This window comes from Flavobacterium sp. RHBU_24, from assembly GCF_046613695.1.
Lineage (GTDB): Bacteria > Bacteroidota > Bacteroidia > Flavobacteriales > Flavobacteriaceae > Flavobacterium.
Genome location: NZ_JBKJHD010000001.1, coordinates 402,801 through 460,471 on the forward strand (window position 1 = coordinate 402,801; position 57,671 = coordinate 460,471).

General features: G+C 42.3%; 50 protein-coding genes (2 of these 50 cut by a window edge). 30 read left to right on the top strand and 20 right to left on the bottom strand.

Going from position 1 to position 57,671, the window contains the following annotated elements; all coding sequences use genetic code 11:
- The 8 genes from traM to ACLI09_RS01920 all read left to right on the top strand — a co-directional run.
- Nucleotides 1-73: the 3' end of a conjugative transposon protein TraM gene (gene traM, locus ACLI09_RS01885; protein WP_411417884.1), read on the top strand. Its footprint begins 1,163 nt before the window's first position; the window shows 73 of its 1,236 coding nt (coding positions 1,164-1,236); its start codon lies beyond the left edge, outside the window; it ends in the stop codon at nt 71-73.
- A gap of 11 nt (nt 74-84) precedes the next feature.
- The gene (traN, locus tag ACLI09_RS01890) at nt 85-912 is read left to right on the top strand and encodes a conjugative transposon protein TraN (protein WP_411417885.1); all 828 of its coding nucleotides are present in this window, start codon (nt 85-87) and stop codon (nt 910-912) included.
- An 18-nt stretch (nt 913-930) separates the two neighbouring features.
- Complete coding sequence (locus ACLI09_RS01895) at nt 931-1,734, top strand: hypothetical protein (protein ID WP_411417886.1); 804 nt, start codon at nt 931-933, stop codon at nt 1,732-1,734.
- Between the two features lie 3 nt (nt 1,735-1,737).
- On the top strand, nt 1,738-2,022 hold the full coding sequence (locus ACLI09_RS01900) for a hypothetical protein (RefSeq protein ID WP_411417887.1): 285 nt from the start codon (nt 1,738-1,740) through the stop codon (nt 2,020-2,022).
- 20 nt (nt 2,023-2,042) lie between these two features.
- Nucleotides 2,043-2,327: a DNA-binding protein gene (locus tag ACLI09_RS01905; protein ID WP_411417888.1), complete on the top strand. Its 285-nt coding sequence runs from the start codon at nt 2,043-2,045 to the stop codon at nt 2,325-2,327.
- Nucleotides 2,305-2,607, top strand: coding sequence for a hypothetical protein (locus tag ACLI09_RS01910; protein WP_411417889.1), 303 nt, complete (start codon nt 2,305-2,307; stop codon nt 2,605-2,607). Before ACLI09_RS01905 ends, ACLI09_RS01910 begins: the two co-directional genes overlap by 23 nt.
- Nucleotides 2,608-2,730: 123 nt before the next feature.
- Nucleotides 2,731-4,065 carry a hypothetical protein gene (locus tag ACLI09_RS01915; protein ID WP_411417890.1) on the top strand — a complete coding sequence of 445 codons (1,335 nt, stop codon included), beginning with the start codon at nt 2,731-2,733 and terminating at the stop codon, nt 4,063-4,065.
- A gap of 70 nt (nt 4,066-4,135) precedes the next feature.
- Nucleotides 4,136-4,690: a hypothetical protein gene (locus ACLI09_RS01920; RefSeq protein ID WP_411417891.1), complete on the top strand. Its 555-nt coding sequence runs from the start codon at nt 4,136-4,138 to the stop codon at nt 4,688-4,690.
- A 342-nt stretch (nt 4,691-5,032) separates the two neighbouring features.
- Here ACLI09_RS01920 and ACLI09_RS01925 read toward each other — a convergent pair whose 3' ends face one another.
- Complete coding sequence (locus ACLI09_RS01925) at nt 5,033-5,935, bottom strand: helix-turn-helix domain-containing protein (RefSeq protein WP_411417892.1); 903 nt, start codon at nt 5,933-5,935, stop codon at nt 5,033-5,035.
- A gap of 107 nt (nt 5,936-6,042) precedes the next feature.
- Nucleotides 6,043-6,858: an SDR family oxidoreductase gene (locus ACLI09_RS01930; protein ID WP_411417893.1), complete on the bottom strand. Its 816-nt coding sequence runs from the start codon at nt 6,856-6,858 to the stop codon at nt 6,043-6,045.
- 256 nt (nt 6,859-7,114) lie between these two features.
- Here ACLI09_RS01930 and ACLI09_RS01935 point away from each other — a divergent pair, with 256 nt between their 5' ends.
- The 5 genes from ACLI09_RS01935 (at nt 7,115) to ACLI09_RS01955 (ending at nt 12,454) form a co-directional block, all read left to right on the top strand.
- On the top strand, nt 7,115-7,684 hold the full coding sequence (locus tag ACLI09_RS01935) for a YbhB/YbcL family Raf kinase inhibitor-like protein (protein WP_411417894.1): 570 nt from the start codon (nt 7,115-7,117) through the stop codon (nt 7,682-7,684).
- 141 nt (nt 7,685-7,825) lie between these two features.
- Complete coding sequence (locus tag ACLI09_RS01940; protein WP_411417895.1) at nt 7,826-8,965, top strand: L-dopachrome tautomerase-related protein; 1,140 nt, start codon at nt 7,826-7,828, stop codon at nt 8,963-8,965.
- 5 nt (nt 8,966-8,970) lie between these two features.
- Entirely contained in the window at nt 8,971-10,476 is a 1,506-nt protein-coding gene (locus tag ACLI09_RS01945) for an L-dopachrome tautomerase-related protein (protein WP_411417896.1), read from the top strand.
- 26 nt (nt 10,477-10,502) lie between these two features.
- Nucleotides 10,503-11,441 (top strand): NADP-dependent oxidoreductase, encoded by a 939-nt coding sequence (locus ACLI09_RS01950; protein ID WP_411417897.1) that lies wholly within the window; start codon nt 10,503-10,505, stop codon nt 11,439-11,441.
- 176 nt (nt 11,442-11,617) lie between these two features.
- Nucleotides 11,618-12,454 (top strand): helix-turn-helix domain-containing protein, encoded by an 837-nt coding sequence (locus ACLI09_RS01955; protein ID WP_411417898.1) that lies wholly within the window; start codon nt 11,618-11,620, stop codon nt 12,452-12,454.
- Between the two features lie 62 nt (nt 12,455-12,516).
- Here ACLI09_RS01955 and ACLI09_RS01960 read toward each other — a convergent pair whose 3' ends face one another.
- On the bottom strand, nt 12,517-13,461 hold the full coding sequence (locus ACLI09_RS01960; RefSeq protein WP_411417899.1) for a polysaccharide deacetylase family protein: 945 nt from the start codon (nt 13,459-13,461) through the stop codon (nt 12,517-12,519).
- 2 nt (nt 13,462-13,463) lie between these two features.
- Complete coding sequence (locus ACLI09_RS01965; protein ID WP_411417900.1) at nt 13,464-13,862, bottom strand: DoxX family membrane protein; 399 nt, start codon at nt 13,860-13,862, stop codon at nt 13,464-13,466.
- 83 nt (nt 13,863-13,945) lie between these two features.
- On the opposite strand from ACLI09_RS01965, the gene ACLI09_RS01970 reads away from it, so the two are divergent.
- The 3 genes from ACLI09_RS01970 (at nt 13,946) to ACLI09_RS01980 (ending at nt 16,674) form a co-directional block, all read left to right on the top strand.
- Nucleotides 13,946-14,779 (top strand): AraC family transcriptional regulator, encoded by an 834-nt coding sequence (locus ACLI09_RS01970; protein WP_411417901.1) that lies wholly within the window; start codon nt 13,946-13,948, stop codon nt 14,777-14,779.
- A 175-nt stretch (nt 14,780-14,954) separates the two neighbouring features.
- The gene (locus ACLI09_RS01975; protein ID WP_411417902.1) at nt 14,955-15,776 is read left to right on the top strand and encodes a helix-turn-helix domain-containing protein; all 822 of its coding nucleotides are present in this window, start codon (nt 14,955-14,957) and stop codon (nt 15,774-15,776) included.
- A gap of 37 nt (nt 15,777-15,813) precedes the next feature.
- Nucleotides 15,814-16,674, top strand: coding sequence for an MBL fold metallo-hydrolase (locus tag ACLI09_RS01980; protein ID WP_411417903.1), 861 nt, complete (start codon nt 15,814-15,816; stop codon nt 16,672-16,674).
- A gap of 234 nt (nt 16,675-16,908) precedes the next feature.
- Here ACLI09_RS01980 and ACLI09_RS01985 read toward each other — a convergent pair whose 3' ends face one another.
- The 6 genes from ACLI09_RS01985 to ACLI09_RS02010 all read right to left on the bottom strand — a co-directional run bounded on the left by ACLI09_RS01985 (nt 16,909) and on the right by ACLI09_RS02010 (nt 22,589).
- Nucleotides 16,909-17,727 carry an SDR family NAD(P)-dependent oxidoreductase gene (locus tag ACLI09_RS01985; protein WP_411417904.1) on the bottom strand — a complete coding sequence of 273 codons (819 nt, stop codon included), beginning with the start codon at nt 17,725-17,727 and terminating at the stop codon, nt 16,909-16,911.
- A 144-nt stretch (nt 17,728-17,871) separates the two neighbouring features.
- Nucleotides 17,872-18,768, bottom strand: coding sequence for a helix-turn-helix domain-containing protein (locus ACLI09_RS01990; protein ID WP_411417905.1), 897 nt, complete (start codon nt 18,766-18,768; stop codon nt 17,872-17,874).
- A 45-nt stretch (nt 18,769-18,813) separates the two neighbouring features.
- The gene (locus ACLI09_RS01995) at nt 18,814-19,653 is read right to left on the bottom strand and encodes an alpha/beta fold hydrolase (protein WP_411417906.1); all 840 of its coding nucleotides are present in this window, start codon (nt 19,651-19,653) and stop codon (nt 18,814-18,816) included.
- A 33-nt stretch (nt 19,654-19,686) separates the two neighbouring features.
- Nucleotides 19,687-20,418 (bottom strand): hypothetical protein, encoded by a 732-nt coding sequence (locus tag ACLI09_RS02000; protein ID WP_411417907.1) that lies wholly within the window; start codon nt 20,416-20,418, stop codon nt 19,687-19,689.
- Between the two features lie 45 nt (nt 20,419-20,463).
- Nucleotides 20,464-21,288 (bottom strand): oxidoreductase, encoded by an 825-nt coding sequence (locus ACLI09_RS02005; RefSeq protein ID WP_411417908.1) that lies wholly within the window; start codon nt 21,286-21,288, stop codon nt 20,464-20,466.
- Between the two features lie 104 nt (nt 21,289-21,392).
- Nucleotides 21,393-22,589 carry an MFS transporter gene (locus tag ACLI09_RS02010; RefSeq protein ID WP_411417909.1) on the bottom strand — a complete coding sequence of 399 codons (1,197 nt, stop codon included), beginning with the start codon at nt 22,587-22,589 and terminating at the stop codon, nt 21,393-21,395.
- Between the two features lie 207 nt (nt 22,590-22,796).
- On the opposite strand from ACLI09_RS02010, the gene ACLI09_RS02015 reads away from it, so the two are divergent.
- Nucleotides 22,797-23,711, top strand: coding sequence for a helix-turn-helix domain-containing protein (locus ACLI09_RS02015; protein ID WP_411417910.1), 915 nt, complete (start codon nt 22,797-22,799; stop codon nt 23,709-23,711).
- A 79-nt stretch (nt 23,712-23,790) separates the two neighbouring features.
- Here ACLI09_RS02015 and ACLI09_RS02020 read toward each other — a convergent pair whose 3' ends face one another.
- Complete coding sequence (locus ACLI09_RS02020) at nt 23,791-24,036, bottom strand: alpha/beta hydrolase (protein WP_411418007.1); 246 nt, start codon at nt 24,034-24,036, stop codon at nt 23,791-23,793.
- 838 nt (nt 24,037-24,874) lie between these two features.
- Between ACLI09_RS02020 and ACLI09_RS02025 the strand changes: the two genes are divergently transcribed.
- From ACLI09_RS02025 to ACLI09_RS02085, 13 genes are all read left to right on the top strand, one after another.
- Nucleotides 24,875-25,801, top strand: a complete 927-nt coding sequence (locus ACLI09_RS02025; protein ID WP_411417911.1) for an SDR family oxidoreductase — start codon at nt 24,875-24,877, stop codon at nt 25,799-25,801.
- A gap of 76 nt (nt 25,802-25,877) precedes the next feature.
- Entirely contained in the window at nt 25,878-26,240 is a 363-nt protein-coding gene (locus tag ACLI09_RS02030; RefSeq protein ID WP_411417912.1) for a hypothetical protein, read from the top strand.
- A 290-nt stretch (nt 26,241-26,530) separates the two neighbouring features.
- Nucleotides 26,531-27,439, top strand: a complete 909-nt coding sequence (locus tag ACLI09_RS02035; protein ID WP_411417913.1) for a helix-turn-helix domain-containing protein — start codon at nt 26,531-26,533, stop codon at nt 27,437-27,439.
- Nucleotides 27,440-27,531: 92 nt separating this feature from the next.
- Complete coding sequence (locus tag ACLI09_RS02040; RefSeq protein ID WP_411417914.1) at nt 27,532-28,386, top strand: helix-turn-helix domain-containing protein; 855 nt, start codon at nt 27,532-27,534, stop codon at nt 28,384-28,386.
- Between the two features lie 64 nt (nt 28,387-28,450).
- A complete protein-coding gene (locus ACLI09_RS02045; protein ID WP_411417915.1) occupies nt 28,451-29,278 on the top strand; it encodes an NAD-dependent epimerase/dehydratase family protein in 828 nt (275 codons plus the stop codon).
- 108 nt (nt 29,279-29,386) lie between these two features.
- Nucleotides 29,387-29,956, top strand: a complete 570-nt coding sequence (locus ACLI09_RS02050) for a Crp/Fnr family transcriptional regulator (RefSeq protein WP_411417916.1) — start codon at nt 29,387-29,389, stop codon at nt 29,954-29,956.
- A 77-nt stretch (nt 29,957-30,033) separates the two neighbouring features.
- Nucleotides 30,034-30,894: an SDR family oxidoreductase gene (locus ACLI09_RS02055; RefSeq protein WP_411417917.1), complete on the top strand. Its 861-nt coding sequence runs from the start codon at nt 30,034-30,036 to the stop codon at nt 30,892-30,894.
- Between the two features lie 365 nt (nt 30,895-31,259).
- Nucleotides 31,260-31,769 carry an RNA polymerase sigma factor gene (locus ACLI09_RS02060; protein WP_411417918.1) on the top strand — a complete coding sequence of 170 codons (510 nt, stop codon included), beginning with the start codon at nt 31,260-31,262 and terminating at the stop codon, nt 31,767-31,769.
- A 57-nt stretch (nt 31,770-31,826) separates the two neighbouring features.
- Nucleotides 31,827-32,036: a hypothetical protein gene (locus ACLI09_RS02065; RefSeq protein WP_411417919.1), complete on the top strand. Its 210-nt coding sequence runs from the start codon at nt 31,827-31,829 to the stop codon at nt 32,034-32,036.
- A gap of 12 nt (nt 32,037-32,048) precedes the next feature.
- A complete protein-coding gene (locus ACLI09_RS02070; RefSeq protein ID WP_411417920.1) occupies nt 32,049-32,885 on the top strand; it encodes a FecR family protein in 837 nt (278 codons plus the stop codon).
- Between the two features lie 99 nt (nt 32,886-32,984).
- A complete protein-coding gene (locus tag ACLI09_RS02075) occupies nt 32,985-35,612 on the top strand; it encodes a carboxypeptidase-like regulatory domain-containing protein (RefSeq protein WP_411417921.1) in 2,628 nt (875 codons plus the stop codon).
- Between the two features lie 11 nt (nt 35,613-35,623).
- Nucleotides 35,624-36,445 carry a DUF4249 domain-containing protein gene (locus ACLI09_RS02080; RefSeq protein ID WP_411417922.1) on the top strand — a complete coding sequence of 274 codons (822 nt, stop codon included), beginning with the start codon at nt 35,624-35,626 and terminating at the stop codon, nt 36,443-36,445.
- 362 nt (nt 36,446-36,807) lie between these two features.
- The gene (locus ACLI09_RS02085) at nt 36,808-38,925 is read left to right on the top strand and encodes a thioredoxin domain-containing protein (protein WP_411417923.1); all 2,118 of its coding nucleotides are present in this window, start codon (nt 36,808-36,810) and stop codon (nt 38,923-38,925) included.
- A gap of 94 nt (nt 38,926-39,019) precedes the next feature.
- Here ACLI09_RS02085 and ACLI09_RS02090 read toward each other — a convergent pair whose 3' ends face one another.
- From ACLI09_RS02090 to ACLI09_RS02130, 9 genes are all read right to left on the bottom strand, one after another.
- Complete coding sequence (locus tag ACLI09_RS02090) at nt 39,020-40,468, bottom strand: RagB/SusD family nutrient uptake outer membrane protein (RefSeq protein WP_411417924.1); 1,449 nt, start codon at nt 40,466-40,468, stop codon at nt 39,020-39,022.
- Nucleotides 40,469-40,486: 18 nt separating this feature from the next.
- Entirely contained in the window at nt 40,487-43,672 is a 3,186-nt protein-coding gene (locus ACLI09_RS02095; RefSeq protein ID WP_411417925.1) for a SusC/RagA family TonB-linked outer membrane protein, read from the bottom strand.
- Nucleotides 43,673-43,800: 128 nt separating this feature from the next.
- Nucleotides 43,801-47,085, bottom strand: coding sequence for a VCBS repeat-containing protein (locus tag ACLI09_RS02100; protein WP_411417926.1), 3,285 nt, complete (start codon nt 47,083-47,085; stop codon nt 43,801-43,803).
- A 39-nt stretch (nt 47,086-47,124) separates the two neighbouring features.
- On the bottom strand, nt 47,125-49,251 hold the full coding sequence (locus ACLI09_RS02105; protein WP_411417927.1) for an FG-GAP-like repeat-containing protein: 2,127 nt from the start codon (nt 49,249-49,251) through the stop codon (nt 47,125-47,127).
- A gap of 146 nt (nt 49,252-49,397) precedes the next feature.
- Entirely contained in the window at nt 49,398-50,879 is a 1,482-nt protein-coding gene (locus ACLI09_RS02110) for a vanadium-dependent haloperoxidase (protein ID WP_411417928.1), read from the bottom strand.
- A 154-nt stretch (nt 50,880-51,033) separates the two neighbouring features.
- Nucleotides 51,034-51,573: a hypothetical protein gene (locus ACLI09_RS02115; RefSeq protein WP_411417929.1), complete on the bottom strand. Its 540-nt coding sequence runs from the start codon at nt 51,571-51,573 to the stop codon at nt 51,034-51,036.
- A 361-nt stretch (nt 51,574-51,934) separates the two neighbouring features.
- Nucleotides 51,935-53,425: a RagB/SusD family nutrient uptake outer membrane protein gene (locus ACLI09_RS02120; protein ID WP_411417930.1), complete on the bottom strand. Its 1,491-nt coding sequence runs from the start codon at nt 53,423-53,425 to the stop codon at nt 51,935-51,937.
- Nucleotides 53,426-53,433: 8 nt separating this feature from the next.
- Nucleotides 53,434-56,442 (bottom strand): SusC/RagA family TonB-linked outer membrane protein, encoded by a 3,009-nt coding sequence (locus ACLI09_RS02125; RefSeq protein WP_411417931.1) that lies wholly within the window; start codon nt 56,440-56,442, stop codon nt 53,434-53,436.
- A 622-nt stretch (nt 56,443-57,064) separates the two neighbouring features.
- On the bottom strand, nt 57,065-57,671 hold the final stretch of the coding sequence (locus ACLI09_RS02130) for a two-component regulator propeller domain-containing protein (protein WP_411417932.1). 3,536 nt of this gene lie beyond the right edge of the window; 607 of the gene's 4,143 nt are visible here — the last part of the coding sequence; its start codon lies beyond the right edge, outside the window; the stop codon is at nt 57,065-57,067.

Sequence of the window (57,671 nt, forward strand, 5' to 3'; positions counted from 1 at the left end):
AAAGCTTATAAAAGTCACCCTGAAAGCCGGCTACTCGGTTTTACTAAGGGACGGTAAACAAAAAGAAAACTAAAACTTCATACAATGAAAAAAGTGCTATTAATCATCGTGATGCTAATTGGGCTACCCTTTACTTTCTCAGCCCAGGACTTACCAAAGGAGCTACCGGTAAACGCGTACCTTTCGATTTCAGAGACCTGTACTACGAGCCTGCTGTTTCCTTATCCGATAATAAATGTAGACAGGGGAAGCCAGGATGTGCTTGCCCAAAAACCCAAAGGTGTGGAAAACCTGCTTCAAATCAAGGCGGCGCAAGAGGATTTTATGTCTACCAACCTTACTGTAGTGACCAGCGACGGAAAACTCTATAATTTCCAGGTTTCGTACGAAACAGAGCCCCTGACCTATGCTTATGATTTCAGTTCAAATGTAAGCCCAGGGCCTGCAATGTCCGGCCAGGGCATCAACGATGCGCAGCTTGATGTTTTAGCGGCAATGGCCTTTCATGACCGCAGTCGCATCTCAATTTCAGAGCGAGATTACGAGATCGGGATTGAGGTGACCGGGATGTATATCGCCGATGATTACATCTTTTACAGGATTATGTTGCAGAACAATTCGAATATCAGTTACGTCCCCGACCATCTCCGCTTTTTGGTTCGTGACAGGAAGGTCAGCCGCAGAACTGCTTCCCAGGAAACAGAACTGCTCCCGGTGACAGTTTACCAGCCTGTGTTGAAAGTACCGGCCAAAGGCATGAAAACATTTGTTGTCGTACTGCCGAAATTCACAATCCCCTATCAAAAGGACCTTTACCTTCAACTGACCGAAAAGGACGGGGGCAGGCACCTACAACTAAAGATCAAAAACTCGAAGGCAGGTAAAGTTATACCACTTCCTTCCATTAAGTAATAATTAAAACTGATTGTCATGAACGAGAACAATTATAATTACCTAAAGGATCAGGTAAAATATACAGGTTTCGGGGATGCACTTGAGGCGGACCTGAAGCAAAATATAGAGCAGAAAAAGGAAACTTTTACACTAAATCATGATGCGTTCTATGGAGACGACAGGGTAAGTGCCACACTTAACTTTAAGAAATCCGACCAGTCCGATATGTATTTCTTTAACTCCTACGATGTTCGCCTGGAAAAAGAAGGCAGGCCTGAAACTCTTGACCAGACTTTCTATATCAATAAGGGCAGTAATATTACCCTAAAGGAGGCTTATAACCTTATGGAAGGCCGGTCCGTGAATAAAGACCTAACATCGAAAGAAGGACAGGAATATAACGCGTGGGTTCAGCTCGATTTTAAGGATTCCGATTCGAATGGCAACTTCAGGCTTAACCATTACCACGAGAACTACGGGTATAACCTTGAGGCTGCCCTAAGCAAATATCCGCTAAAAGAACTGCAAAACGAGTCGCATAAGCAGGACCTTATAAACTCACTTAAGAAGGGCAACCTGCAATCCGTCACTTTTATAAAGGACGGAAAAGAGGTCAAAAATTATATTGAGGCCAACCCGCAATTCAAAAGCATTACGTTTTATGACAGTTCGAAGAATAGGCTTGACTCGAGCCAGTCCAAGGTAGAGAAAGAATCTCAGCTTCAGGGCAGGTCAGAGAAGGCAAAGCAAAGTACGGCTGCTAAAAACTCCGACGCTGAGAATGATGCTCCCGGCGATGACGCGCCGAAAAAGCAGCGCCGAAAATCGCAAAAGATGTAAGAGATGGATTTACTTAAACCCCTGACAGCCTTTTTCGAGAAGACGAAATCTGACCAGCGCATAGGCATTACGCATATCGGAATCTATGCGGCTTTGCTGCAATACAGGCTAGACAGGGGTTACAGTAACCCGGTGGATGCAGTGAGTGTCGAGATCATGCGTATTGCAAAAATTTCTGCCCACAAGACATACTATCGTTGCCTGAGGGAGATGAATGAATATGGTTACCTGCGGTACCTACCTTCGAAGAAGAAGAACCGTGCAAGCAAAATCTACTTTACAGATTGAGAATATTAACTAATTGTACGATGGAAAATGGAGTAACAAAAGAAGACCTGCGCCAATTTGGGCTGCTTCTCATTGGTACGATCCGTACTATTATTGAGGGCCCTGTTACAGCACAAAAAAACGAAACGAATCCAGAGTGGCTTAAGGCCAGAGTGGTGCGAAAACTGCTCGACATCTCAGCAGGTTCGCTGCAAAACCTGCGAGTGGCCGGTAAAGTACGTTTTAAAAAGGTTTTGGGGTCCTACTATTATAACAGGGAAGACCTTATGCAATTATTTAGTGATGAGAAAAAAAAAGACAAGTAAATGTACGACACCCTCTGACCTGGAATTTATTTTAACAGACATTAACCTAAGTGTATGGGATGTAGCCCTACTGGCCGCAATATTTATTGCATCGGTAACCCAGGGTACAAAATATGGTATCCGGATAAGCAGGAAGCGGCTCATGCAGTTGTCCCATATAAGCAGCATACCTACATACCACAAATATTTAAAAAAGTTACAGGATATGGGGTACATCAATTACCGGCCATCGTACGATCCGGATGCAAAGAGCGAAATTGACCTAAAACAACCTTCTTAGCAAGGTTGTTTTTTTTTAATTTTACTGTACCCGTAACAAACGGCTATGTTTGCTTTTACCACGCAATAGAAATAACCATGAAGCTTATTGTTACATCTATAATCACTAAAAATAGATATCTGTATGGAAAATTATAAAGACCACAATATTATTAAAGCCATTGAATGGCTTAAGTCGCATTTGCACACGGACGCCTGGCCTTCACGTCTTCAGTCTGTTGAGGATGCTGTTACCTCGCTTACAAGACCAAGGGAAGAAGATGTTGCTGATTTGAAAAATATGAAAACACTAAAAGTGGAAAACGACCAAATCGGATGGTATATCTATTTGATGGAGTGCCTTACAAAAGATATATCCAAATATGAAGCTTATCAGGGAGCAAGGGTCGGCCCTATTTTCCAACGTATAGGTGCGGATCTCGAGTTGGTGAAGGAGATTGGCGGAATAGATACGAAAGTGAGAAAAATGCTTAAAAGTGAAAAAAATCAGGCTGACTCCAATCTGTTTGAAATCCTGACAGCACTACTGTGGGTTAAGAATGGCTGGGAAGTTTCGTTTATTGATGTTACCAGTCATAAAACCCCTGATATAAAGGCTGTAAAAAACGGCAAGCAGTATTATGTCGAATGTAAGCGTATGGCACAGCGCTCGGAGTACAGCAAAAAAGAACAGAAGGCGTGGCTTGCAATGCTGAACCATGTTTCGCCATTACTTATGGAAAATGCACTTATGCTCGAAGTGGTATTCCATAAAGAAGTACATACCATACCCGAGACCTATCTGCTGGATTTGTTTGGCGGTAACACTGGTGCAGAGGAAGGAAAATTGCATATTTCCAATGATACTCTGACGGTAAGCCTTGCCAAAATCGATCTGAAACGCATCAATGCGCAATTAAAACGTGGCCCGTTACAGGAAGGCTCGCCGTTTATGCGCCAGCTTATCGGCGGTAATGCGGAAAGCACCGGCTTCACGGCAGCTTTGTTAGCAAAGCATGGCTATTATGGTCCACCGGCCGGGTTTAACCGTTATATTTTGAATGTTGCCGGAGGATACGCAATTGACTGGAGGTGCGATGCACCTGAATCTATTGAAGCCAAGGCACGTGACCTGTTCCATCATATAAAGGAAGCCAATGACCAGTTGCCTCCGGGGAGCAATGCCGTTATACATGTTGGTGTCGAAACCCTGGACGGTCCTGAAGTAGAACGTGCCCGCTTTGAAAAAATTAAGGCCAGGGCAGCAGATTTCGACAAAGGCGGTAGCGGATTAAAGATGATTTATTGCCACTTTTTCCAATCCTATGCTTTGCCGGGAATACATCTGACATTTGATGAAACCACTGCCGGTTTTCTCGAACGGCAGGAACAATACCCGATATTGGATCAGACATTCCTCGTAGTTGATGAAGCTGTGAAGTGCAAAAATGATGTCCATTGGGAAAGGGAACATCCATGAGAATGAATTATTGGGTAAGCTTTGCATAATGCATAAAACTATATATGAGTTGAATTAGTAAATTTTTGGCATGAACGATAGAATTAAGGCATTCAGCAAATCAGCAATTGTACCGTTACTAAAGGTTTCGGAGAATGGTCCAAAACAGCAGTATCAATTTGATATTGATTGCTTTGAAATGAAGGACTATAACTATGTCAATGTGTTGAAAGATAGTGACTTTTCGCAACTCTTTGACGCTGTCGCAAACATCAGCGGTCCCTGTCTTTACTATTTTACAATCGAATCGGATCATGATGCCGACGAGATAATAAGCCGGATACAAGCCTACAAGAATACTCCCGGTGCTAAATCAGTGCCTGCAATAAAAAAGAAATTCCCAAGGACTAAAGTGCTGTATGTTGGCAAGGTTAAAAAAGCGCTATGGGGCCGCCTTGTCCAGCATTTGGGCTACTATAAAGTAAGCAGGACGCAAGGGTTGCAACTTTTTTACTGGACACAGGGCACTAATGTAAAATTAAAGATGAGCGTTCTAGAATTTGAGCATGAAATGGCAGATTACATGTCTGTGCTTGAGACTAAGCTTGCAAAAGAATTACAACCCATAGTGGGAAAACACAGGTAGGAGTAGCCACCATTATAAGAAAGGCGGACACTGATGCATCCGCCCTCTTTACTCCCGGTGAGTCTCCCAACAAAACCGGGGCAAATTAACTTTTAAGATTTTGTGTAGCGTATTGCCATGCCAATATTATCAACCGGAAAATTATGCTACTGTTCTGTAATAAATGATTCCATCCACAATGGAATCTATCTGTTTAACTTGGAGGTTAAGGCCGCCTTTATCGAAATGGCTGACTGTTGTACTGTGATTTTAAGGACATGGTTAGCCACGCCATCGTATGAAAACATGGTGAGTTACCAGGTTTTGATAACGATGTAAGTCTTTTGAGTTTGGAAATCTGACTTAATGCAAAGTGCGGTACTCCCTTGGAGAGATTCCCGTTTTATTTTTAAATAATTTTGTAAAATGCGAAGGATGCTCAAAACCCAGTTGATAGGCTATCTCGCTAATTGACCTGGCCTGGTTATTCAGATTAACTTTGGCTCTTTCAATAATCTTCAGATGTATATGTTCCTGTGTTGTTTTACCCGTGAATTTAGTCAGGATGTCCGAAAGATAATTGGAGGACAGATTGAGCTGCGCGGCAAAATATTTTGTGGTTGGTATACCTTTATCAAAAAGATCATCCGCAGAATAATAGTCAATCAAAATCTTTTCAAATCGCTGTACGATATCATTGTTTACTTTTTCTCTTGTCAAAAACTGCCTGTCATAAAAACGGTTGCAGTAATTTAATATCAGTTGCAGATTATCGACAATTAAATTTTTGGTGTGCTTGTCCGTGTTCTGGGAATATTCCCTTTTTATCTTTTCAATTGCATCACCTAAAATATTTTTTTCATCATCAGAAATGTGCAGCGCTTCATTAGTACCGTACTGAAAAAAAGAATAATTATTTATTTTTCTTTCAAGATCGGTGCCGCTGAGCAGGTCCTGATGAAAAAATATTCCCCAACCCTCATTTACCTTTATTCCCGGCTCTGAAAGAATAACCTGTCCTGGCAGTGTAAACATAAGCGATCCCTCTTCAAAATCATAATAAGACCTCCCGTATTTAATAGCGCCTTCAAAACGCTTGCAGACTATAGAATAAAAATCAGTTCTGTAAAAAGTATTTTCATCAGGGCGGTCCGGTTTTACGAGTGCCAGATCAAGAACTGTGATTAAAGGGTGTTTTGGTTTATCACAATTATAAAATCGATGTACATCTGATATGGATTTGATGTCAATATACTTTGGTGTCATGCGGAGCCTAATTCGAGAATGTTAGCAATACAGCAGGTAAGCCTGCATTATAGAATAACCCCTAATTATCCTCTTATGATTGTACTGTCAGACATTAGGGGTGTCATCTAATTTATGAAAAAATTCCTGATCGTGTTTACAAATGTATCTTCATCATTTTTATATTTCACGTCAGCATAGAACTGCGCATCAGCTCCGGCGATATACCTTAGCTGACTGCTATTGTCGGTTGCTGCATTATATATGGTTTGTGCAATCTCTTCAGGAGTAGCTTTATCAATATTTTCGGTAGGAGTTGCATATCTTCCAAAAAAGGTTGCCATCAAAGGATCGTATTCAGGAATCTCATTTTTAATAATTTCAAGCCCGTTTCTGAAATTGGTATGAACCCCGCCCGGCTCAATAATTTTAACTTTTATGTTAAACTTAGACAATTCATGCGATAGCGATTCTGAAAAGCCTTCCACTGCGAACTTAGAAGACGCGTAGAGACTTGTAAAGGGCAATGCTACAACACCACCAAAAGAAGAGATATTGACAATCGAACCACTGCTGTTGTTTCGCAGGTAGGGCAAGACTGCCTGTGTTACGCGCATCATACCGAATACATTAACATCAAATTGTTTCTGGATCTGGTCAATTGAAGCCGACTCAAAAACACCCATTAGACCATATCCGGCATTATTTATAAGGGCGTCAATAGTACCGAATTTTTCAGCACCTGCTTCAACAGCTTTCTTTATGGACGATTCATCCTGTACATCAAGATGTGTAACAAATACATTTTCCAAGTGGTTCAATTCCTCTTCTTTTTCAGGAGAACGCATTGAAGCTATAACATTCCACCCGTTTTTATGGAAAAACTTTGCTGTTTCCTTACCGAAACCTGACGAGGCCCCTGTAATCAATACTGTTTTTTTCATTACAAATCATTTAATTTTTTGTCATTATTGACAGTACAAAGTTCTGACTGTACTATTTAAAAAAATTATACATATCGTGGCATGACTTATATATATCTCCGATTATAAATGCAATGCGGTGCCTTTTAGCTTTACCTTTTTTTTTACATATCTAACCTTAAAACATACCACAACCGTATGCTGTTAACTTTTGAAATTTGCAGTGTCAGGTTCCAATACCTGCAGCAACAATTTTTAATATCTAAATAACTTAAAGATGAAAAGTTTTTCTATTACGCGTTTAATCGCAATCGGCGCATTTGTGATCACCGCATTTACAACACAGGCGCAAACCGGCGCAAAGACATTTACCTTAAAAAGTGCCGGGCTTGGTGGCCAGCTTACAAAAGAGTTCTATTATAATGACTGGGGTGTAAATGGAGGTAACATCTCACCCGACCTTCTATGGGAAAATGCTCCTGAAGGTACGCAGGCGTTCGCAGTGACCATGTATGATGCTGCTGCGCCGACCGGTAGCGGATGGTGGCACTGGGTACTTTTTAACCTTCCGAAAGATACTAAGTCACTGAAAGCAGGAGCCGGAAGTACGCACCCGGAATTATTGCCGGCAGGCAGTATCTCCTCGCTAAATGATTTTAAAAAATACGGTTATGGCGGTCCGGTACCAATTCCTGCAAGTGGTTACCATCCCTATGTAATTACCGTATATGCCCTGAAGACCAAACTTAATCTTGACAAAGACGCTAACCCTGCATTGGTTGGATTTAACCTGAGTGCCAATACGATTGCCAAAGCATCAATTGTATCTTACGTGTATGTACCCTAACAAAATTTACCGCCCTATATGGGCGGTAAAAAACTGAAAATAATTTCACAGACATGATAATGTAGCGTAAACCACAAATAAATGCAATGCTGCATTATCCATGATTGAAATTTATACTGTATAAAATTAAACAGACTCATTATGAAAAAATACGTAATACTAAGCGCAGTCCTCGCTGGAATTTTATCCATTGCCTGCGCTAAAAAAGAAAGTACTGATACTCCTGCAAGGCCGGAGACGGAAGTTGCAACGAATGACGTTACATCTCCTGAATTAGAAGAAGTTTTTGCCGACAGCACTTACCAGCTTACCGGTGTAGCCGTGTCGCCTGAAGGAAGGGTGTTTACCAACTACCCGTACTGGCTGGACAAGCACAGTTACTCTTTAGTTGAGGTTAAGGATGGAAAACCGGTTCCGTATCCGAATGCGGAATGGAATAGTTTTAAAAAGGGCGACAACGGCGCCGATAAGTTTGTATGCGTACAGGCAGTGGTAGCCGATGAAAATGGTTACCTGTGGGTCGTAGACGCAGCGGGTATCGGCCTTGGCCCTGTTTATAAAAACAGCAATAAGGTTATTAAAATAAAGCTCGCCGATAACAGCGTAGAGCGTATATACAAATTTCCTGAGAGTGTAGCAGGCAAGGATAGTTACATTAATGATATCCGAATTGATAACACGAATGGCTTTGCCTACATGACAAGTTCATCCAATGGAGGAGTTGTAGTACTTAATACAAAAACCGGTGATTCGCGTTTTGTATTGCACGATTCAAAAACAGTACTTTCTAACCCAGCATATCATTTTACATTTAACGGTAAGGAATTTTCTAAGGCTGACGGCAGTATACCTAAAATCAATTCAGATGGTATTGCCCTTACCCCAGATAAAGCATGGCTGTACTATAAACCCCTTACAGACGATAAGCTATACCGTGTTAGTACCGCTTTATTAAGGGATTTTTCGACGCCGTTGAAAACCATTAGCGATAAGGTGGAAGATTTAGGCCACTTTGTAACAACTGACGGGATGGAATTCGATAAACAAGGTAACCTTTACGTGGGCGACCTAGAGAAAAGCAGCATTGTGAAAATTACCCCTGATCTTAAAATGCATACGCTGCTGACCGATGCTGACAAACTTATATGGCCCGACAGCTACAGTATTTCGGCTGACGGCTACCTGTACATTTCAATTTCCCAGATACAGCTCATGCCGTGGTTTAATAATAACGTAAACAAAACCCAAAAGCCTTACAAGCTGCTCAGGTTGAAACTGTAACGATTATGATAACGCCACTTTTAAAAAATGTATTAATGGGCCTGGCCCTGTCATCAGCCTTATCCGGAAATGCACAGGAGGCACAGCATTTTTCATTTGCCGACCTTCCCGCAAAGCAGCTAAATGAGCTACTGACGCGCAGCACTATTTCAGGCGAGGCGGGTACAATCGGCTACTTTACCTATAAAAAAGGTGCAATAGTGCCGTTGCACCAGCATGTTAATGAGCAGTATTCGCTGATTACAAAAGGTAGTGTTAAGGTACTTGCCGGCGGTAAAGAGATACTCGTAAAAGCAGGTGAGGGCATTATAATCCCACCGAATGTGCCACATAGCTTTATCGCCCTGGAAGATGATACCATAGATATTGATTTCTTTAGCCCTGCGCGTATGGACTGGCTGGCAGGCACGGATAATTATTTTACAAAAAATAATGCGCCAAGCCTATCGTCGGCGCAGTGGAACGGCAAAATCCTTAAACCTGAGATATTCGCTGAGTTGAGTGAAGCCGTAGGCAATATTGCATACACACCGAAGGGCGATCTGGTATATAGCCAGCACCCATTCTTTAATCCTGAAATACGGGTTATGAAGTATGATGCACAAACTAGGACAAATAAACCCTTTCCAAACCTGGAATGGAACACACCCCGCGATACCGATGACCGTTACCTGAGCAACGTGCTGGGCATACGGAATGACGCCAACGGCATTATATGGATGCTGGATATGGGCCAGCGCAATGCTGTAACCCCTAAAATTGTGGGCTGGAACACGAGGACTGATAAACTTGAGCGCATCTACTACCTGCCGCAATCGGCATTGGCAAACACTTCACAGCCCAACGATATGGTTGTCGACAATAAACACGGCATATTTGTGATCGCCGATGAAGGTATAGGTAAAGGCGGTGACGGCAGCAAAGCAGCCCTTATAGTAGTTGATATGAAGACTGGGGAAACACGCAGGCTCCTGGAAGGTACCCGTACAACATTGCCGGAAAACAAACCGACAGTAATCAAAGGCAAAACGCTTTCTGTTAATGGCAAGCCACTCCTTGTAGGGTGCGATGGTATCACTGCCGACAAGAATTTTGAATGGTTGTATTACGCCTCACTTAATGGGAGTAAAATTTACCGTGTAAAATTTGAAGACCTTTTAAACGAATCAATCAGCCAGGAAAATCTTGATAGCCGTGTCGAAACGTATTCTGCAAAGCCAAATAATGGAGGGTTGAGCATAGATAGCGAAGGGAACTTATATTTAACCGGGTTGGAGGATAACAGCATAAGCGTGGTTTTAGCCAAAGACCGCAGTGTTCACAAGTTAACTGCCGACAGCAAGATGCTTTGGCCCGATGGGGTAAGCTTCAACGCAGCTGACGGATATATGTATGTATCTGCCGCGCAGGTCCATCTTGGAGCAGCCTTTAATGAGGGCGTAGACAAATCCGGCGCACCGTATTACATTTTCAGATTTAAGCCACTTTCGGAGGGTGTCCCGTTACGATAAATAAACAACAAGAAAATAATTTTAAAATGAAAGCAATAATAATAAACGAGCCGGGAGGTACAGACAAATTAATCTATACGGAGCTCCCAACCCCTGTAATTAATGATGAACAGGTACTTGTAAGAGTAAAGGCGATAAGTATTAATCCAGTTGATGTTAAAAGCCGCGCGGGCCATGGAGTTTGGGGCAGGCTAAAAGAGGAGGTACCTCTTATATTGGGTTGGGACATCAGCGGCGTTGTTGAGCAGGCAGGGGACAATTCCGGATTTAAAAAAGGGGATGAAGTTTTTGGGATGGTACATTTTCCCGGACATGGCAAAGCGTACGCAGAATATATGGCTGCGCCTGCAAGGCATTTAGCATTAAAACCTGCCAACATAAGCCATGAAGAAGCTGCGGCTGCTACCCTTTCCGCATTAACCGCTTACCAGGCCCTGGTACTTAGGGGTAATTTGCAGCATGGACAGAAAGTACTGGTACATGCCGCTGCGGGCGGAGTGGGACATTTTGCCGTACAGATCGCCAAACATTTAGGGGTGGAAGTTACAGGCACCTCATCTGCAAAGAACAGAGATTTTGTATTAGGGCTTGGAGCTGACAGCCATATCGATTACCATGGATATGACTGGGAAGAAAGCGATAAGAAGTTTGATTTTATCCTCGATAATGTTGGCGGGCAAACCATTGACAATTCACTCGAAGTTGCCAAACCGGGCAGTACACTCATCAGCATACCCACAGGACTTAATGAACAGGTTACCCAAAAAGCAAAAGATAAAGGCGTAAACGGATATTTTTTCCTTGTTACCTCTAACGGAAAGGACATGAAAGTAATTGCGGAGTGGCTTGAAAAAGGATATATAAAATCTCATGTTTCCGAGACATTTGATTTCAATGATATGGCTTTGGCACACAAACATGTAGAAAGCGGACGTACAGTAGGTAAAGTGATAGTTAAACTCTAAACCTTAGGGTTTTGCCTGTGCCGCCTTAAGCGGTACAGGCATTTATATGCTAAAAACATTCGGAGTTATCGCTAAAAATATAAGGAGCAACCAATATGCAACTGTTTTATGCCATAAGAGGAGGGAAAGTTTTATATTTGCTTACTACAAGCCCCTCCACAGATAAAAGATCGGTTATGCACATCGAAAATACCATAGAGCCATTTGAAATAGAAAAGGAAACACTTACCGAGTGGAGCCGCCGCCCGCACCAACACAATTTTTTTGAATTGGTATTTATACAGTCAGGTTCCGGGAAGCAGTGTATTAATGACAGCCTGGTCAATTATGAAAAGGGAAGTATATTTTTACTTCCTCCATATGATTGCCATTCTTTTGAAATAGATGCTGCCACGACATTTATATTTATCCGTTTCAATGCCTTATTTTTTATAGAAGATAAACGGACCATGATGGACTACAGCCAGTGGTTTAGTAATCTTCATTATATACTGAGCAGTTATAACCGCGTTCCCGGTGATGTTATACATTCTGCAGGTGATAAATCCGTTATCGCCAGCCTGATCCAAAGCATGCAGATGGAAATGCAGCTTCCTAATTATTCAGAGTCAATACTCAGGACAAACATGGTTGCGATGCTAAACATCCTGCTTAGAAACTTTGAGAATACTTTCCTGGAAAAGCATATTGACAAAGATACACAGACACGTAACCTCTTGCAGTACATACAGTACAATTTGTTCGATAACAGCAAACTTAAAACGGAGGTTATCGCTGGTGAATTCAACCTTTCTCCAACATATGTAGGTGAATATTTTAAAAAGAAGACGGGAGAGAGCCTTAAGGAATATATACTGAAAGCACGTGTGAATGTAGCGCAGAGCCGTATGGAACATTCAGGGCAAAGCCTCAAAGAAATAGCTTATGACCTGGGATTTACCGATGCAAGCCACCTTACAAAGGTCATCAAAAAATATTATGATGATGCAGGTACAGCCTGCGGGAGCATTTAGTCACAGGTAAGGAATCGTAATGTTTACTCAGGTAATAATACGATTCCTCTTCCTATCATAGCTTACTCCCTTATGCTGTTCGGATCGTTTAGGGTCATACGCGCAATTTCATCTTTTCTTTTGAAGCTCACGCCTTTATGTTGCTGAATATATCGCATTAGTTCATATGCAGTGTTTACCATTTGTGGCGTTCCACCAATACGGTCATGAAAACTTATAGACAGCTGTCGTTTTTTGCGGGCGCTTTCCTCGTAAAGCTGATCGAAGTCCGCTTTAACCTGGCGAAAGAACTGGTCAGTAGAGAAATTCTTGCCTTCAATTAACAGTATGTCGTTGTTGCGCAGGGTGTAGGGCACCACAGCAAAATCGTTATTATTGACTTTAATTAGAAAGGGCTCGTCGCGGCTTAGGTCGTCTATGTGGTAAGTAAAACCAAGTTCCTGCAATATTTTAAGTGTGTTCTCGCCCCGTCTGAGCCAATTGGCATTGTAACCTACTGGTGTGAACCCTGTGGCATTTTTAATAGCATCTGCACCTTGTTGTATAAAGGCTTTTTCTTCCTCATAGCTTAAGTTGTATTGCTTGCTCCAATTCATTCCATGCGCCGCTGCCTCATGGCCCCTTTGAACGATTTCTTTTGCCAATGCCGGATTCTTTACTACTGCGGAGCCAACCATATGCGATGTGACTTTTATACCCAGCTTATCCCAGTTATCAAGCATTCTTGGTATTCCTTCTTTATAGCCGTACTGATACCAGGTCTCAGCAGGAAGGTCTTTATAACCTTTATCCATGTTTTGGGGAAACGGGCTTTCAGCATTGTCAGGCTGGCCACCTGCTTCAAATTGCATGGAGACGGAAACAACCAGTCGGGAGCCGTCAGGCCATTTGGTTTTTTCAGGTTGTATTTGGACTTCCGCATCTTCAGCGAACAGAGGCGATGATGGGAGCAGGCTCAGCGCTCCGAGTGCGCCGGCCTGCTTAATAAATGTTCTTCTGTTTTCCATGACTATTGTTTTTTGTTCATTATGGTATCAACAGCATTATTATTACTGTCAATAAATTGTAATAGCACCGCACAAAAAGCAAGATGCAGCAGCTGTGACGGGATGGCCTCCCAATTTTCAATCAGGCACGTACCGAAGATCAGTAGTAGCATTATGGACGCACCTGCTTTTAAGGCAAATTTTGTAAACAAACCAAACAGCAAAAGCAAGCCAACGAAGAATTCTACCAGTGGCAGGCTGTAGGCAAAAGGTGTTACTATAAAACCAGGTAGCATCGCCTCCTGAAAGCTATGGGACATCCAGTCTGCGAAGCCTGCGAGCTTTGGCAGGCGCACAAGCCCATGGCCAAAAAAACTAACGCCTGCACCTAATCGGAGTAAAAAATAAACGGTTGTATTCATTTCAATAAAATTTATAAGCAAAATTCTAAAATTAATCGGTTTAAATTTTGTACATATTAATGTTATATTTGTATAAATAAAGGATGAAAGTAAAAACATTACACAGGGCATTTGAGGTAGAGAGTACCAAAGCGGACCAGTATGAGGCTAAAGAGCATACGGGGACGTATTTCGAGATGCTGTTTGTTTTATCAGGTACCGGTGTGCAGATCATTAATTCGAACCGCCTGCCTTACAGAGAAGATAAGCTCTTCCTTATTTTTCCTAAGGATACCCATGGATTTGAGATTTCAGAAACCACACATTTCTTTTCGTTGCGGTTTAACGAAAGTTATTTAAGCCTACAATCTTCCGAGTGGCTCAAAAAGCTGGAGTATATATTTCATAACCATGACCATATGCCCGGCTGCATACTGAAAAACATTCCTGATAAAGCACTAATACGTGCTTTAGCTGAAGCCATGCTTAGAGAGCAGGAAGAAGAAAGTTTTTACCGTGATGAAGTTATCCAGCAACTGGTAAATACTTTTATAACCATAGCAGCGCGTAATATCAGCCTCAAGGAAACAGCTTCAAGAATACCGCTGCCTTACCCCATTTCCTTACAAGGGTACATCCACCGGAATATCTACAGCCCTGAACTTTTGAAGGCAGAAAACTTCGCTGCAGCATTTAATGTTTCCCCATCATATCTTGGGGAGCTTTTCCGTAAGCAAACCAATGAACCGCTGCGCAACTATATCGATCAGTACCGTGTAAAACTTATCGAGGCACGGTTGAAGCACACCGGGATACGGTTGGGGGAAATCGCCGCAGAATTTGGCCTCTCGGATACAAGCCACCTCAACAAAATTTTTTACCGGTATAAGGGCATGAGTCCGTCAGAGTTCAGGAAAAAAATTACCGGGGAGCAGTAAAAGCAAGTCATGCTACAGGGCTTATATGTCCCGCATGGTAATGACTTACTATCTTCCAGTCCGTAATTAGTCATATAATGAACTTTTTAAGCAAGTTTATTTTGGACTTTTTAAGCAAACATGCAATGCTTTAAATGTTGAACTTTGCAATAGAAATAATTTAAAGACAAATTTGATGGCACGAGGAAATACCCCGGTGATAAGTTACTCCTGCGAGGTTTCCAGAAAAAGGGATGGGGAGCAGTCTGTTCAGGATCATAGTCTGACGATCGTGATAAAGGGCTCATATGAATTGGATAATGGATATGGAAAAGTAATTTTTTCATCCGGGGATATCTTTTTCTGCGCTAAAAACCAGCTACTGAAATATCGTAAGCTTAATCAGTCGGAGAAAGATTTTAAGTCGTTGACAATTTTTTTTGATGAGCAGACCCTTTTCCAATTCAGCAGGGAGAATAACAGTAAAGCTTCAGAAAAAAAACATCACGGAAAAGATGGCATAAAGCCAATAGAAAAGTCCAGCGTGCTTGCAACTTTTATGCGCGCACTTACCGAGTATGAGGAAACCTTTAATGAGATGAGCCCCCAACTTATGCACATCAAGCAACAGGAAGCTCTTATCCTCTTGCTTAAGTATGATGAAAATCTAAGAAATATATTATTTGATTTCTCATTACCAGTGAAAGCAGACCTTGAAAATTTCATGGAAGGAAATTACAGGTTTAACGTGTCTCTCAATTGCTTTGCCTATCTGACCGGAAGAAGCCTTTCCGCCTTCAAGCGCGATTTTTTTCAGAAATTTCATGAAACTCCCGCGCGATGGCTCCTTAAACGAAGGCTGGAATCGGCCTACAATCTACTGACAGAAGGAAAGTCGGCATCCGATGTTTATCAGGACCTTGGATTTGAAAGCCTCTCTCACTTTTCCCACACTTTTAAAAAGCAATATGGTGTTTCTCCCATCCAAATTTATGGAAGTGACACTACCCTCAATTAGTTGCGACACTGCGTTATAAATTTTAATTAATTATACTATGGAATCAAAAACAAGCCAGATATTCCCTGGCATCTTACAATGGAAAATTGGTGATAAAAGAATTACCGTACTTAACGACGGCCACTTTCAGATTGGATCTGAATACCTTACTCATGTGGATGGCGATGCAGCCTCGATCCTTGGCGCTGCGCTGCGCCCTGAAATCCCGACCCTGATTACCAATGTTTATGTTATTGAGTCAGAAAACCACGCACCAGTTTTGATTGATACGGGTGTCGGAGATAAATTAGCTCCTGCGATTAAAGGTAATTTCAGGGAAAGCCTGCAACATATTGGCCTCACACCTGAGGATATAGGCTATGTATTGCTAACACACCTGCACGGCGACCATTTTTACGGTCTTATTGACAAAGAGGGAACGAAAAATTTCCCAAATGCTAAAGTATGGGTTTCCGATGCGGAAAGAAAGTTTTGGCTTGAAAATGAGAACCTGAATGACCAGGACCGTCAGAATGGCCAGGATGCCAAGGAATACTTAGCACCTTATGATGTTTTAGGTACTAAAGGAGAAATCCTCCCTGGAATCAGTGAAGTTCCACTTCCGGGGCATACTCCCGGACAGACCGGCTTTTTACTGGAAACTGGTGATGAAAAGGTTTTGTTCTGCGCAGATGTATTGGGAATACCAGCGGTTCAGGCTAAGTATCCAGAAGTGGGCTTCGCCACGGATGTAGATTACGAGTTGGGTGTAGCAACCCGAAGAGGACTCTTAAAAAAGGCGGCTGATGAAAAATTACTTTTGGCTGGCGCACATTTTGAATTTCCATGCATTACGTATGTGAAGAATGAAAATGATCATTACACACTTATTTCCAAACAATGGTTCGGACAGTCTTAGTACGGACGCCCTGAAGCCACGTTCTGTAAAGCTGCCCATGTGCAGCTTTCGGCGTATCCTTACTTCTTTTTTATTACTTAAATTTTAGAACTTCCTATCAGTAAGTATTTGGCTAATTGCTAAAATAACAAGAATAAACGCTCTAAATCCTCTTCAAAAGTTCTGCATTTGTTCAGGCAATGACCTCAAAACAAATGGCGCCATTGAAAGACAACAACGCCATTTTATTTATCATTATCCATGCGCCGCAACCGCAATATCTTCCCATGATTCCCATGTTGCAAGTTTTTCAGCATATACACGTTTAGTTTTAGTGTAGCCCAGTTTACCAAGGAAAAGGCGTAGCGGCGGTTCACTACTATCTATCAGCTTAAGTATAGCCGGTACCGTAGCCTCAGGTTTGCCATAATCTTCCGGTAGCAATCCCTCCGTATCACCTAAGCCTGCCTTAACATTGTTGTAAGCAGGTATCGCTGCACTTTGCACGGCAGACGTACCTCCAAAATCAGTAGTGTAGCCATTTGGTTCTATTAGCGTAACATTAATACCAAATTCTTTAACCTCGCTGGCAAGTGCTTCGCTTAAGCCTTCAACCGCAAATTTTGTTGCATTGTAAATGCCAAGGGTTGGCAGCGTCCAAACCCCAAGTACGCTCGATAGCTGAATAATATGGCCGCTTTTCTGCGCACGGAATATAGGCAACGCGGCTTGTGTTACCCAAAGCGTACCAAAAACATTGGCTTCAAAAATATCTTTGGTTTCCTGTTCTCCGGCTTCTTCAATAGCACCAAACAAGCCATAACCGGCGTTATTAATAACCACATCCAGGGTGCCGAAATGATTGTAGGCTTTGTTTACAGCCTCAGTTACCGCTTTCTTATCGGTAATGTCTAACTGAATGGGCAGGAATTGCGCAGGATACTGTGCGGTTAATTCCTTATAAGCCTCAATAGTCCTGGAAGTGGCGGCTACATTATCGCCGCGTTTTAAAAGGGCTTCTACCCAAAGTTTTCCAAATCCTCTTGATGCCCCTGTAATAAAAATTGTTTTCATGATAATATATTTTTTTAATTTGTGATTTATATATGCAAATCTATTGCGGATAAATGCGGTAGAATTGTCTGTTTGTAGGAAGAAATAGCACAGAATTACGTATCCTGTTTTTAATTGTGAAAAGATTAAACCTGCACGTAATGGTTATGCCAGCCCCGTTTTACTTTTTTTAAACTCAAGAGGGTTTAACCCTACTTGTTTTTTAAACAGGCGTGTAAAGTAAGAGCTGTTTTCAAAGCCCAGTAAATAGGCAATTTCACTAACATTATTGCCACTTGCCAAAAGCATATTCTTAGCAATTGTTACCAAATAAATATGTATATGCTCTATAGCGGTTTTTCCTGTTTCCTGTTTTAGCAGGTCGCTCAGGTAGCGCGACGATATGTTTAACCCTTCCGCCAGCTGGTTTACAGACGGCAACCCCTGCTCTTTAGGCAAATCGCTGTCCATATACTTTTTAAGGGCGTCATTAAATTTAGTGATTGTTTTGCCCGAAAGATCAGTACGGTTTATAAACTGCCTTTTAAAAAAACGCTGGGCGTAGGTAAGCATAGAGTCAATGTGACTCAGAATAATTTCGCGGCTGTACTCGTCGGTATTGTTATAATATTCCCGTGTAATTTTTTCGTACAGGCTTCTTAAAGTTTCTTCTTCGGTGGGTGACAGGTGCAGTGATTCGTTAACCTCATATTCAAAATAGCCATATTTCTGTATGCTGTTGTGCAGTTCATGGCCGTTTAAATAATCTTCATGAATAAGCAGCATAAAACCATCTTCCTCCAGCTCCAGGTTTTTCATTTCGATAATCTGGCGCGGTTTTACAAACATCATGGTACCGTTACTATGGTCATAGCTTGTACGGCCATAGAGTATAACGCCTGACTTCAGCTTTTTAAAGCCAATCATGTAACAGTCGGCTGTAAATTCCCGATCTCCCAGTGGGCAGTCAGACTGACAGCCTATGATACCCAGTAAAGGGTTCTCCGGTGGTGGCCAGCCATTGTCCCGGTGCATTTCACTAAGTGTTTTATAATGTTTCATTTTAAAAAGTATATTGAACTTTTATTTGAGCGGGAATGCTATGGATTAAAATGTTTTTAAAAAGTGGTTCGCCTCACTTACAAACACTTCAGGATACTGGTAAAATGAGCCATGTGCCGAATCAGGGTAATAGCTTAGCAAAGCATTTGGCAATTGCTTAAACAGTGAATATGAATTGTCGCTATCCATCATCTCGTCGTTACTGCCCTGTACTATTAATACCGGGTGCTGTATGGTTTTAAGGTCTATGGTTACCGGGTCAGATCCCCAGCGGGTAATGGCTGTCATTTGTGCCAATATGCTCTCTTGTGCCGTTTCGCGGTCGCGGTCTTCTGTCCTGGTAAATAACCTTTGCAGGGTTTCTTTGCCTTTGGCGCGGCTTGCATCAGTAGCGGTAAAAAAAATGTATAAAAAGCGTTCTGCAGGGTCTTTTTGCATGGCTTTGCCTATTAGGTTATTAAAACCTTCCAGCACTTTTACGCCCTGTGGTGCAGCGCCGACAATTATAATTTTTCGGATAAGGTCAGCATATTTATCTGCCAGATACTGTGCAATGAACCCGCCAAGTGAGAAGCCAAGTACATCAATTTTAGTTATGCCCAGTGCTTTTAAAAAATCTACCGCGTCGTGTGCCATATCGGCCACGTTATCAGGTGTTTCTCCGGTGCTGTTTCCTACGCCGGCATTGTCAAAAATCAATATTTCGCGTTCCTGTGCCAGGCCGTCAAGAATTACGGGATCCCAATTATCAAGCGTACCTGTAAAATGCTGGAAACCTACGAGGGGAATGTATGACGGCTTACCAAACCTGCGGTAGGCGTAGTTAGTACCGTTTACGTTTATGTATTGTGTGGGTGCCGATAGGGCATTTAGTATAGTGCTCATCTGTTTATTGTTTTGTGTTGGTAATGATTTAAATTATTCGAAGCTTACGTCAAGTATGTCTATAGATACCAGCACGGGGTCTGTCTGGTAGCTGTTATCGGCATCGTTAAGGATGTAAATGTTTCTTCTAGTACCGGTTTTTACACCCTGAAACTCTTTGTAACCTTCTATTATCTGCGTTGCAGATGAGCCACCCAAAACCACAGGCCAATAGTCATGGCGTTTTAGCAGGCCGGTTTCATCAAAGTAAAATACCTGGCGTTTGCTGTGTGTGGCAAAACCATCGGGATAAATAACTTCAAGCCTGGTAAGTGTTTCACCCTTTTCATTCCACGGTTCCAGCTTGTTTATTTCTACGCCCGGTACCAGAAAGTTAAAAGGAGCGGTAGCATAGTTCCATGTGGCATAGCTCGAAAAATAAACCAGCTGTGCTCTTGTCCATGGGGTTTCTACGGTATGGCCTTTAAACGATTCGCGAGGGTTTACAAGTTCTTCAAGTACTTTACCGGTTTCATCTATCAGTTGTACTTTACCGGGCTCAAATGTTGAAGTATACCCCGGTTGAAAAAGGTTTTTCCAGCTGCTTTTCTGCTCGGTCAGCGAGCCGGTAAACTCTACATCGGCAAGGGCGCCGTTGTGTCCTTTTATGGGCCATACTACACCACCTATATTGGTGTGTATTTTTACGGTTTTAAAATTGGCCGCGTTGGCACCTCCGTGGGCGGCAATAACTTTGTTTACTAATTGTTGGGTTGAAGTTGTCATGGTTAAATATTTTTTAATGTTGATATAATGGTTAAATGATGCAGATTAATGGCCGTGGGCGGCTATGCTTACTTCTTTCCAGGCTTCTATGTTGTTTAGCCTTTCGGTATAAACCTTTTTTACTACGTTATAGGCTATGCGGCCAAAAAGTAACCTTTGCGGCGGGTTAGCATTGTCTGCAAGGTCAAGTACTATGCTTACTGTGGCTTCGGGTTTGCCCCAGGTATCTGGGTTTTCGCCAGAGGTGGCAAATGCCTCGCGAACAGGGTTGTAGTCGGCAATAGCATTATCGGTTTGGTTTGCCGATGCCCCGGCCCAGTCGGTAGCGTAGCCGTTAGGCTCTATAAGTGTAACCTTAATGCCCAGGTGTGCTACTTCGGTAGCAATGGTTTCGCTAAGCCCCTCTACGGCAAATTTTGACGCGTTATAAAGTCCCAGCATAGGCAGTGTGGTAAGGCCTAAAAAGCTTGAAACCTGAATAATGTGGCCGCTTTTTTGTGCCCTCATTACCGGCAGTACCGCTTGTGTTACCCACAGCAGGCCAAAGAAGTTGGTTTCCATTTGCGCCCTGGCCTGTTCTTCTGTAGTTTCTTCTACAGTGCCAAACAAACCGTAGCCCGCGTTGTTAATCAGCACATCAATTCCGCCAAAATGCTTAACAATATCAGCTACAGCTTCATTTACACTTTCACGTTTTGTAACATCAAGTTTTACGGGTAAAATGTTATTACCATACGTTGCCACAAGATCGGCAAGGTCGGCCGTATTTCGGGCAGTGGCAGCTACTTTGTCGCCGCGTTTTAAAAAAGCTTCGGCCCATAGTTTTCCAAATCCTCTTGATGCTCCGGTAATAAAAATTGTTTTAGACATGATTATATTTCTTTAATGGTTATTGTTTTTTGATATAGCAAAGTTAGACCGTGAATAGTGGAAAGGATAGTTCATTTGTAGGGAGTAATAGCACAAAACAACGTTTAGGCTGTCCTGGCTTTTGCATAGTGTTTAAAAGCTACTATTATTAGTAGTAATGTCACCACAATGCCAAGATTTACAGCAGATAATGTGTGAACAGATTTAATGCTCAGGGTATTTATGAGCCCATAGCCCACTACAGAACTAATTACATAAATACCGCCTCCTGTAAGTCCGCTTGCTGTACCGGCATTGCTTGTAAAACGCTGTAGGCTGTAAGCATAAACATTATTAAAAATAAAACCCGACATGAGGTGAATAGGTACGGTAAAGCCTATTAGTACCCAAATGCTTGTTGCAGATGTAGATGTAAGCCACATGGCTATGGCAACTATAAACTGAATTACAATTGCGGTATTCAGTTTTGTAAAGAGTGGTTTGTTTAACAACGATTTGCTTATTAAACCGCCGCTCATGAGTGATACGCCTGAGAGCAATGAGCTGTACCCGGTTTCAACCGATGAGTAGCCGTACACCTTTTCTATAATAAAGGGGCTTACCATGCCGTATACTACCAGAAGCGAATAGGTTAGCCCTATAATAAACAGGCCAAGGCTAAAATCGGGTGTGGTAAGCATTGTCTTATAAACCTTTGATATGTTTGCCCAATTAAACGGTTGGAATTTCTTTAACGATTCTCCCGTATACTTCAGTTCAAAAAACAGCACTATAGCGGTTAAAATACCAAGCAGGTAAAAGTTAGATTCCCACCCAAACAGTTGCTGAAGGTAGCCTCCTATAAATGGCGCTACTATGGGCGCGGTTGCCCATACTATAGAGAAAAGGCTGGTATAGTTTTTTAGCGCCTGACCGGTATACATGTCTACAAAAAAGGCACGTTTACCCACTATTATAAGCGATACGGTTATGCCCTGTACCACACGCATGACATAAATCAGGTATATGTCAGGCACCATGGCGATGATAAAACTTGATAAGGAAAACAAGACCAGGGCAGCAATATTAATTTTATACCTGCCAAAGCTGTCGAGTATGCTGCCAATAAATAATTGGCTAAGGCCGGAACTGATCATAAAAATAAGTAACGATAGCTGTACCGACTCTACCGACACACTAAGCTGCTGCGCCATTGCTGGTAGTGAGGGTATATAGATATCGGTGGTGAGGCCGCCCAGCGGTATGAGGATAAAAGCCAACAGGCTGCTAATGCGCAGGAATTTGAGGTTTTGACGTTTCATGATAACAGGAATTAGTCATGCTTATTTATTACATAAAAATTACTCATGCCATCGCCGGCAAAATTGTTCATTTGTAGGGAAGAATGATACAAAACAACGATACGGATAAAATCAGCGTATTTTATATAGGTTGTTGCAGTTGTAAATGATTTGTGTTAAATTTCCTAACCAGAAAACATATTTTTACCACCTCTAAAACTTATAGCTATGGAAAAAATAGCCCATTACAATAGTATTAGTGAGCTGCATGAAAAAAGCGGTTTTGAACCGCCCCTGCACCCGCATATTAGCATGATGACCTGTGAAGAACTTATGACCTATTCTGTAGGGCAATCAAGGTTTACCGGCGATTTTTATATGATAGCCCTAAAGAAGATTATGGACGGTTATATGCTGTATGGTAAGACTAAGTATGATAATGATAATGGTTCTATGGTGTTTATAAAACCAAGGCAGATTATAGAGGTAAGCAATGTGAAATTTGCCGAGAAAGGCTTTGTGCTGTTTTTTCATGAGGACTATCTGTCCGGCCACCACCTGTACGAGCTGATTAAAAAGTATGGCTACTTTGAATATGAAATTAATGAGGCACTACACCTCTCACCACAGGAAGAAACCGTGATATGGGATTTGTATTATAAAACCCGAGCCGAATATGAAAACCACCAGGACGAACTGAGCCGCGATATTATTTTGAGCCATATAGACTCTATACTTAAATATTCTGATCGTTACTATAAAAGGCAGTTCATTAACCGGAGTACCAATGTATCGGGTACAACGTTAAAAAAGTTTCAGGATTTACTGGGAAGCTATTTTGAAACCATGTTGCACCAGAGCAAAGGCCTGCCCACGGTAAACTACCTGGCCGATAAACTAAATATATCGCCCCGCTACCTGAGCGACGTGCTAAAGCAGGAAACCGGTAAAACCGCGCTGGACCACATACACATCTACCTGATAAAAGAAGCGAAAAACCTGCTGCTGAGCAGCGATAATAACGTGGCGCAAATAGCCTACGACCTGGGTTTTGAAACACCATCATATTTTACAAGGCTCTTTAAAAAAATAGTGGGCCACACACCGGTACAGTACAAACAGCGGTATGGCGCACAGGTTTAATAAGGGTACATATACCAAAAAAGAGAAAAGCTGTTGTGGCCTATCATTTATGTTTTGGCTGTTGCCTACTGTTACTTAATTACTTTAGCGTGTTTTTTATTACCGCCGCTGCCTGTCGTACTGCTGTTTGAACTGGAGGTACGCTTGCTCTAGGGGCTAGCAGGCCATAGTCGCGTACAAGGCCAATGTAGCGTATAACGGTAACGGGCACGCCCGCCTGGTCAAGCTTGCGGGCATAGGCTTCGCCTTCATCGGGCAATACATCATTTTCGGCAATTTTGTACCAGTGTCCTATAATCTGCCCGGTTAACCAGCGGCGGCACAGGCTATAATAAGTAGCCTAAAATTTTTGTAATTATTACTCATAGTATAACAGGTAGCTTTACAGTTACCGGTTTTATATTGCGGCCTAAGGGCTTAAATTAATTCCTTATATCAAATAGACTCCAGTTTTTCATATCTTTGCTTAATCGAATATCTCGTTATTTAGTCAGTATTAACTACTGTGGCAATTTTGTGGCAATCAAAGTGTTGTAAAGGAAAAAAACAAGTCTTTCTAAAGGTTTATGAGGGCCGGTTCGAATCTCTTCTCCTCTGCTATATGCCATTAAGTAGTTTAAAATGATTTTGTGGCAAAATTGTGGCACAAAGGAAGATTGACATTTTGAAAGCCAGCGTTTGTGGGTGAAATTTGATTAGGTTCGAATCCCTTCCTTCTGCAACACAAAAATTGCTCTAACAAAATTGCCAAAAACAGGTAAAAAAATGTGTGGCAAAATTGTGGCATTTTAGAAACTATGAAATAAGAATCCAGCAATAATGGGGGTTTACAGAGGAAAGTTCAAATCCCTTCCTCTCTGCTGAAACGATTTTTTTTTTAGCTTTTCAAAACAAAGCAAAATTTTCAAAAATATTCGTAAAACCCGCAAAATCAACTTTTTGCGGGTTTTTTATTTTTTTCAGATACACAAAATTTCAAAAACGCACAAAAATTTTGCCACAAATTAGGGGTTAAAATGCTGTTAATCAAGATTGTTAACCTATAGGGTCTATTATTTTGATAAGCAGGATGGCATACCTGCCTTTCCACTACAATATTGTGCCTTTTGGCTATACCTGCTCGCGCGCTGATTCTGAACTTTGCAATAACAAAAACATGTATCATGCAAAACGAAATTAAAAATTGGAAAGCATCTGATATACCTCAAAGAAAAAGTGGTTTAGCCGTAATTACAGGTAGTACAGAAGGTGTAGGATATGAAGATGCAGTAGCATTATCATCATCAGGATGGAATGTGGTAATGATGGGGCGTGACGCTCACAAAGGGGCTGAGTCAATTGCCAGGATTCATCAGATTAACCCTAAGGCTAAAGTTAGCTTTGAAAAAATAGACCTTGCAGATCTATCCTCGATCAAGGCCTTTGCTTCGCGAATGAATTCAAAAGGGCAGGCCATTAATCTATTAATAAATAATGCCGGTGTAATGACACCACCAAAACGGCTCGAAACTGCCGATGGCTTTGAGTTGCAATTCGGCACAAATCATATCGGCCACTTTGCATTGACGGCGCAGCTTCTTCCATTATTACGTAAATCACCGGGTGCCCGTGTGGTTACCGTATCAAGTGTAGCAAATCGTGCGGGGGAAATCAATTTTGATGACCTTCAGTCAAAATCTTCTTATAATCCAACGAAAGCCTACAGCCAGTCAAAACTTGCCAACCTAATGTTTGCTTTAGAACTACAAAGGCAAAGTGAAAAGCACGGTTGGGGCATTATAAGTATAGCTGCCCACCCCGGTGTTTCCAGGACGAATTTGCTTATTACCGGGGCAGGCAGATGGAGTGGACCGGGAATAATGAGGACGTTTCTTCCGTTTTTATTCCAGCCGCCCGCACAGGGAGCCTTGCCAACATTATATGCAGCCACCTCTCCGCACGCTATAGGAGGTGTGTATTACGGCCCAAATAAATTGAGCGAGACCCGTGGATTTCCATCAATCGCGAAAATACCCGTACAAGCACAGGATTTGGCTGTTTCTTTCAGGCTATGGGAAATATCCCAGGAGTTAGCCGGAGTTACATTTTAATGGCTGCCTTTTCAGTCCCCTATCTGCGCAAAAGATATTTAAAATTTTCAACAATTTGAATCAAAAAATAAGGCAAATGAAACTAATTGGCGCTGTATTGATTGTTGTGGTTTTGCTTTCATCCTGTAGTTCCAGGAAAACCGTTTACATAAGTAATAAAACGGGCAATACCATCACCTTGCTGTTGGATAGCTCTTACAGGCCCACATACGCAACTGCTTTTACAGATTCCCTAAATGGGTTAAGGATAGTGCATAAAAAAATTTTTGATTATGGTAAAGGCAAATGGACAAAGGATGATAAGAGCAACCTGGAAGAATTGCTTAAGCACACCAAAGTCATTAATGACAGCAGCAGGACAGCTGTCGATTTGCCACCCAAAACCAAAGTGTCGCATATACGCTTTGACGTTGAAGAACTGTGGGTAACTATTAAATAACATTTACAATAAATAAGATGAATACAATTCAAAACAACGACAAGTTACCAATGGGTTTAACGGTATTGTCAAATGCATTGCCACCTGTAGGATTTTATTTGTACTACAGATTAGAAAAGCATTCCCTAGAAAAGCGCGAACGGCTCTTATCAATGCCATTTTAGGTGTCCCAATTGGGATAATTGGTGGTTATATTTTGCAAAATTACATTCTAAATTAATGCTAAAAGAGCATTTGCGTAGTGCCCAAGAATAAATAAATTCGTTATTAAATTAAAATTGACTTGCAGTATGGCAAATTCAACTCCCTTCAGGGTAAAATCCATATCACAAATACACCAGTTGATCGGGCTTCCAAAACCGCATCATCCTCTTATCAGCATCCTGGACCTGAAAGGCCTGAGAAACGATACCGATATTGAGGCGGTTGTCTTTGAAATGTATGTGATATCAATGAAAAGGGGCTGCGACGGCTTACATTATGGCCAGCAGCAGTACGATTTTGATGAGGGGCTGATGGCTTTTCTATCTCCCGGACAGCTGCTGCGTGGAGAAGCAAACGGGGTACCGGGCAATATTGATGGCTGGATGCTGTTTATCCATCCCGATTTTTTATGGAACACCAGCCTTGCCCAAAAAATAAAAAAGTACGAATACTTCGGTTACGCCACCAACGAAGCCCTGTTTTTATCTGATAGGGAAGAGGCAGTAATAAATGACCTGGTGAAGAATATTAAAACTGAGTATGATTCTAACATTGATAAATTTAGTCAGGACATCATTATATCAAACCTTGAAACGCTGCTCAACTACGCCCAGCGTTTTTACGAGCGTCAGTTTATCACAAGGAAAATCACAAACAATCATATCCTGAACCGTTTTGAGGAGGTTCTGGCAGCTTATCTTAATGAGGGCGAAGTACTTTCTAAGGGATTGCCCACGGTGCAATACATGGCAGACAGTCTGCACATATCTTCTAAATATTTAAGCAGCCTGCTTAAACAGCTTACCGGACAGACCGCGCAACAAATGATTCACGAAAAATTGATTGATGTGGCAAAAGGCAAACTATCCACAACAGAGTTGTCGGTAGGTGAAATTGCCTATCAATTAGGCTTTGAGCATCCACAATCGTTCAATAAGTTATTTAAAAGCAAAACCAACCAAAGCCCGTTAGATTTTCGGCAGTCCTTCAACTAAAATGCTTGTGAGTCCTTCAAATAAAATGGCATCTAGGTACCGGGAAGCTTGCCGAATTGATTAACTTCGTTTAATAAGGATCATTAGGAGTTATGCACAGAAACACTTTTCCCGAAAACCTGAGCCAGAACAAAGGCCTTCCCATACGTATCGTAACACCGGAGTTTGGCCGTATATCGCCGGAGTGGGTGGTGCAATACGTTTCTGCCCAGCGCCTACCTTACTATTTCTTTCTCTTCGTGCTGCACGGAAGTAGTCATGAGGTTATTGATGGAGAAACAATCGAGGTGGGTGAAAATGAGCTATTTTTTGCCTTTCCGCACCAGATCAGGCAATTGGCTAAAAGCGGCCACGGCGCCGACTATTATAAATTGGGGTTTGACGATGAGTGCCTGTCCCGGTTGCCGAAAAGCTTCCCCTTTTTGCTTAACCCCCTGAACCGGCAAAAAATCAGTTTACTGCCCGATGTGGCAGTAAGGATTTGGAATATATTCAAAACCTTAAATGAACTGCTGCGCACTGCCGATACTGACCCTGAGCTGATCCTGGCGTACCTGAACAGCCTGCTTACGGAAATAAACACCGCCTATTTTGCACTGCATAAAAAGCAGGCAAGAGAAAGCCTGGATACATTTTTAGGGTTCAGGCTATTTGTAGAAGACCATCTCACTGATCAGCCTGCCATAACAGAGATTGCAGAAAAGCTGGCCGTAAGTACCGATTGTTTGTACAGGGTCGTGAAACAACAGTCGGGCCTTTCACCTAAAGAATTTATCACAGAGCGTTTAATTATTGAAGCAAGGCGTAGAATATATCATAACCAAACTACATCGGTAAAGGAACTGGCCTTTGAGCTTGGCTTTAACGACCCCGGGTATTTTTCGCGCCTGTTTAAAAAAGTAACAGGCAAAACAGTGGCCGGCTTTTATCAGGATTTGTCCTTGTAAAAGCGGTTTTTGTCCGACCCTAATTATCGCATTACCCTCACCTTTGTCTAAAAATAATATATTTATGGACAGACAATTTGGTAAAATATTGGTAACCGGTGCAACCGGTTTAGTTGGCTCGAGGCTTTTGCCCCGCCTTGTTGAAGCAGGATATAATTGTGCTGCACTGGTACGTGGTAAAGAGGTCGCTTCCGGAGTAACAGCTATAGAGGGCGACTTGTTCGATGCGGCATCTTTGGTGGCAGCAGTGAAAGATGTAAAGGCAGTCATTCACCTGGCAGCCGTGTTCCGTTCGCCGGACACAGACCTGATCTGGAAAAGTAACCTGGAGGGTACACGCAACCTTATTCATGCCGTAAAAAGCAATGCCCCTGATGCCCGCTTCATTTTTGCAAGCACCAGCCATGTGTATGACAAAAACAATACACACCCCGGCCGGGAGGATGATGCGCTTAACCCGCAGCATGCCTATCCGGCCAGTAAAGTAGCTGCTGAAAAGGAGCTATGTGAAAGCGGGCTGAACTGGTCGATTCTTCGCTTCCCGTTTGTTTACGGGGATGGTGACGGCCACTTGGAGGAATTGCCTAAACATGTAATTGCTGCTAACTTTCATCCGGCAATGCGCATGAGCACCATCCACCATCGTGATATATACACAGCCATTGAGATGGCTTTGCAGGGAATTATGGATGGCCGGGTGGTCAATATCGCAGATGAAGCCCCAACGACATTATATGAACTGTTACAGCTCGTTGGCGAGCCTATGAGCCCATCAGTAGAACCGCTTGTCAACCCATGGTACCTGCATGCCGATGCATCCCTGGCCCGCAGTTTGGGCTTTCAGGCATCGGTACGAACCGTACACCAGGCCGTACAGGAAAAACTTCTCTGACAAAAACAATCTTACAGCCCCTGAAATATCTCAGGGGCTTGTTCGTCAGCTTCATTTTTTTTACCATATGGTAAATAAGTGTTTTGCGCTGTGCATTATCTTTACGTAATGGAAGCACTGATAAATCTTATCCTGCAATTTGGCGACCTGAACAAGCAGCAGATTGAATTTTTGCTGAGTAAGGTTGAAATGCTCGAATTCAAAAAAGACGACTACCTGTCGGAAGCCGGGAAGGTGCCCCGCTATGTGGGTTTCGTTTTGGAAGGCGTGTTCCGCTTTTGTTATTATAACAATAAGGGTGAAGAGGTTACCAATTATTTTGTGGATGAAGGTAATTTTGTATCCGATCATGAAAAATTTGAATCGCAGATTATAGCTTCGGAATATGTACAGGCCGTTACTGACTGCAAAGTGCTTGTTTTTAACAAAAAAGGATGGGATGAGATATCCAATACCATTGTGGGCTGGGATATGATGAAGGCCAACATGGTAAAAAAATGCCTTACCCTTGCCATGGAACGGCGCAGCCCGCTGGTGTCGGAAGATGCCACCACACGTTATCTGTCGTTCATAGAAGGCTTTCCTAACCTCATCAACCGCATCCCGCTTTCGTATGTAGCCTCCTACCTGGGCATCACCCAGCAATCGCTAAGCCGCATACGCCGTAATATCCGTTAGCGTGTTTTTTTACCAAATGGTAAATGCTTTTCCCTTACTATTTTGAACATTTGCTTATTCATTTAAAATATAAAAAGATGAGCAAAAAGATTGTACTGATAACCGGAACAAATAGTGGTTTTGGGTGGCTTACCGCCCAGAGCGTGGCCGCCTTAGGGCATACCGTATACGCCACCATGCGTGATACACAAGAGCGTAACGCCGATAAAGCCCAAGCCCTTGAGGCATTTGAAAACATAACCGTTTTGGACGTTACCCTAACTGATGATGATAGCGTGAAGCAGGCTGTTGAAACCATTTTGGCGAAAGAAGGCCGTATCGATGTGCTGGTAAACAACGCCGGTTATGCCATGACCGGGGTGGCAGAAAGCTTTACCACCGCCGATGTGCACACCACTTTTGATATCAACGTGTATGCTCCCTGGCGACTGACCAAAGAGGTACTGCCGGCTATGCGCAAGCAGGCTGATGGGCTGATTATTAACATAACCAGCGGCTTCGGGCGGGTATCGTTCCCGTTTGCTACTATTTATGCGGCTTCAAAATTTGCGCTGGAAGGCATAAGCGAGGGCCTTCATTATGAGGTAAAGCGTTTAGGCATTGATGTGGCTCTTGTCGAGCCGGGCGCTTTCCCTACCGAAATGCAGCAAAAGAACAACCCCGCATCCGACCAGGGGGTATTTGAAGGGTACGGTGCCATTGCCGATATGACCAACAAAATGATGGCCGCCTTGGGCGGGGAGATGCAGGCTAAAAACCCCAACCCACAGGATGTTGCCGACGCAATTGTAAAACTGATTGACACTCCGAAAGGCTCCAGGCCTTTACGCACCGTGGTTGACCCCATAACCGGCCAATACATTGAAGCGGCCAACCAGGCTGTAGCCGAACAGTTTGCCAAAGGATTGACGGTATTCGGGATGGGTGAACTATTGTAACCAGCACAGATTGAATAGGAACTGGGGTAGGATGAGAATACTACCCCAGTTTTTTGTTTGCTGCATCCGGCGTATTGCATAGGATGTATTTTTATTGGCCCGGCGACGGAAGATAGGTTCAGCTGCCAACAGATAAAACGATAGCCATCCACTTCTACCTCGCTACAAAATTTATTAAAAAAAGTTAGCTTTTCATTAGGAACTTTTTTTTTGCCATTTGTTATACCAAAAACAGCACTTGCTTATGGGGCTTGCATATTTAAAAACAAAATTATCTTTCATGATGAAAGCACTAAGTCATAGTTGAAATTTGTCAATACTATAATGTTAAAAAACGAGTTATATTCATACGCTGAAACAAATTCATGGTAAACAATAACCTTATTAAAAAACTTAAGCAAGGCGACCAGAAAGCGTACAAAGAGGTGTATATGGCCTACTTTGACCAGCTTGTACAAGTTGCTAAAAAGTTTGATTTTAAGTTCCTTACACCGCAGGACCTGGTTCAGGAAACCTTCCTGCACCTGTACAAACAGCGCAACTTGCTAAAAGAAGATGTGTTGTTTGACAAGCAGCTTTTTGTTATTTGCAAAAACCTGATTATAAACTACCTTAACCGCGAAAATAAGGTTATACCCCTCGACCCGCATAAATTCCAGTTTCCTGCAGAAGAAGACACCCAATACGATTTTGAAACCCAGAGGCTCAGGTTAAATCAGCTGCTGGACCAGCTGCCGGAGCAGCAGCGCAAAATATTTACCCTTCACAAGCTGGACAACTATTCTTATCGTGAAATAGCTGAAATTACTAACCTTTCAGAGAAAACGATAGCAAACCACATTTACCTCGCTACAAAATTTATTAAAAAAAGTTAGCCTTTCATTAGGAACTTTTCTTTTGCCATTTGTTATACCCCAAAACAGCATTTTATTATGGGGCTTGCAGTATTTAAAACCAGCGTTACTACGCAGCAACAGGCAGACTACCTGCTGCACGTTTTGCGCCAGCGCATATCAGACGGAGTGATTTATTTCCACCCGCAGGGGCCTGTTCAGAACTGCCACATACAAATTAACCGCGATATTGCCGATATAGCCTGTGCCTTTTTTAAGAAGGAAGGCTTTGATTGCCAAAAACTTTAAAAAATTCATACCATGGACGAAAAAGACATTGAAAAGAAAATGCAGGAAGCCTGGAACGCCCCGGTAACTGAACAGCCGCAAGGCAAAAAGGAAGCCCTGTGGCAGGAATTTGCCAGGGAAGCTTTCCCGATAAAGAAAAAACGCAGGGCTTGGGTGTATTCGGCAGCGGCGTTAATTGTCCTGTCATTAAGTATAGCCGCTTATTTTACACTTAGCAGCACGGGCAATAGCAACAGCGCACAGGCTTACACCATAATAGAAAACCCGTCGGCTATAATCAAAAAGGTCATGTTGCCAGACAGCTCTGTGGTAGAGCTTGAGCCCCATGCCGAGATTCGCTATGCCGAGAATTTTAAGCACAACCGCAAGGTAACGTTATCCGGGGAAGCCTTTTTCAGCGTGCAGAAAGACAAACAGCACCCCTTTAGCGTGGCCTGCGGCAAAACCACTACGACGGTGCTGGGCACCTGCTTTACCGTGAGCAGCGCCGGCCACAACAGCGTGCGGGTGAACCTGTATGAAGGCCGCGTACAAATGAATGTAAAAGATACCCAAAGCAGCTGGATACTATCACCCGGGGAGCAGTTTGTGTATAAAGACGGCCGGGTGGCAGTAGAAGCGTTTAACCGTTTTAGTGATTTTGACAATACAGAACTCAGCACAATAATAGCTTACATAAAAACCACATACGGCTATAGTGTAGAAATACCCGCAGAATACCTTGAAAAAAAAATCACCCTGCGGCTTAATAAAAAGGAGAACCTTGAAAATGTAGTGGGCATAATTGCCCAGATGTATGAACTAAAACCCACAATAGATGAGAAAGTGAAGAAAATAACCCTGCAGTAAAAATGCAAAAGGATGCCATAGCCGCGAAACTAAACATCCTTTCCGGATTAAACAGAGCCTCGAAAACCCTCTTAACCTATTTCAAAAGTACAAAAATTTATGAAGCATTTATTTTCAGCATGCTTTTTACTATTCAGCCTCTGCCTTTTTGGGCAGCAGGTAAACCTTACGCTCACAAAAGGGGCCACTTTAAAACAGATCTTTGGCAAAATAGAGCAGCAAACCGATTTGAAGTTTGCCTTTACAGACCAGATAGACCTTACCCAGAAATACGCCGGCGAAAATATTGCCCTTAAAGGTGCAACCATTAAGCAGGTGCTCGATGTGCTGGGAAAAAACCTGCCCTATAGCTTCGCTATTACAGGGAATAACATCACGGTAAAACGTGTACCAACGCCGGCTCCGGGATCAAAAAAGTTGGGATCCTATATTCTTTCAGGCACTGTTACCGATGATAAGCAGGAAACCGTGGTGGCCGCCAGCATCCACATAGTAGAAACGGGTTCATGGGTCGCTACCGATGAAAACGGTAAATTCTCGGTAACCCTTCCACAAGGTGATTACACGCTTGAAACCAGTTATATTGGGCTTGCAAAAACCAGCCAGAAGGTAAGCCTGTCTAAAAATACCAGCATAAATATTGGCATGCAGGAAGATGCCGAAACGCTTGACGAGATTGTTATAAGCCAGGACAATAAGGCTGTAAACATACGAAAGCCGCAAATGAGCGTTAACAGCCTTACTTCCGCTGAGGTTAAGAAAATACCGGTAGCCATGGGCGAACCTGATTTATTGAAATCCCTCATGACGCTGCCCGGGGTTACCAATGCGGGCGAGCTTTCATCGGGCATAAACGTGCGTGGCGGGGCGGCAGACCAAAACCTGGTACTGTTAGACGATGCCCCTATTTTAAGTGATTCGCACATGTTTGGCTTCTTTTCGGTTTTTAATGCCGATGCCGTTAAAAACCTTGACCTGTACAAAGGCGGCATACCCTCTAAATTTGGCGGTAGGGTATCATCAATATTAGATGTGCACCAGCAGCCCGGTAGTACCGATAGCCTCAGGTTTAACGGCGGCATAGGTGTTATATCGAGTAAGTTATTAATTGAAGGGCCGGTACAGCGCGACAAGAGCTCGTTTATGGTTGCGGGGCGCACCTCTTATGCCCACCTGTTCCTTAAGTTGGCAGACAACAGCAACTCGGCCATGTTTTATGATGTTAATGCCCGTTTTAACCAAAAGGTTAACGAAAACAACAGCCTCCATTTTTCAGGCTACCTTGGCAGGGATAAGTTTGATATAGGCAACAACTTTTCCAGCAGCTACGGCAATACCATGGCAAACCTGAAGTGGAAACATACTTTTTCAGACAACCTGCAAACCGCACTCATGGTGTTTTACAGCGACTACAAGTTTAAGGTAAGCGTTGGTTCTGAAGGGCTTGACTGGGACAGCGGCATTGCTACCTATGGCTTAAAGTATGATTGGCAGCACAAAGTGGGCGAAAATTTCAGCTTTAATTATGGCCTGGAAACTTCTTATTATGATTTTAACCCCGGCACGCTGACTCCTCTAAGTGAAGATTCGCAGTTTAACTACCAGCAGTTCCAGAAAAAGCATGCCCTGGAGCCATCGGCCTACCTGGATATTGAACAAAAAATTACCGATAAGCTGAACCTGCGCTATGGCGTGCGCTATAGCATGTTTTACCGCTTTGGCCAGGAGGAGGTTAATATGTATCAAAATAATAACCCTGTACTTTACAACCCCACGCTTGGCATATATGAAGAAGCTGACCCTATAGGCACTATTAGTTACGGCCGCGGTGATAAAATAGCCAGCTTTAGCAACTTCGAGCCACGTGCCGCGCTATCGTATACGCTTAACGAAGACCAGTCGTTTAAGGCCAGCTACAACCGCATGGCACAGTACCTGCACATTATTGCAAATACGCAATCTCCGCTGCCACTAAACATCTGGACACCCAGCGGGCCTTATATAAAGCCTCAGCTGCTGGACCAGTATGCCCTGGGGTATTTCAGGAACTTTAAAAACAAAGAGTATTCGCTTGAAACGGAAGTATTTTACAAAAACATTAAAAACCGGATAGACTATGTAGACGGTGCCGATATTTTTGCCAATGAACAAATTGAAACCGTACTCCTGAACGGTAAGGCACGCTCTTACGGGCTCGAGGTGCTGTTTCGCAAAAACACCGGCCCCTTTACCGGATGGGTATCATATACCCTTAGCAGGGCAGAGCAAAAAACCGTGGGCAGGACACCCGAAGAGCCCGGCGTAGCCAACGGCGGCTGGTACCTTTCGGCTTATGACAAGCTGCACAACCTGAATATTACGGGCAGCTATGCCTTTAGCCCAAAATGGTCGTTCAACGCAAATTTTACGTTGCAGTCCGGCCGCCCGGTTACCTTCCCTAACGGTTATTTTGATTTTGGCGGCATAAAGGTGCCCAATTATTCAGAGCGCAATAAAGACCGCCTGCCGGCCTACCACCACCTTGACCTGGCCGCTACCTACACCCCAAAGCCCAATAAGAAAAAAAGCTGGCAAGGCGAATGGGTATTCAGCATTTACAATGCTTACGGCCGCAAAAACGCTGCATCCATAACGTTTGGTGCAAATGAAGATTCCGGCGCAAACGAGGCCACCCGCCTGTCTATTTTTGGTATAATACCCAGTGTTTCATACAACTTTAAATTTTAATCTCATTGAAAATGAAGAATGTAAGCTTATATAATCATTTTATTGTATTGATAATGGTGTGCATTAGCCTGTCTTCGTGCGAAGACGTTATCCAGGCCGACCTTGATACCGGAGAGGCAAAACTGTTGGTAGATGCCGAAATACTATGGCAAAAAGGCACTGACGGGGCTGTGCAAACCATAAAAATAAGCCGCATGACAGCTTACTATAACCCTGAAACCCCTAAAGTATCGGGTGCCCTGGTAAATATATCAAACAGTTCAGGTACACAGTTTGCTTTTGAAGAAACGGCACCGGGAATATACACCTGCACAAGCTTTGTACCGGCGCTTAACGAAACCTACACACTGCATGTAGCCGCCGACGGGCAGGTGTATACTGCCACGGAAACCCTTATGCCTGTTGCAGAAATAGACCACACAGATCAAATCAGTAATGGTGGGTTTTCTGGCGATGAGACTGAAGTTTCAATCTATTTTAACGATCCCGCTAACATAACAAACTATTATTTATCCAGTTTTATAACACCTGTGCTGCCCTATACGGAATATGACCTTAACGGCGATGAACTTTCTGACGGCAATGCAATAAAATCTGATTTTTCCCATGAAGATTTAAAACCAGGAGATGCGCTTCAAATTACCGTAAGGGGTATTTCGTATCAGTTTTACAATTATATGAACCTGATACTTAGCGCGGCAGACTCTGACCCGTTTAGCACGCCGCCGGCTAATATTAAAGGCAACATACTTAACCAGGACAACAACGGCAGCCCTGCCCTGGGATACTTCAGGCTATGCGAAACAGACTATATAGAGTATGTTGTTGAATAAATATCTTCCAAGTCTAAAAAACCAGATTACATAAAGGATTGCGGCTAATTCTTACGAAATAAAGATTCTATTTCCCTTTCATGGTAACTCCGTAGGGGTTTTTAATAAAACTTACTTTGTTTGTATTTGGATTACAATTAAGAAAATCCATTAACTGGCAACTGGAATTATAATATGTTATTCGCCGGAATGGGATATACCCCCCGCAAAGAAAATATGCTCCTGTCACACGGGAGCATTTTTAGTTTAGCGATTGTATTTTTCTTCCCCATCGTGCTGTTCAATATAAATTACTACCTTAGATTTGTTCATTAAAGCAAGCCGTTTAAATTTAATAGTCTCAATTTCTTATATCGCCCCATATGCGTATCCTCTACTGTTTTTTCCTTATTTCGTTCATTTTAATAGGCTGTAATGGCAAAAATAATGATACTGAAAATCATAAATATACTAACGACTTAATCAACGAAACCAGCCCCTACCTGTTGCAGCACGCGCATAACCCGGTAAACTGGAAAGCCTGGAACCAGGAAACCCTGAATAAGGCCAAAGCCGAGAATAAACTAATTATTATTTCGGTAGGTTATTCTGCGTGCCATTGGTGCCATGTGATGGAGGAAGAAAGTTTTGAAAACGAGGCTGTGGCTAAACTGATGAATGATAACTTTATCAGTATAAAGGTGGATAGGGAAGAGCGCCCTGACATTGACCAGGTGTATATGGATGCTGTAGAGTTAATGACCGGCAAAGGCGGCTGGCCCTTAAACTGTATTGCGCTGCCGGATGGCCGCCCCATTTTTGGGGGTACTTATTTTACGAAAGAGGAGTGGACAAAAGCGCTTACCGAACTATCGGGTTTGTACAAAAACAACCCTGAAAAAGCCCGTGAATATGCTGATAAGCTGGTGAAAGGGATTAAAGAATCGGCAATAGTTGCCGTAAATACTGGTGAAGCGGATTTTAAAAATGCAGACGTTTCTAAGGCCGTAACTTTATGGCAGGATCAGTTAGATTATGCAGAAGGCGGATTACTGGGCGACACAAAATTCCCCATGCCCGATGCCCTGCATTTTTTGCTGCGCTACAGCGTTCAGCATAATGATAAAAAGCTTCAGGACTACGTGCAGACAACGCTTACAAAAATGGCTAACGGTGGTATTTACGACCCCATAGGCGGCGGGTTTTCACGGTATTCAACCGATGCGAAATGGCACATCCCTCACTTTGAGAAAATGCTGTACGACAACGCTCAACTGGTTAGTTTGTACTCCGACGCTTATCTGGCTACGAAAGATGGGCTGTATAAACAAACCGTATATGAAACTCTTAATTTTGTTGAACACGAACTCATGGCCGCTAACGGAGCATTTTATTCGTCATTAGATGCCGACAGCAAAAATAGCACCCAAAAACTCGAAGAAGGCGCGTATTACGTTTGGAAAAAGGAAGAACTGCAATCGTTGTTAAAGTCTGATTATCCTCTTTTTGAGCAGTATTACAACGTTAATGAAAACGGCTTGTGGGAAAACCAAAACTACGTTTTATATAAAACACAATCAGATAAGGCCTTTGCGATTAAAAACAAACTAAGCCTCTCAGAGCTTGAAACCAAATTGAAAAACTGGAAACAAACCCTATTAAAGGCAAGGAACAAAAGGCCACAGCCCCATTTAGACAACAAAACCCTTACCTCATGGAATGCCCTGATGATAAAGGGCTATGCCAGCGCTTACAGGGTGTTTAAAAATGAGCATTTTAAAGAAGTTGCCTTAAAAAACGCGCGTTTTATTTTGCAGCACCAGCTACAGAAAGACGGCAGTTTATACCACAGTTATAAAGACGGTAAAAGCAGCATTGCAGGTTTTTCTGAAGACTACGCGGCAGTAGCAGACGCGTTTATTGCAGTGTACCAAATAACCTTTGACGAAAAATGGCTGCAAAAGGCCAAACAGTTAACTGATTATGCCATGGCGCATTTTTACGATAAAAAATCGGGATTGTTTTATTTTACATCTGATGCTGCAGCCAACCTGATTACCCGTAAAATGGAAATTGCCGACAATGTAATTCCCGGTTCTAACTCGGTACTTGCCCACAACCTGTTCCTTTTAGGGCACTATTACTCAGATGCTGCTTATGCCAAAACGGCCCGGCAAATGCTTAATACTGTAAAAGGCGATGCGCTGCAATCGCCAACGGAGTATTATAACTGGCTCGATTTGATGCTCAATTATACCGGTAACTTTTATGAGGTGGCACTTTCAGGGAAAGACGCGCTTGCCAAAACAACGCAGTTGCAAAGCTACTACCTGCCTAACATCCTTATTGCAGGCGCCACTAAAGACAGTAAGCTGCCCATTTTAGAAAACCGTTTTGTAGACAACGAAACGTATATTTATGTTTGCGTAAATAAAGCCTGTAAACGGCCCGAAACGGATGCTGCAACAGCAGTTGCCAGTATAAAAAAGGGCGGGCTGTAAGGAGAGATATGAATAAAAAGCGAAGGAGACAACAGCTTTACTCAGGTGAGTACGCTACTGTCTCCTTTACTTTTCCGGTATTTACTTTTCCTTTTTAAGGGTTTGGTTCCATCAGGTTGTTTGCAGATATTTCGCCGCTGGGTATGGGCCAGATGTAGTTACTGCTGGTGGGCAATACTAATGGCGCGGTACCTATAGAGCCTGTTTTTGCGGGCAGTGTTTGTACCTTTCTTTGCAAATCCATAAGCCGTATGCCCTCGCCTAAAAACTCAATATCCCTTTCTTTTTGTATGGTGGCAAGCAGTGCTTCCTGTGTTGCAATGTCAGCAGCAGGAAATGCATAAGCGGGAGCCGAACGGTGCCTTACCGCTTCTAAAAGTGATGTTGCGGTTTGTAAATCATTCATATTAGCCGCTGCTTCGGCATAATTGAGCAATACTTCGGCGTAGCGTATTACGGGTACATAATCCCTGAAAGGCGCCGTTGTAACGCTAAACTTTTTTAAGACTTTTTGATTTGCCGGGCTGGTGCCAATAAGTGAAGAACGTGCATCGGTGGCTGAATTTAAGGCCGGGTCGCTAACAATTCCTGCCGCTGCCAGGAAAATAATGGGCTGCGTTAAATAGTTGTAAGCCAGCGCATATTGTGCTGAAGGCGTTTCGGTGGTCGTATTTGCAAAGGGAATAGAAAAAACAGCTTCGGTCCCGGTGTAGCTGCCGCCAAATATCGTAGCGAAATTAGCCTCTAATTTTAGGGTTACGCCTCCTTCAGTATATTGGTAAGGCTGTGTTCCCGACACTATTTTTGTAGCCTCTTCAATCACTCCTGCAAAATCATTCTGCGCCAGCAGTACCCTTGTTTTCAGTGCAATCGCTGTGCTTTTTTTAGCCCTCGACGCATTGAGCAGCGGTGTTGTGTAGCCCACAGGCAGGTCTGCTTCGGCTTCATCCAGGTCTTTCAGAATTTGCGTATACACCATTTCTACCGAACTGCGCGCCAAATCATTATTTCCTGAAGTTGTGATAGGCGTTAAGCGCAGAGGTAAACCTAAGGCATTTTTATCCTGGTTATACGGTTTGGCATAGGTTTGCACCAAGCTGAAATAGCAAAAGGCGCGCACAAATTTTGCTTCGGCAATGTAGTCTTTAGCCAGCTCATCAGAAATCACAGTGGTTTCGTTCATTTTGCTGATTAAAATGTTAGCGGCGTTGATTGCCGTATAGCCTACCGACCAAACATTGTTTACAAAATCGTTTGTAGAGGCCACGTTTTGGTTCCAAACCGCCGAACCGGTTGCCGCGTTGCCGTCATTTTGTCCAAACTGGTCGGCCCGCTGCTCATTAAACACAATAAACCTGCCGCCATAAAAACTTTGGTTTTGCAATTGCTTGTACAGGTTGTTGGTCTGCGCCAAAATTTTCTCGGGCGTGCTGTATGCTATTGATTCCGGGATGCTGGTTTGGGGCTGTGTGTCTAACATGTCATCGCTGCAGGCTGTTGCAAACAGCATTACAACACAGCTGATTAAAATATATTTTTTCATTTTGTTTGTTTTTGATAATTAAAATCCAACATTTAACCCTACAGTATATACCTGTGCAGAGGGTGGCACATTTTGGTCTTTACCTGAATTTATAGAATTCCCGTTAATAGAAACCTCGGGGTCAGAGCCGCGGTATTTGGTAAAAGTGTGCAGGTTGCTGCCCTGTACATACACATAAAGTGAGCTGAAGGTGTTTTTAAAAAACGCCGCGCTTACCGGCACATTATAGCCCAATGACACGTTTTTAAATTTAATATATGAACCATCCTCTACTTTTGAAGTGCTTGAAAATGAAAAACCTGCCGACACATTATCGCCATAATACAGCTTCTGGATATCTGTTTTTTGCCCTGGGGTAGTCCACCTGTTTTTTATAAATTCGCCGTTGTTAAAATAGCGCTGGTCAGAATTGGTTGCCCGTGTGCCGTTATAGAGTTTGTTGCCCTGGGCAAAGGTAAGGTTAACGCCTAACGTAAAATTTTTATAATTAAAGGTATTGTTTAATCCTCCAAATAGTTTTGGCAACGACGGCCCCTGTATAACCCCATCTTTATAATTGTCTATAGCCGGTGCGGGAGAGCCGTCAAGGTAGGTCCATTTTGGCGAACCAATGTGGTTGTACTGTACCTCCCTGCCACTGCTGTTTATAAAAATCATCTGGCCGTTATCTGGATTTACACCTTTATTCGGCACCGCGAAGATCGAGCCGATAGAATAACCCACACGGGTCATGTTCTGTACCCCAAAAACACTTGGCACAAAAACATCGCTCACTAATGAGGTTACTTTATTTTTAAGGGTAGAAAGGTTAAGCCCGGCATTCCAGCTGAAGTTATTGCCGTTAACCACAAGCGCGTTAACCCCTAGTTCAACGCCGGTGTTATACATGCCGCCCACATTTTCGTTTATGTAGTTACCGGGTATCCCTGCCGAAAGCGCTTGCGGGGCTTTAAGGATAAGGTCTTTAATTTTGTTGTCAAAATAGTCAAATTCAACCGAAACCCTGTTGTTCAGCATCGTGAAGTTTACCCCTAAGTCGAGTTTTGAGCTTGTTTCCCATTTTAAATTGGGGTTAGCAGCCTGAGAGTAGCCCAGGGTAGGCGACCCTCCATACGTAGATGAATTATAAGTGCCTATGGCCGGATAGCTGCCTATCTCGCTGTTTCCTACTATACCATAACTGCCCCTTAGCTTAAAATTATCAAATACACTGTTTACCGTTGAGCCTTTTAAAAACGGTTCTTCCATTATATTCCAGCTTACAGAACCGCCACCAAAATTGCCGTATTTGTTTCCGGCAGACAATGCTGATAAGCCGTCAATCCTGTAATTTAAGGTAAGGAAGTACTTGTTTTTAAAATTATAGTTAAGGTTGCTAAAATAAGACAGGAGTGCATTTTCATACAGTTCGTTGCCTATAGGCGAAATATTGGCATAGCTGCCCTGGTAATTTTTATAGTAGGTGTCGGTTACATTAGTTTGAGAAGCGCCCCAGCTGTTCATGGAGGTTTTAATTTGCTCATAGCCTACCATTAGCCCTATGTGGTGGTTTTCTAAAAAAGTGTCTTTGTAGGTAATGGTATTTGCCCAGTCCGTCCGCAATAAATCAGCAGCTATATTAGTAGCCACCCCGTTAAACGCGGCCCCGCCCCCGTGGGTGGGGTTAAGCACTAACTTATTTTGAAGGCCAATGTTATTGAGGCCAAAACTGGTCCTGAACATTATTTTTTTGGTGATGTCAAGTTCACCAAATATATTCCCTAAAAGTGATTTGCTTATTGAAGTCGTTAAATCAAGGTCTTGTACCATAGCTAAATTGTAGGCATTAATGGTACCGATAATAGAAGGGATATTAGCCCCGTAACCCACGCTGATGCCGTTTTGTATGCTGTACGACCCATCGGCATTATACACCGGTACGTTGGGCGGCAGTACATAGGTCATCCTGCCCAAAGGCTCGTTAGTAATATACTCTGTATTATACGTTGACGAAGAAAGGGTGTTGCCCGCTACGGCTCCCGTATTAGGCCCCACATTTTTAGCATTGCTGTAGGATACATTTACCCCGGCCCTTATAAACTTAGTTACCTCGTGGCTTATGTTTAAGCGCGTAATATAATTTTGAAATGTATTGTTTTTTATAAAACTGTTCTGGTCGCTGTAATCAACAGAAAAGTAGTATTGTGTAGTATCATTAGCACCCGAAAGGTTAATGTTGTGGTTGCTTGAAAAACCGGGTTCATAAGCCACGTCATACCAGTTTGTATCTACAGTACTGCCATCAGCATTGGTCATAAGGAAAAAACCTTCCGGTTTTCCTGCATTTACAAGTGCTTCATTTTTAATCATGGCGTAGTCTTTCGCATTTAGCAACTTGGGCAGGTTATAAGGCGTACTGCGGCTGTGCCAGGTGTTGTAGTTAAACCGGGTTTTTCCCTTCTTCCCTTTTTTAGTGGTAATTACCATAACCCCGTTTGCCGCCCTGGAACCATATATGGCCGCCGCCGAAGCATCCTTAAGCACATTGATGGACTCAATATCGCTAGGGCTGATTTCAGATAGTGGGTTGTTGCCTACAAAGCCGCCTAACGAACCCGTAAACACGGCAACACCATCTACCACTATTAACGGGAAAAGCCCTGATGTAATGGTGTTTAAGCCCCTTACGCGGATGACTGGGGTGTTGTTTAGCACACCCGAAGACTGAATTACATCTACACCCGTAGCCTGGCCGCCCAGCAGCTGGTCAAAGCTTGTAGTGGGGCGGTTGCGTAACTGGCTGGCCGTAACCGTAGCAACCGAGCCTGAAAACTCCGATTTTTTCTGAGACAGGTACCCGCTGGAAATCAATACTTCATCTAATTCGCTTGAAGCGCTTTGCAATACAATCTTGATATTTTTGTCTGTCCTCACCACAAAATTCTGGGTTTCATAGCCCAGCATTGTAACGGTTAGCCCTATAGGAAACCGGGCGGTTGTGGTTATAGAGAAATAACCGTTTTCATCGGTTACAAAAGTCTCATCAGTATTGTTGATTTGGATGGTCGAAGCCGGTACCGGCTGGTTATTACTGTCGGTAACCTGCCCTTCAATTGTAGTGGTTTGCCCGTAAACAGAAATAGAAAATAAGAGAAAACACAGCATGGTTAGCCCGTTTCTATTTATTAGCGCTGCTAAAAAACGGTATATATAGTTTTGCTTCATGTATTTTTAGTGTATAGCATTGCCTGAACCAGGACACAATAGTGCCCCGGTTAAAACAACGGTAGTGATATTGATTTTAAATTTTAAAGATGCCCGCTTTTATAAAAACTATAGAAGCAGGACTCAGCTTAATTGATTTTAACGCTTTGTAAAAACGAATTATTTTTAGTTACCAGGAGATAGGTTTTGCCCTTTACATTAATCTCTGCCATGTTTTTAACATCGCCCGGAGTAAAGAATCCGCTATCAGGTGCGGTTATGGGTTTAAAAGCCCCTTTACCATTTCCTTTTAAAAACAGTCCATGGCCAGCATCATTGCGGGGTGTCTCTACTTCAGAGCCATACAGGTTACCGCCTATTATAACATCCAGGTTACCGTCTTTATCATAATCTTTAACCATAACCTGGTTAATGCAGGTAAGCTGTGCGGCTACAGGCAGCTCATGAATTACAAACTTGCCGTTTTTGTTCTCTAAATAAATACTGGCAAACGATTTTACTGTATAGTGTAAGGCTTCCTTAAGGGATTTCTCGGTATATACATCAACCAGCGTAGCTTCAGAAAAACTCTCGTAGTCTTTAAATTTCTTTTTGATATTAGGTATCTGCTGAGACGAGCAGCCGCGGCCGCGCACCGGGTATTGCTTGCCATCATTATAGTAGCTCAATACAATATCCTTGTGCTTGTCATTATCAAAATCCTTCACGAAAATATCAAAAGTTTCATCCGGGGTAGCTTTGTATTTGTAGTTCAGGCCGTTGTTGCCCACAATATAATCCATGTCGCCATCCTTATCAAAATCGCCCTGCTCTATGCTCCACCACCAGCCGGTGGTATCATCGTTAAGGCCCAGGCTTTTTGTAACCTCTTTAAAGCCCGAGGCCGTATTCTGGAAAACACGTATGGGCATCCATTCGCCCACAATGATGATATCTTCTGCCTTGTCATTATTAAAATCGGTAATCACGGCACCTGTAGCCATACCTAAATCAACAAACTCCTTAGGCGCTTTTTTAGAAACTTCAAACCTTGGTTGTGCAGCCGTGCTGATGTTATGCAGCAAATAGGTAGTTGCAGGCGAGGGGTACTGCCCCGGAACCTGCCTGCCTAATACTAAGAGGTCTTGTTTTCCATCCTTGTCATAGTCTACAGGGTATACTTTAGACCCGCTGGTAAGCATTGATGGCAGTACACCCGCGGGGGCTTTGGTAAAATCTCCTTTGCCGTTGTTTATGTACAGCCTGTCCTGTAGTTTAGGGTCGTTCATTAAAAATTCATATCCACCGCTTACAACATACAGGTCGTTATCACCGTCATTATCGGCATCAAAAATTAACGCACCGGTGTCTTCGCTTGCTTTATCTTCCTCTAATGCCGGGATGCTTTTCTCTGCAAAGCCATTTTTAGCCTGCAGAAACACTTTACCGTCATAGCCCGCAGAGCCGCCAATAAAATAATCGTCAAGCCCGTCTTTATTTAAATCGCCTACAGCAATAGCAGGGCCAAAAGACGACATTTTGTGGGGCATTAACACCTGGTCTTTAAAGTCATCATATTTATTTTCTTCGTGCTTATAAGCCGGGAATACTGCGGTTTCGGTTGTAAACAGGGTAGGTCTAGCGGTTTGTGCCACCGCTTCAGGTTTAGCATCCTGTTCTTTAAAGGTAAGTGTCTGGTTTGCTTTTACATTAGATAATTTTTGCACATTACCATTGGTCCACACTACTTTTACCTCTTCTATTGTATTTTCTTTCGCTACGCCAAAATGCAGTTCGGGCGCAACAGAAGACTGGAAGCCCCTTGTCAGTGTAAGTTCCTGAAGCTGCGTCCCTTTTTTTGTTTTTACATATACGCGGTTTCCTAAACCATAGGTGTTTTTTGAACTGCCCTTAAATTTTACTTTTATGTAATTGTTAAGTTCTGAACTTGAGTTTTCAAATACAGAGGCATAGTCATCTATATTGTTAACAATCAGGTCTAAATCACCGTCGTTATCTAAATCAGCATAGGCAACACCATTTGAAAAACCTTTGTACTCAATGCCCCATTTTTTATTTACATATTCAAAGTTTAAATCGCCATGGTTCTGGAACATGAAATTATCAATTTTTTCTGAAGGTATTTCCTGAGACCTTTTGAGCACTTCTGCAGGTGTTAATTTCTCACGGGAAAAACTATGGAAATAGTCATTATTGTTAATTTCCTTTCTTGTTCCGTTGCTTACAAACAGGTCTTTATTGCCATCGTTATCAAAATCTGCGAATAAAGGCCCCCAGCTCCAGTCGGTAGACGAAGTGCCTGTAATGCGCGATACGTTGCTAAAATGCGGGATTCCGTTTTCATAAACGCCTGAGTTAAGCTGCATACAGTTGTGCATGTACTGGTAGTTAAAGCCTGCGTCGGCTATATCCCAAAAAAGCTGCGGGTTCATGCTCGACATGTTTGCTTTTTTGCGCCGGTTGTCTTTAGCATCCATATCTACCTGGAAGATATCCAGGTTGCCATCGTTATTAAAGTCAGAAATATCGGCGCCCATCCCGTAAAAAGAATTGTGGGCCGTAGCTTCTTTTACCACTTCCCTAAATGTACCGTCCTGGTTGTTAAGGTACATAAAATCGGGCGAATTAAAGTCGTTTGAAACATACAGATCCGGCCAGCCGTCGTTGTTTATATCGCCCACTGTGGCACTAAGAGACAGCCCGTAGGCTTTTACACCGGCCTGTTCGGTAACATTGGCAAAATGGTTACCGTCGTTTCTATATAAGTGCCCTGATTCATGGTCTTTAACATTCACCATCATTTGCAGATAATCGCTTGTGGGCGAATTAAATCTTGTAGGGGGGTAATTCGCTACAAATAAATCCAAATCGCCATCTTTATCATAGTCAAAAAAAGTACCCTGCACGCTGTTGCCTATGTCGTCAATGCCATATTCTTTCGCTTTTTCTGTAAAAGTGCCATTGCCATTATTTAGGTAGAGTTCATTATTCTTGGGGCCAAATTTCCCACCTACGCTACAGTAAATATCAAGGAAACCATCACCGTTTACATCGGCCATGGTAACACCTGTATACCAGCGGGAATCGCCGCCCACGCCGGCTTTCTTAGTAATGTCTTCAAACTTTAGGTTGCCTTTGTTAAGGTACAATTTGTTTGATACCTGGTTGCCGGTAAAAAACACGTCCACAAGGCCATCATTATTAATATCGCCTGTAGCAACCCCACCCCCCAGGTAAATATAACCATAGGTAAAATAGTTAAGGGAGTCATTTTCGGTAAGGTTATTGCTAAATTCAATACCTGTGTCAGAATGGCTTAACGTAGCAAATATTTCCTCACCTGATTCTTCTTTAGAACAGCTGGCGAGAAGCAATAAGCTTGTGAGGCCAAAAAACAGTGCATTTATTTTCATACGTTTCATATATTTCTATAAGTTATTTTGTCTGATATTTTAGATACAAAGGCCCGATTTTGAAGCGGTAGTAGGGAATGGGGTTTTTTTAATGTCAACTTTTATAAAATCTTTTTCCCCTTCGGTAATTTTAATGTTCTGGTTTGGCTTTACGTTTTTAAATACCTGTTTCTTTTTGCTTTTTGGCCAGGTAACTTCAATCTGGTCAATGCTCGCCGACTGGCCTATGCCTATTTCCATCCTTAAAGACGATGCCCCAAAGCTGCCGCCTGAGTTTAGCACCCTGTATACAGAGCGTGATTTACCGTTTTCCTTAAAACTTACTTTTACCCTGGTTCCAATGGCTGACCGGTTACTGTCTGTGCCTTCTAATATCAGTTTTATCCAGCGGTTGTCATTTTGGCCCGGGTTAAGGTATAAAGAGTTATTAAACACATCGCCCCTGTAAGCGCCGCCCATTTCGATAAAAATGTCGGTATTGCCATCATTGTTCAGGTCATTAAAAGCCACGCCATGGCCTTTTTGCAAGTTGCCTACGCGGCTGGATACCGTAACATCGGCAAATTGTCCGTTGCCCAGGTTTTTAAACAGTTTATTTGGTGTAAGCGATTTATAATCCGGGTTGCCGGTGCCGAGATACATGTCTAAAAAGCCATCGTTATCAATGTCACCAAAATTTGCCCCCATAGAAAATACGCTCCTGTTTAGCCCTGCTGTTTCAGAAACGTCGGAGAAAGTGCCATCATGGTTGTTATGGTACAGGTACATTTTGCTCCCATCATTAGGTATGCCCAGTTCTTCTTTAGCAACGTTACCCGAAATGGAGCCTTCAAACTTGTAGCCGCATACAAAAAGGTCCTGCCAGCCATCATTATCATAATCCCAAAACCAGGTGGGGAAGGTAAATGCCTTTATTGCCGCTAGGCCTGCTGCATCTGTGGCATCTACAAATTGTGGGATACCGTTTTTAACACCGGTATTTTTTAATAAGATTTTTCTTTTTTCCATTCCCGACAGAAATATATCAATATCCCCGTCGTTGTCATAATCGTTTGATGTTACTCCTTTCACAAAGCTTTTAACGTCGCATTTTGCTTCTTGGGCAATATTTTTAAATGTACCATCCTGGTTATTGATGTACAATTCGCAAGGATATACTTCTCCTGGCCCTGACTCGTTACCTATAAAGAGGTCCAGGTAGCCATCGTTATTAAAGTCATTCCAGGTGCCGGCCTGGGTAGGGAATTCAGAATACAGCCCGCTTTTAATGGTTACGTCGGTAAACGTGCCGTCGCCATTGTTGCGCAGCAACGAGTTAGGCTGCCGTCCATATTGGTGCATCCAAGCCCCCCTTAATACAAAAATATCAACATCGCCATCGTTATCATAATCGGCCTGCGTCATACTCAGCCCGCCTGTAAACCGGGCTAATTGTGACGTTTTTGACACATCGGTAAAGCCGCCTTTTTTATTGTTCTGGTAGTAATGCATGGGTTCATCGAGGCTCCAGTTAGAAATTACGATGTCTAAATAATTATCGTTGTTAAAGTCATCAATAATTACCCCGCCAGACATGTTTCTGCCTTGTATGCCCACGTTTGACGCCACATCTATAAACGGTTTCAGGCTGTATCCCGAAGTTTCTGTATCAAGATTAGGTATCAGCCATTGCTTGGGTACATCTGCGGGATAGCCGCCCAGGGTCATGTAGGCCACATTAAGCAGCCACCTCGATTCATAGTCTGCCGGCTCAATAGTAAGGAGTTTCTTATATATTTCAATAGCCTTTTTAGACCCATGCTGTATGGTATGGATGCCCTTTTTTTCAATAGGCATGATGCACGACGCAGCATTATGGTCATTAACACAATTTTGTTTCTCTCCAAGCCTCATATAGGCTATGGCCAATGACTTAAGTGCCTCCTTATCCTCGTTGCCGTTCAGTGCCTTCATCTTGTTAATGGTACCTTCTATTATTGCCACAGCTTCGGCTTCCCTGCCAAGTTTTAACAACGCATCGCCTTTTTTTAATTCATGGGATAATTTAAAGAATCCTTCGTCTGAGCTTTTAATTATGGAGTCGTAATACGCCACTTCCGCCTCTGATGAGAACGGGTTCTTTCTTACGTCATACATTTTATAACGGGCGGCTAAAATCTTAACCATTTTATCACTTGAGTTTTCGCACGACACTGCCCCAAATAAAACTACAAATAGCAACAATAAGGGTTTAATGTTGATGATAGCAAAATGTTTAGGAGGCCGGATAGCATTATCTGCGGTGTAACGCTTGCGTAATAGTTTTTGCGTTATCATTTGATTGTGTTGTTACCAATGTGTTCATTATAAAACTTCCATTCGGCATGAGCCACCTTCCGGCCTAACTTGAGGCCTTCTACATTGTCTGCCTGTATGTGGTATCCTCCCATAACCCTTGAAATACCTGCCATATTGGCGGTTTCTGTAAACGTGTTAAATTTGAGTGTAACCCTTTTTCCTAAGTTGTTTGGTTCCGTCATGGCCCCTGCTACCAACTCTGCAGATGCTCCAAATGTGTCACTACCCGTCCATAATTTTAGGACTTCAGCACAACCTGCACTTATAGTACTATGGCCCGAAACATAGCTGGGAAATGGTGGGCATACAAAAGTGTCCGGAGAATAGGGTGTCCATTCCTCTCCCTCTATTTCCATAGTCCCCTTTCCGGGGCCTCCCCAGGCAGTTATGGGTTTATTGCCATAGTAGTAGTGTACTAAAGCATAAGGCCTTGATGAATCGTAAAACATTTTTGTATCCCAGCATGCAATAAAGCAATCCATGGCTGTAATTTGGTTTAAAAAGTACATTTTTACATCCTCATCAAGGGTATGGTTGTCCCTTACCGAAACCTCCTGGGCAAATTTAAGCCAGTGGCCGGCCTGCTGCACAGATTTTGGCCCGTCCCTCATAAATTCAACGAGGGCTTTATTTTCGTCAGTTAAATTAGCCTGTAGTGTTATTACCTCGTCTACTTCCTTTTTCATTTGTTCTGAACCCACTAATGGAGGGGGGGCGGCACGAAACTGACTGCCCGATTGCAATCCCACCGGTTTTACCTTACCCCAAAAAGGTGTTAAGCATGGAGGGCAAAATTTTCCGCCTTTTCCGTCAGAGAAGTTTTTTGGTTGCCAGTGGTTGATGTCATTAACTTTGTCTATAGGGTTTAGCGGTGTATATTTTGTGTAATCGCAATAAAATACCCCATTAGAATCTTCTTCTTCGGCATACTGGTTAGCGCCATCGCCTCTTCGGGCTGCTATAACATCCCTTGCAGCCAGATTGCCAATTCCTTCTGGCGTATTGGGGTCTAACGATTTGTTTGCGGGGTCAAGGCCCAGTTCTTTCATATATGACGTAAACAACGCCTTATCGCTGTAATAATATTCGCAAAGCGCACCATAAGCGGCATAGCTTATAGCGATTTCCTTATTTTTTAAAGTATGTTCTTTGTGCGGCCTTCTTTTAACATCCTTTAGATACACCGGTATGGCTTTTTCATCGTAGCGGCTCCAGGCATCAAAAATAGCTACAAAAGTTAATCCTAACATACGCGATGTTACTGTGGGCCTGGGCCTGAATTTATCTGTATCGTTAGCCGTAGCAGTTATTGCCATGGTACCCCATTTATAGGCCATGTTATTAATGCCTGCCGGTTCGCTGATTTTATTTTTATCTAGTTTGGTCTGGGCATGCAAACTGCTTATTAAAGCATTAAATAATAATACTTTAAATAATAATTTGTAAAGTTTTATCATGATTTTTAATATGGTTATTATAGTTTCTTCCAATAATAAATGCTTATTGTATGTTAACATTTAGGCAGCAAATAGAGTCTTTAGTAATAAACTAAAGATATAATGCACCAGCAGATTGCCATTAAAAGGCTATTTAATGTTAACATTGATGGAACTATACCATATTAGGAGGGGGGTAATTCAGAGTAAAGTATCCGGAAAGTAAAGCGCTTTGCGGATGATATGATGATATTGTAACCGGGTGGGTTATAAAGTTATCGTTAAGTACTATATTTTGGTTGTTAGGGATAAAATCTTTTATATGTGATTTTATTATTTTTTTACTAGAGTTTTCTTTGTTTGAATCGGTATCAAATAAATGGCTGTCAACAATCTTTTTAAAATCGCTGCTAAACACCTTTTTATCCGAATTCCTAAGGCAATAAAATTTTAAAACGTTATTTTGAATCCTTTTCTTAAAAACGTGATAGCTTTTGTTGCCTACAACAATTTCTTCATTTGCGTTTTCAAAACCAGAGTCAACAATATACCCGTAGGGGTTAATGGTAAGTTCTATTACTTCAAAATTTTGTTCTTCAGTTTTCTCCATAGCAGCCACCCATACTTGCTCCCGTTGTTCAGCAAATATCATATAAAATCCCAAGACATTGTAAAACAATGCTGCGATTAAAAATAGTGACGCAATCTTCTTCATGTTTATTACAGTTATACTTATGTATAAACTTTATTCAGATATTAAGAATTTTTTTAATTGTTGGTATACAGTATTTTAATTTGTTTTCTAATAGTCTACTCAGTATTTTATAATAACCTCGTGTAGTTTACAGTTAATCACTTCCTTGTAAATTAAAGAAATTTAATTTACAGCTATTTTACGTTGCCTGTTTAATTGAAAAGAATAGTATCACAGGCATTTCTACTCTTCATATTTGACAAGCAATAGCGCTTCATATTTAAGCATTGTGCTGCGGTTAAATTGAAAAACAGCGCATTTTCATGCGCTGTTTAACTAAAATACTAACTCTAACTAATCTAACTAACTAATGTTGTTTATATTAATAACCAGGATTATTATCCGCTGGCGTTATATTAGGATTACTTGATGTTTCCCTGTCTGGTATAGGCCATAACTCATGTTTACCTACCTGGAAACCAGTGCCTTGTAATTCTGTGCTGGCAATGCCCCAACGGATGATGTCGTCAAAACGAAGTTGCTCTCCGGCAAATTCTACCTTACGCTCGTGAACAATTGCTGCAAAAACGTCTGCTGCATTCGGGCTAATGTTTGTAGTTAAACCAGCCCTTGTTCTAACTTCCGTAATGTAAGCAATAGCAGCAGCCTGAGAACCTCCCGGCCTTTTGTTTTCGCATTCTGCTTTCATTAGCAATACATCGGCGTAGCGCATAACCCTGAAGTTAATGCTCGATTGCATAGCCTCATCAACGCGCCTGTAATAGTTTTGGTATTTTTTCCATCCTGCTCTCCTTATACCTGCAGCTGTGGTAAAATCACTGGCAACCATCGTACCTCCGGCCCAGGTAGAACCCGGTACATAAAAGGTGTCGCCAAAACGGGTATCGCCCGGCTCATACTCATCAAGTAGATCATCTGACGGGTATACGTTAAACCAGCTTTTGTTGCCGTACTCCTGGCCCCTAAGGGTAGACTCGGCAAAACCAGTACCCTGGCTACCACTACTCGCGTCCCACATGTTGCCGGTTCCGAAGTCTTCATCAAATTCAATTTCAAAAATTGATTCTACACCATGCTCAGTCTCTTCCTTAAAGTTGTTGTAAAAGCTGCCCGCCGGCTCTAAGCTAAAACCTGTAACCTGGTTAAACGCAGCTAAAGCCGCATCATATTTTTCCTGGTACAACAGTACTTTACCTAAATGGGCATAAGCAGCCTCTTTAGTGGCCCTTCCTGCCTGCTCGTCACTTTTAGATAAAAGGTTTGCAGCGGCAAATGTCAGGTCTTCTTCTATAAGTGCATACACCTCTGCTTTAGGGCTCCTCGCGGCGCCTTCAATGGTTCCTGTACGGTAAATAGGCAAATCGCCAAAGCGTTTTACTAAAAGGAAATAATAATAGGCCCTCATAAAATGGGCTTCGGCCAGATATTTATTTTTTCTTTGGGTAGATAAGATGCTCTCCGGCAAAGTGTTAATCCTTTCCTCGTTATCCAGTACAAAATTACACCTTGATATTCCATTAAAACAAGATTCCCAGTAAAGTTGGATGATGTCAATTCCTGAATTGAACGAGAAATTAGAGAAAGGCGCTTTGTTACCTTCTAATTGAGGGTTTCCTAAGGCATCGTGTGCCATAAGATCCATAGCAAAGAAATAGTTCCTTGCGTAAAGGCCGATGGTCTGCAAGTTTGCATAGGTAGCATTTGCGGCAGACTCCACCTGTGCCGGGGTCGAAAAGAACGTCTCCGGCGATAACTCATTCGGATTCGTTAATTCTAAATCCTTAGTGTCACACGAATTAATTAATAAAATTCCGGACAGTATTGCAATTGTAAACTTTATTTTTCTCATCATATAATTTTTTAAAATGTAACATTAAGTCCAAAAATCACTGATTTTGGCTGTGGGTAGCGTCCTATATCAATACCTGCTGACGCTGCGCTACCGTCTGTACGGGCAATTTCAGGGTCTAAACCAGAGTAATTAGTAAGGGTAACAAGGTTTTGGCCGCTTACATAAAAGCGTACACTTGAGAAATATTTTTTAAACATGTCTCCGGAAAGTGTATATCCTAACGTTACATTTTTTAGGCGTGCGTAAGAGCCATCTTCAATATAACGACGGCTTGCGTAAGATGAGTTTCCGGTTGCACCAAATGCGCGTGGTAAAGAAGCTGACGGGTTAGTTACTACACCGTTTGATACTATAGCCCTGTCTAAAACACCTGTACCCGCGTTAAATAAACGTTGCATACCCTCAAGGTCAAATTTATTCGCGTTAAATACATCAACTCCCTGAACTCCTGATATAAAGGCATTAAAGTCAAAATGTTTATAGCCCGCGTTAAGGTTTAAGCCGTATGTAAAATCAGGGTATGGATTACCCAGGTTTACCTTGTCATCTGAATTGATTATACCATTGCCGTCCTGATCTACAAACCTGATATCACCGGCTTGCACACTTGTTTGCGCAGTCCCTAAATCGGCTTCCACTTCAGCCTGGTTTTGGTATATTCCGTTTGTTTCATAGCCAAAGAAGTAAAACATTGGTTGGCCTACTTCAAGCATCGAGAAATTCTCTACACCTGCCCTTGGTCCAGGCCCTCCTAAAGACCGTTCTATTCCCGGTGCTAATTTTGTGACTTCATTTTTACTCCTGCCTATGTTTCCGGTGGCAGACCAGGTAAAATCGCCTTTTGTATCGTTGTAGCCCAACGTTATTTCAAAACCGTTTGTTTTTGCATCAGCAATGTTTTGAGTTTGGAATCCGGTTAGGGATCCTACTGATGCGGGTAGAGGAACATTGAAAAGGATGTCTTCAGCTTTTGTGTTAAAAATTTCAAAGGCCGCTGTAAATTGTTCGTCAAATAAGCCTACATCCAAACCAAAGTTTGTATCCCTTTTTGATTCCCACTTCAAATTAGGGTTAGCAGCACGGCCTAACGAAACGCCCTCGCCGTTTACACCCCCGATAGGGTAATTATAACCTGCGTTTAATGTACCGCTGTACTGGTAGTTGTCTATCCTGTCGTTTCCTGTGGTTCCTGTACTGGCCCTTAGTTTTAAGGTGCTGAATACAGAATTTGCCATAAAGCTTTCTTTGGCGATATTCCACCCTGCAGCTACTGAATAGAAATTACCCCAACGATTATTCGCCCCAAAACGTGACGAAGCATCCCTACGGCCTGAAACCGCAAAAAGGTATTTCTCATCATAGTCATAGTTAATACGGCCTACATAGCCAAGGTTTGCTTCTACCGTGTTTCCTGAACTTAAGTTTACCTGGTTGTTCCTTAACTGGTCAATCTCATCTGAAATAGCGTAGCGGCTCCCGGCTACTACGTTGTGAAATTTGCTGTCAATTTTCGTGATTACTCCTACTACTTCAATATTGTGTTTTTCGGCAATCGTGGTTTTATAATTTAAGCTGTTGTCATACACAATGGTCTGGCCCTGCGAATTAGTTTCGGCAGTAGTTGAATACGCCTGCACGTGTACACCCGTATTGTAGCTGGGAACAAAAGTATGGTCTGTACTCCTATAATAGTCTAACGAAACTTGCGACCTGTATTTTAGGCCTTTAATAATTTCAAGTTCAGCAAAGATATTTCCTATTATAGATAAGCCATTAATTCTTTGGTAGCCTAAGTTTGCCACACGTACCGGGTTTTCCGCGTCATTACTGTCTGCAGAAGTCGGTCCCGCATATCCGCTTATGTTTGCCTCGTTATATATAGGCAAATAAGGCGCGCTTTTGATGGCATGCTCTAAAAGTGTACGTCCACCGGCAGCACGCTCCGGAGCTCTTTTGTTAAAAGATATGCCCATGTTGCTTCCTACTGTCAGTTTACCAATAGTCTGTGTATTGGCAGACCTGAACGAGTAGCGCTCAAATTCCGTTTGGATAAGGGCTCCTTCCTGTTTAAGGTATTCAGCTGAATAACGGCTTGTGGAGTTCTCAGTGCCACTTGAGTACGCTAGATTGTAATCCTGCATCATACCGGTTTGAAAAATCTCGTCCTGCCAGTCGGTAGTTTGATTTCCAAACTCAGCAGCCCTTGCCGTTAAGTTAGCGCCGAATGCCTCAGCAGCATACTGGAGGTATTGCTGGGTATTTAGTACATCATACCGTTTAGTAACTTTTTGAGTACCTACATATGTATTAAAGGTTAGCTGGCCGGGGCCGTTTTTACCTTTTTTAGTCGTTACCATAATAACACCGTTAAAGGCTTTTGAGCCGTATAAGGCGGTTGTAGAGGCATCTTTTAGCACTGATATACTCTCTATGTCATTAGGGCTTAAGCCGGAAAGGTTGCCCACTAAAACACCATCTACCACATATAGAGGCGAACTGTTGCCCATAGTGGCTAAACCACGTATGGTAACCGTAGGATCAGAACCGGGGGCGCCATTAACTACATTAACACCCGCTGCGCGGCCCTGTAAGGCGGATTCTGCATTAGTAATGGGCACGGCGGCAATGTCTTTTGCGCCCACAACAGCAATAGCACCCGTAACTTTGGTGCGCTTTTGCGAGCCGTAAGCTACAATAACTACATCCTCTAAAGTCTTGGCAGATTCAGCCAGGGTTACGTTTATTGTTGTTTGGTTCCCTACAGAAATCGTTTGCGTAGCGGTACCAATAAAAGAAAATACAAGTTTGTCGGTAGAGCTAACCCCACTTATAGTATACTTACCATCTATATCTGTTGAAGCACTGTTTGAAGAGCCTTCTACATTAACACTTGCTCCCGGCAATGGTAACCCTGCGGAGTCTGTAACTACACCGGTTACGGTGTTTACTTGCGCCATCACACTGTGGGTGCTAATCATTAACAATGCAATTAATGCAAATTTTAATTTTAACATCATATTAATTTATTTTTGTTTAGTTTGGATAATACTGGTCGTAAAATTTTTTGTTAGTGAATTGGGTAAAATTTTAACATAGAATTTACTGTTTAGGTTTTTAATGTAAACATCGATAATCATTTTTTTAAGTTTATATATTTTCAAAAACCATTGTTAAATTTTGGTTTGAAAGGGTGAGGCCCTACTAAATAAACTTGGTTTCACTTCATACTTTTAAATGGTTTAAATGGTTAATACTTTTTTGACTAATTTAGACGTTATTCGTATCCAAAAATATAACGTTCACGCAAATTTAGATACCACAAATGATGCAAAAACTATCAAATTTGTAGCATACAATATAAAAAAATAGCGATTTAAACATTTTACATCGTTTTAGAAAGTATAAATGTAATTAATATATTATTAACAATGACAGTTAAATTTTTTTAAATGAAAAATTTTTAAAGCCTATAAATACATTATTAATAAAATAAAAGTATGGATGAAAATAGTTGTCTAAACATATTTTTAAAGATATGTTTTTGTTAAATTGTAGATGCGGTCTTGCAACATTATTACTAATTGTTGCTTAGTAAAAGTATAATTTTTGGCATAAACCGTTTCTTAAATACATGTACACTTATTGTTTGTTATTGTGTGTAGGTAGGTATCCGTACTTTTCTTTATAGCATTTAGTAAAATAGGAGGGAGAGCTAAATCCTACCTTAAAACTAATTTCGTTTATATTATGGTTACCCTGCTCTATTAGTTCTTTAGCTTTCTCTAAACGGATATTGCGTATGAACTCATTTACAGAGACACCGGTTAGTGTTTTAATTTTTCGGTACAACTGGCTCCTGCTTAAAAACACTTTTGCGGCTAAAACTTCAACACTCAGTTCTGGCTCGCTAATATTTTCATTAATATAGTTCAGAGCGTTTTTTATAAACTCGTTATCTAAAGTGGTTGTTTTTTCTTTTGCTTTAGGTGTTATTCCGTTATATAATTTATTAAACATAATCTGGCGGGCGTTAATAAGCTGCGCAAGGCTCGACCTCAAAATATCCATATCAAAGGGTTTGCTTAAATACATATCGGCGCCAGAATCTATTCCCTCAAGCTTATCTTTAACCATTGCCTTTGCAGAGAGCATCATTAGTGGTATATGGCTTGTTTTTATATCAGCCTTGATGTTTTTACACAATTCTAAACCATTCATAACCGGCATAATTACATCGGTTAAAATT

Bases quoted from the DNA above. Each gene is read 5' to 3' on its own strand.
- traN (WP_411417885.1), top strand. From the start codon at position 85: ATGAAAAAAGTGCTATTAATCATCGTGATGCTAATTGGGCTACCCTTT.
- ACLI09_RS01895 (WP_411417886.1), top strand. From the start codon at position 931: ATGAACGAGAACAATTATAATTACCTAAAGGATCAGGTAAAATATACA.
- ACLI09_RS01900 (WP_411417887.1), top strand. From the start codon at position 1,738: ATGGATTTACTTAAACCCCTGACAGCCTTTTTCGAGAAGACGAAATCT.
- ACLI09_RS01905 (WP_411417888.1), top strand. From the start codon at position 2,043: ATGGAAAATGGAGTAACAAAAGAAGACCTGCGCCAATTTGGGCTGCTT.
- ACLI09_RS01910 (WP_411417889.1), top strand. From the start codon at position 2,305: ATGAGAAAAAAAAAGACAAGTAAATGTACGACACCCTCTGACCTGGAA.
- ACLI09_RS01915 (WP_411417890.1), top strand. From the start codon at position 2,731: ATGGAAAATTATAAAGACCACAATATTATTAAAGCCATTGAATGGCTT.
- ACLI09_RS01920 (WP_411417891.1), top strand. From the start codon at position 4,136: ATGAACGATAGAATTAAGGCATTCAGCAAATCAGCAATTGTACCGTTA.
- ACLI09_RS01925 (WP_411417892.1), bottom strand. From the start codon at position 5,935: ATGACACCAAAGTATATTGACATCAAATCCATATCAGATGTACATCGA.
- ACLI09_RS01930 (WP_411417893.1), bottom strand. From the start codon at position 6,858: ATGAAAAAAACAGTATTGATTACAGGGGCCTCGTCAGGTTTCGGTAAG.
- ACLI09_RS01935 (WP_411417894.1), top strand. From the start codon at position 7,115: ATGAAAAGTTTTTCTATTACGCGTTTAATCGCAATCGGCGCATTTGTG.
- ACLI09_RS01940 (WP_411417895.1), top strand. From the start codon at position 7,826: ATGAAAAAATACGTAATACTAAGCGCAGTCCTCGCTGGAATTTTATCC.
- ACLI09_RS01945 (WP_411417896.1), top strand. From the start codon at position 8,971: ATGATAACGCCACTTTTAAAAAATGTATTAATGGGCCTGGCCCTGTCA.
- ACLI09_RS01950 (WP_411417897.1), top strand. From the start codon at position 10,503: ATGAAAGCAATAATAATAAACGAGCCGGGAGGTACAGACAAATTAATC.
- ACLI09_RS01955 (WP_411417898.1), top strand. From the start codon at position 11,618: ATGCACATCGAAAATACCATAGAGCCATTTGAAATAGAAAAGGAAACA.
- ACLI09_RS01960 (WP_411417899.1), bottom strand. From the start codon at position 13,461: ATGGAAAACAGAAGAACATTTATTAAGCAGGCCGGCGCACTCGGAGCG.
- ACLI09_RS01965 (WP_411417900.1), bottom strand. From the start codon at position 13,862: ATGAATACAACCGTTTATTTTTTACTCCGATTAGGTGCAGGCGTTAGT.
- ACLI09_RS01970 (WP_411417901.1), top strand. From the start codon at position 13,946: ATGAAAGTAAAAACATTACACAGGGCATTTGAGGTAGAGAGTACCAAA.
- ACLI09_RS01975 (WP_411417902.1), top strand. From the start codon at position 14,955: ATGGCACGAGGAAATACCCCGGTGATAAGTTACTCCTGCGAGGTTTCC.
- ACLI09_RS01980 (WP_411417903.1), top strand. From the start codon at position 15,814: ATGGAATCAAAAACAAGCCAGATATTCCCTGGCATCTTACAATGGAAA.
- ACLI09_RS01985 (WP_411417904.1), bottom strand. From the start codon at position 17,727: ATGAAAACAATTTTTATTACAGGGGCATCAAGAGGATTTGGAAAACTT.
- ACLI09_RS01990 (WP_411417905.1), bottom strand. From the start codon at position 18,768: ATGAAACATTATAAAACACTTAGTGAAATGCACCGGGACAATGGCTGG.
- ACLI09_RS01995 (WP_411417906.1), bottom strand. From the start codon at position 19,653: ATGAGCACTATACTAAATGCCCTATCGGCACCCACACAATACATAAAC.
- ACLI09_RS02000 (WP_411417907.1), bottom strand. From the start codon at position 20,418: ATGACAACTTCAACCCAACAATTAGTAAACAAAGTTATTGCCGCCCAC.
- ACLI09_RS02005 (WP_411417908.1), bottom strand. From the start codon at position 21,288: ATGTCTAAAACAATTTTTATTACCGGAGCATCAAGAGGATTTGGAAAA.
- ACLI09_RS02010 (WP_411417909.1), bottom strand. From the start codon at position 22,589: ATGAAACGTCAAAACCTCAAATTCCTGCGCATTAGCAGCCTGTTGGCT.
- ACLI09_RS02015 (WP_411417910.1), top strand. From the start codon at position 22,797: ATGGAAAAAATAGCCCATTACAATAGTATTAGTGAGCTGCATGAAAAA.
- ACLI09_RS02025 (WP_411417911.1), top strand. From the start codon at position 24,875: ATGCAAAACGAAATTAAAAATTGGAAAGCATCTGATATACCTCAAAGA.
- ACLI09_RS02030 (WP_411417912.1), top strand. From the start codon at position 25,878: ATGAAACTAATTGGCGCTGTATTGATTGTTGTGGTTTTGCTTTCATCC.
- ACLI09_RS02035 (WP_411417913.1), top strand. From the start codon at position 26,531: ATGGCAAATTCAACTCCCTTCAGGGTAAAATCCATATCACAAATACAC.
- ACLI09_RS02040 (WP_411417914.1), top strand. From the start codon at position 27,532: ATGCACAGAAACACTTTTCCCGAAAACCTGAGCCAGAACAAAGGCCTT.
- ACLI09_RS02045 (WP_411417915.1), top strand. From the start codon at position 28,451: ATGGACAGACAATTTGGTAAAATATTGGTAACCGGTGCAACCGGTTTA.
- ACLI09_RS02050 (WP_411417916.1), top strand. From the start codon at position 29,387: ATGGAAGCACTGATAAATCTTATCCTGCAATTTGGCGACCTGAACAAG.
- ACLI09_RS02055 (WP_411417917.1), top strand. From the start codon at position 30,034: ATGAGCAAAAAGATTGTACTGATAACCGGAACAAATAGTGGTTTTGGG.
- ACLI09_RS02060 (WP_411417918.1), top strand. From the start codon at position 31,260: ATGGTAAACAATAACCTTATTAAAAAACTTAAGCAAGGCGACCAGAAA.
- ACLI09_RS02065 (WP_411417919.1), top strand. From the start codon at position 31,827: ATGGGGCTTGCAGTATTTAAAACCAGCGTTACTACGCAGCAACAGGCA.
- ACLI09_RS02070 (WP_411417920.1), top strand. From the start codon at position 32,049: ATGGACGAAAAAGACATTGAAAAGAAAATGCAGGAAGCCTGGAACGCC.
- ACLI09_RS02075 (WP_411417921.1), top strand. From the start codon at position 32,985: ATGAAGCATTTATTTTCAGCATGCTTTTTACTATTCAGCCTCTGCCTT.
- ACLI09_RS02080 (WP_411417922.1), top strand. From the start codon at position 35,624: ATGAAGAATGTAAGCTTATATAATCATTTTATTGTATTGATAATGGTG.
- ACLI09_RS02085 (WP_411417923.1), top strand. From the start codon at position 36,808: ATGCGTATCCTCTACTGTTTTTTCCTTATTTCGTTCATTTTAATAGGC.
- ACLI09_RS02090 (WP_411417924.1), bottom strand. From the start codon at position 40,468: ATGAAAAAATATATTTTAATCAGCTGTGTTGTAATGCTGTTTGCAACA.
- ACLI09_RS02095 (WP_411417925.1), bottom strand. From the start codon at position 43,672: ATGAAGCAAAACTATATATACCGTTTTTTAGCAGCGCTAATAAATAGA.
- ACLI09_RS02100 (WP_411417926.1), bottom strand. From the start codon at position 47,085: ATGAAAATAAATGCACTGTTTTTTGGCCTCACAAGCTTATTGCTTCTC.
- ACLI09_RS02105 (WP_411417927.1), bottom strand. From the start codon at position 49,251: ATGGTTAAGATTTTAGCCGCCCGTTATAAAATGTATGACGTAAGAAAG.
- ACLI09_RS02110 (WP_411417928.1), bottom strand. From the start codon at position 50,879: ATGATAAAACTTTACAAATTATTATTTAAAGTATTATTATTTAATGCT.
- ACLI09_RS02115 (WP_411417929.1), bottom strand. From the start codon at position 51,573: ATGAAGAAGATTGCGTCACTATTTTTAATCGCAGCATTGTTTTACAAT.
- ACLI09_RS02120 (WP_411417930.1), bottom strand. From the start codon at position 53,425: ATGATGAGAAAAATAAAGTTTACAATTGCAATACTGTCCGGAATTTTA.
- ACLI09_RS02125 (WP_411417931.1), bottom strand. From the start codon at position 56,442: ATGATGTTAAAATTAAAATTTGCATTAATTGCATTGTTAATGATTAGC.